The 55,518-nt window shown below is 68.5% G+C and carries 52 protein-coding genes, 1 pseudogene and 1 riboswitch (1 of these 54 only partly in view); of the genes and pseudogenes, 24 read left to right on the forward strand and 29 right to left on the reverse strand.

Annotated features, from left to right (window positions below; genetic code table 11):
* The 3 genes and pseudogenes from EZJ19_RS16430 to EZJ19_RS10200 all read left to right on the forward strand — a co-directional run.
* A pseudogene (locus tag EZJ19_RS16430) lies at positions 1–301 on the forward strand (DUF3417 domain-containing protein); the annotation flags it as partial.
* Entirely contained in the window at positions 289–1,299 is a 1,011-nt protein-coding gene (locus EZJ19_RS10190) for a patatin-like phospholipase family protein (protein WP_165873545.1), read from the forward strand. The pseudogene EZJ19_RS16430 and the gene EZJ19_RS10190, both read left to right, overlap by 13 nt.
* Entirely contained in the window at positions 1,296–2,081 is a 786-nt protein-coding gene (locus tag EZJ19_RS10200) for a PIG-L deacetylase family protein (RefSeq protein ID WP_165873544.1), read from the forward strand. The genes EZJ19_RS10190 and EZJ19_RS10200 overlap by 4 nt, the downstream gene beginning before the upstream one ends.
* 168 nt (positions 2,082–2,249) lie before the next feature.
* Here EZJ19_RS10200 and EZJ19_RS10205 read toward each other — a convergent pair whose 3' ends face one another.
* From EZJ19_RS10205 to EZJ19_RS10240, 8 genes are all read right to left on the reverse strand, one after another.
* Positions 2,250–3,563: an IS1380 family transposase gene (locus EZJ19_RS10205; RefSeq protein ID WP_131447239.1), complete on the reverse strand. Its 1,314-nt coding sequence runs from the start codon at positions 3,561–3,563 to the stop codon at positions 2,250–2,252.
* An 87-nt stretch (positions 3,564–3,650) separates the two neighbouring features.
* Entirely contained in the window at positions 3,651–4,454 is an 804-nt protein-coding gene (locus EZJ19_RS10210) for a hypothetical protein (protein WP_131447241.1), read from the reverse strand.
* Between the two features lie 52 nt (positions 4,455–4,506).
* Entirely contained in the window at positions 4,507–5,877 is a 1,371-nt protein-coding gene (locus EZJ19_RS10215) for a sigma-54-dependent transcriptional regulator (RefSeq protein WP_131447243.1), read from the reverse strand.
* Positions 5,878–5,891: 14 nt separating this feature from the next.
* The gene (locus EZJ19_RS16630; protein WP_131447245.1) at positions 5,892–7,328 is read right to left on the reverse strand and encodes a sensor histidine kinase; all 1,437 of its coding nucleotides are present in this window, start codon (positions 7,326–7,328) and stop codon (positions 5,892–5,894) included.
* Position 7,329: 1 nt separating this feature from the next.
* Complete coding sequence (locus EZJ19_RS10225; protein ID WP_131447247.1) at positions 7,330–7,935, reverse strand: rhomboid family intramembrane serine protease; 606 nt, start codon at positions 7,933–7,935, stop codon at positions 7,330–7,332.
* Between the two features lie 13 nt (positions 7,936–7,948).
* The gene (locus EZJ19_RS10230) at positions 7,949–8,143 is read right to left on the reverse strand and encodes a cbb3-type cytochrome oxidase subunit 3 (RefSeq protein WP_131447249.1); all 195 of its coding nucleotides are present in this window, start codon (positions 8,141–8,143) and stop codon (positions 7,949–7,951) included.
* Positions 8,144–8,227: 84 nt separating this feature from the next.
* Positions 8,228–9,505, reverse strand: a complete 1,278-nt coding sequence (locus EZJ19_RS10235) for a YfdX family protein (protein WP_131447251.1) — start codon at positions 9,503–9,505, stop codon at positions 8,228–8,230.
* 182 nt (positions 9,506–9,687) lie between these two features.
* Positions 9,688–10,305, reverse strand: a complete 618-nt coding sequence (locus tag EZJ19_RS10240; protein ID WP_131447253.1) for an arylesterase — start codon at positions 10,303–10,305, stop codon at positions 9,688–9,690.
* Between EZJ19_RS10240 and EZJ19_RS10245 the strand changes: the two genes are divergently transcribed.
* Together EZJ19_RS10245 and EZJ19_RS10250 are read left to right on the forward strand one after the other, a co-directional pair.
* Positions 10,298–10,957 (forward strand): ABC transporter ATP-binding protein, encoded by a 660-nt coding sequence (locus EZJ19_RS10245; protein ID WP_131447255.1) that lies wholly within the window; start codon positions 10,298–10,300, stop codon positions 10,955–10,957. The genes EZJ19_RS10240 and EZJ19_RS10245 overlap by 8 nt on opposite strands.
* Positions 10,954–13,455, forward strand: a complete 2,502-nt coding sequence (locus EZJ19_RS10250) for an ABC transporter permease (protein ID WP_131447257.1) — start codon at positions 10,954–10,956, stop codon at positions 13,453–13,455. The genes EZJ19_RS10245 and EZJ19_RS10250 overlap by 4 nt, the downstream gene beginning before the upstream one ends.
* Here the strand turns inward: EZJ19_RS10250 and EZJ19_RS10255 are convergent.
* On the reverse strand, positions 13,452–14,111 hold the full coding sequence (locus EZJ19_RS10255; protein ID WP_131447346.1) for a histidinol-phosphatase: 660 nt from the start codon (positions 14,109–14,111) through the stop codon (positions 13,452–13,454). The genes EZJ19_RS10250 and EZJ19_RS10255 overlap by 4 nt on opposite strands.
* 54 nt (positions 14,112–14,165) lie before the next feature.
* Between EZJ19_RS10255 and EZJ19_RS10260 the strand changes: the two genes are divergently transcribed.
* The 8 genes from EZJ19_RS10260 (at position 14,166) to EZJ19_RS10290 (ending at position 21,514) form a co-directional block, all read left to right on the forward strand.
* Positions 14,166–14,828 carry an energy-coupling factor ABC transporter permease gene (locus tag EZJ19_RS10260; protein WP_131447259.1) on the forward strand — a complete coding sequence of 221 codons (663 nt, stop codon included), beginning with the start codon at positions 14,166–14,168 and terminating at the stop codon, positions 14,826–14,828.
* A gap of 161 nt (positions 14,829–14,989) precedes the next feature.
* Positions 14,990–15,931: a chemotaxis protein gene (locus EZJ19_RS10265; RefSeq protein ID WP_131447261.1), complete on the forward strand. Its 942-nt coding sequence runs from the start codon at positions 14,990–14,992 to the stop codon at positions 15,929–15,931.
* A 10-nt stretch (positions 15,932–15,941) separates the two neighbouring features.
* Complete coding sequence (locus tag EZJ19_RS10270) at positions 15,942–16,880, forward strand: chemotaxis protein (protein ID WP_131447263.1); 939 nt, start codon at positions 15,942–15,944, stop codon at positions 16,878–16,880.
* 42 nt (positions 16,881–16,922) lie between these two features.
* The gene (cheY, locus tag EZJ19_RS10275; protein ID WP_131447265.1) at positions 16,923–17,312 is read left to right on the forward strand and encodes a chemotaxis response regulator CheY; all 390 of its coding nucleotides are present in this window, start codon (positions 16,923–16,925) and stop codon (positions 17,310–17,312) included.
* Positions 17,313–17,314: 2 nt separating this feature from the next.
* Complete coding sequence (locus EZJ19_RS16635) at positions 17,315–17,440, forward strand: hypothetical protein (RefSeq protein ID WP_276320109.1); 126 nt, start codon at positions 17,315–17,317, stop codon at positions 17,438–17,440.
* Positions 17,441–17,468: 28 nt separating this feature from the next.
* Entirely contained in the window at positions 17,469–18,248 is a 780-nt protein-coding gene (cheZ, locus tag EZJ19_RS10280) for a protein phosphatase CheZ (RefSeq protein ID WP_131447267.1), read from the forward strand.
* A 116-nt stretch (positions 18,249–18,364) separates the two neighbouring features.
* Positions 18,365–20,239 (forward strand): chemotaxis protein CheA, encoded by a 1,875-nt coding sequence (locus EZJ19_RS10285; RefSeq protein ID WP_131447269.1) that lies wholly within the window; start codon positions 18,365–18,367, stop codon positions 20,237–20,239.
* A 54-nt stretch (positions 20,240–20,293) separates the two neighbouring features.
* Positions 20,294–21,514: an EAL and HDOD domain-containing protein gene (locus EZJ19_RS10290; RefSeq protein ID WP_131447271.1), complete on the forward strand. Its 1,221-nt coding sequence runs from the start codon at positions 20,294–20,296 to the stop codon at positions 21,512–21,514.
* Positions 21,515–21,521: 7 nt separating this feature from the next.
* Here the strand turns inward: EZJ19_RS10290 and EZJ19_RS10295 are convergent, their stop codons facing one another.
* Genes EZJ19_RS10295 through EZJ19_RS10305 form a run of 3 tightly spaced genes read right to left on the reverse strand, consistent with a single transcriptional unit; the run spans position 21,522 to position 23,561 of the window.
* Positions 21,522–21,974 carry a SixA phosphatase family protein gene (locus tag EZJ19_RS10295; protein WP_131447273.1) on the reverse strand — a complete coding sequence of 151 codons (453 nt, stop codon included), beginning with the start codon at positions 21,972–21,974 and terminating at the stop codon, positions 21,522–21,524.
* 11 nt (positions 21,975–21,985) lie between these two features.
* Positions 21,986–22,783 carry a TIGR00266 family protein gene (locus EZJ19_RS10300; RefSeq protein WP_131447275.1) on the reverse strand — a complete coding sequence of 266 codons (798 nt, stop codon included), beginning with the start codon at positions 22,781–22,783 and terminating at the stop codon, positions 21,986–21,988.
* Between the two features lie 55 nt (positions 22,784–22,838).
* The gene (locus tag EZJ19_RS10305) at positions 22,839–23,561 is read right to left on the reverse strand and encodes a hypothetical protein (RefSeq protein ID WP_131447277.1); all 723 of its coding nucleotides are present in this window, start codon (positions 23,559–23,561) and stop codon (positions 22,839–22,841) included.
* 213 nt (positions 23,562–23,774) lie between these two features.
* On the opposite strand from EZJ19_RS10305, the gene sat reads away from it, so the two are divergent.
* The 4 genes from sat (at position 23,775) to EZJ19_RS10325 (ending at position 28,790) form a co-directional block, all read left to right on the forward strand.
* Entirely contained in the window at positions 23,775–24,980 is a 1,206-nt protein-coding gene (gene sat, locus EZJ19_RS10310; protein ID WP_131447279.1) for a sulfate adenylyltransferase, read from the forward strand.
* Positions 24,981–25,135: 155 nt separating this feature from the next.
* Complete coding sequence (gene aprB / locus EZJ19_RS10315) at positions 25,136–25,609, forward strand: adenylyl-sulfate reductase subunit beta (RefSeq protein ID WP_131447281.1); 474 nt, start codon at positions 25,136–25,138, stop codon at positions 25,607–25,609.
* Positions 25,610–25,635: 26 nt separating this feature from the next.
* Positions 25,636–27,648, forward strand: a complete 2,013-nt coding sequence (gene aprA / locus EZJ19_RS10320) for an adenylyl-sulfate reductase subunit alpha (RefSeq protein WP_131447283.1) — start codon at positions 25,636–25,638, stop codon at positions 27,646–27,648.
* Positions 27,649–27,836: 188 nt separating this feature from the next.
* Positions 27,837–28,790, forward strand: a complete 954-nt coding sequence (locus EZJ19_RS10325) for a YkgJ family cysteine cluster protein (RefSeq protein ID WP_131447285.1) — start codon at positions 27,837–27,839, stop codon at positions 28,788–28,790.
* Between the two features lie 196 nt (positions 28,791–28,986).
* Here EZJ19_RS10325 and EZJ19_RS10330 read toward each other — a convergent pair whose 3' ends face one another.
* Positions 28,987–29,367 carry a hypothetical protein gene (locus EZJ19_RS10330; protein WP_131447287.1) on the reverse strand — a complete coding sequence of 127 codons (381 nt, stop codon included), beginning with the start codon at positions 29,365–29,367 and terminating at the stop codon, positions 28,987–28,989.
* 703 nt (positions 29,368–30,070) lie between these two features.
* Between EZJ19_RS10330 and EZJ19_RS10335 the strand changes: the two genes are divergently transcribed.
* Complete coding sequence (locus tag EZJ19_RS10335) at positions 30,071–30,841, forward strand: hypothetical protein (protein WP_131447289.1); 771 nt, start codon at positions 30,071–30,073, stop codon at positions 30,839–30,841.
* 90 nt (positions 30,842–30,931) lie between these two features.
* On the opposite strand, the gene EZJ19_RS10340 is transcribed toward EZJ19_RS10335, so the two are convergent.
* The 3 genes from EZJ19_RS10340 to EZJ19_RS10350 are packed head-to-tail and all read right to left on the reverse strand — an operon-like array spanning position 30,932 to position 36,358.
* Positions 30,932–32,071, reverse strand: coding sequence for a PQQ-dependent sugar dehydrogenase (locus EZJ19_RS10340; RefSeq protein ID WP_131447291.1), 1,140 nt, complete (start codon positions 32,069–32,071; stop codon positions 30,932–30,934).
* 56 nt (positions 32,072–32,127) lie between these two features.
* Positions 32,128–35,262: an efflux RND transporter permease subunit gene (locus EZJ19_RS10345; RefSeq protein WP_131447293.1), complete on the reverse strand. Its 3,135-nt coding sequence runs from the start codon at positions 35,260–35,262 to the stop codon at positions 32,128–32,130.
* Between the two features lie 7 nt (positions 35,263–35,269).
* Positions 35,270–36,358, reverse strand: coding sequence for an efflux RND transporter periplasmic adaptor subunit (locus tag EZJ19_RS10350; RefSeq protein WP_206199397.1), 1,089 nt, complete (start codon positions 36,356–36,358; stop codon positions 35,270–35,272).
* Between the two features lie 171 nt (positions 36,359–36,529).
* Between EZJ19_RS10350 and EZJ19_RS10355 the strand changes: the two genes are divergently transcribed.
* The 3 genes from EZJ19_RS10355 to EZJ19_RS10365 are packed head-to-tail and all read left to right on the forward strand — an operon-like array spanning position 36,530 to position 39,715.
* On the forward strand, positions 36,530–37,342 hold the full coding sequence (locus EZJ19_RS10355) for a CbbQ/NirQ/NorQ/GpvN family protein (protein WP_131447297.1): 813 nt from the start codon (positions 36,530–36,532) through the stop codon (positions 37,340–37,342).
* A 10-nt stretch (positions 37,343–37,352) separates the two neighbouring features.
* Positions 37,353–39,461 (forward strand): nitric oxide reductase activation protein NorD, encoded by a 2,109-nt coding sequence (locus EZJ19_RS10360; RefSeq protein WP_131447299.1) that lies wholly within the window; start codon positions 37,353–37,355, stop codon positions 39,459–39,461.
* Positions 39,461–39,715, forward strand: coding sequence for a hypothetical protein (locus EZJ19_RS10365; protein WP_131447301.1), 255 nt, complete (start codon positions 39,461–39,463; stop codon positions 39,713–39,715). The genes EZJ19_RS10360 and EZJ19_RS10365 overlap by 1 nt, the downstream gene beginning before the upstream one ends.
* Positions 39,716–39,770: 55 nt before the next feature.
* On the opposite strand, the gene EZJ19_RS10370 is transcribed toward EZJ19_RS10365, so the two are convergent.
* The 7 genes from EZJ19_RS10370 to kdsB form a co-directional block, all read right to left on the reverse strand.
* A complete protein-coding gene (locus EZJ19_RS10370) occupies positions 39,771–41,021 on the reverse strand; it encodes an OmpA family protein (protein ID WP_131447303.1) in 1,251 nt (416 codons plus the stop codon).
* A 180-nt stretch (positions 41,022–41,201) separates the two neighbouring features.
* On the reverse strand, positions 41,202–43,244 hold the full coding sequence (locus EZJ19_RS10375) for a sodium-translocating pyrophosphatase (RefSeq protein WP_131447305.1): 2,043 nt from the start codon (positions 43,242–43,244) through the stop codon (positions 41,202–41,204).
* Positions 43,245–43,354: 110 nt separating this feature from the next.
* Positions 43,355–43,576: a hypothetical protein gene (locus EZJ19_RS10380; RefSeq protein WP_131447307.1), complete on the reverse strand. Its 222-nt coding sequence runs from the start codon at positions 43,574–43,576 to the stop codon at positions 43,355–43,357.
* A gap of 51 nt (positions 43,577–43,627) precedes the next feature.
* Positions 43,628–44,887 carry a 6-phosphofructokinase gene (locus tag EZJ19_RS10385; protein WP_131447309.1) on the reverse strand — a complete coding sequence of 420 codons (1,260 nt, stop codon included), beginning with the start codon at positions 44,885–44,887 and terminating at the stop codon, positions 43,628–43,630.
* A 61-nt stretch (positions 44,888–44,948) separates the two neighbouring features.
* Positions 44,949–45,311: a hypothetical protein gene (locus tag EZJ19_RS10390; RefSeq protein ID WP_131447311.1), complete on the reverse strand. Its 363-nt coding sequence runs from the start codon at positions 45,309–45,311 to the stop codon at positions 44,949–44,951.
* Positions 45,308–45,973, reverse strand: coding sequence for an adenylate kinase (gene adk, locus EZJ19_RS10395; RefSeq protein ID WP_131447312.1), 666 nt, complete (start codon positions 45,971–45,973; stop codon positions 45,308–45,310). The genes EZJ19_RS10390 and adk overlap by 4 nt, the downstream gene beginning before the upstream one ends.
* A 153-nt stretch (positions 45,974–46,126) precedes the next feature.
* A complete protein-coding gene (kdsB, locus tag EZJ19_RS10400) occupies positions 46,127–46,894 on the reverse strand; it encodes a 3-deoxy-manno-octulosonate cytidylyltransferase (RefSeq protein WP_131447314.1) in 768 nt (255 codons plus the stop codon).
* Between the two features lie 31 nt (positions 46,895–46,925).
* On the opposite strand from kdsB, the gene EZJ19_RS10405 reads away from it, so the two are divergent.
* From EZJ19_RS10405 to EZJ19_RS10415, 3 genes are all read left to right on the forward strand, one after another.
* Positions 46,926–48,182 carry a diguanylate cyclase domain-containing protein gene (locus EZJ19_RS10405; RefSeq protein WP_131447316.1) on the forward strand — a complete coding sequence of 419 codons (1,257 nt, stop codon included), beginning with the start codon at positions 46,926–46,928 and terminating at the stop codon, positions 48,180–48,182.
* A gap of 28 nt (positions 48,183–48,210) precedes the next feature.
* A riboswitch (cobalamin riboswitch) is annotated at positions 48,211–48,402 on the forward strand.
* A 98-nt stretch (positions 48,403–48,500) separates the two neighbouring features.
* Positions 48,501–50,489, forward strand: a complete 1,989-nt coding sequence (locus EZJ19_RS10410; RefSeq protein ID WP_131447318.1) for a TonB-dependent receptor — start codon at positions 48,501–48,503, stop codon at positions 50,487–50,489.
* Positions 50,490–50,551: 62 nt separating this feature from the next.
* Positions 50,552–51,103 carry a DUF6580 family putative transport protein gene (locus EZJ19_RS10415; RefSeq protein ID WP_131447320.1) on the forward strand — a complete coding sequence of 184 codons (552 nt, stop codon included), beginning with the start codon at positions 50,552–50,554 and terminating at the stop codon, positions 51,101–51,103.
* Here EZJ19_RS10415 and EZJ19_RS10420 read toward each other — a convergent pair.
* The 6 genes from EZJ19_RS10420 to dapA all read right to left on the reverse strand — a co-directional run.
* Complete coding sequence (locus tag EZJ19_RS10420; RefSeq protein ID WP_131447322.1) at positions 51,100–51,645, reverse strand: CNP1-like family protein; 546 nt, start codon at positions 51,643–51,645, stop codon at positions 51,100–51,102. The two genes, EZJ19_RS10415 and EZJ19_RS10420, sit on opposite strands and share 4 nt — an antisense overlap.
* Positions 51,632–51,964: a DUF3301 domain-containing protein gene (locus EZJ19_RS10425; protein WP_131447324.1), complete on the reverse strand. Its 333-nt coding sequence runs from the start codon at positions 51,962–51,964 to the stop codon at positions 51,632–51,634. Before EZJ19_RS10425 ends, EZJ19_RS10420 begins: the two co-directional genes overlap by 14 nt.
* Positions 51,961–53,319 carry a DEAD/DEAH box helicase gene (locus EZJ19_RS10430; RefSeq protein WP_206199398.1) on the reverse strand — a complete coding sequence of 453 codons (1,359 nt, stop codon included), beginning with the start codon at positions 53,317–53,319 and terminating at the stop codon, positions 51,961–51,963. The genes EZJ19_RS10425 and EZJ19_RS10430 overlap by 4 nt, the downstream gene beginning before the upstream one ends.
* Positions 53,320–53,335: 16 nt before the next feature.
* Entirely contained in the window at positions 53,336–54,103 is a 768-nt protein-coding gene (locus EZJ19_RS10435; protein ID WP_131447326.1) for an MBL fold metallo-hydrolase, read from the reverse strand.
* Between the two features lie 88 nt (positions 54,104–54,191).
* Positions 54,192–55,316, reverse strand: coding sequence for an outer membrane protein assembly factor BamC (bamC, locus tag EZJ19_RS10440; RefSeq protein ID WP_131447328.1), 1,125 nt, complete (start codon positions 55,314–55,316; stop codon positions 54,192–54,194).
* A gap of 8 nt (positions 55,317–55,324) precedes the next feature.
* Positions 55,325–55,518: the 3' portion of a 4-hydroxy-tetrahydrodipicolinate synthase gene (dapA, locus tag EZJ19_RS10445; RefSeq protein WP_131447330.1), read on the reverse strand. 688 nt of this gene lie beyond the right edge of the window; only the last 194 of its 882 coding nucleotides appear in the window; its start codon lies off the right edge, out of view; it ends in the stop codon at positions 55,325–55,327.

Here is a 55,518-nt window from a genome sequence, read left to right on the forward strand (position 1 = left end):
CGGCGAATGGCAGGTCGAGGAGACCGCCGACGCCTGGCTGGTGCGGGTGCCGGTCTACCTGGACGACCTGGCGGCCGAGGCGGTCGCCGTGGAGCTCTACGCCGCCGCACGCGGCGACGCGGCCGGCGAGCGCCACGCCATGGCGCGCGGCGAGGCGCTGAGCGGCGCCGTGAACGGCTATGCCTACCAGGCCCGCCTGGCCAAGGCGCGCCCGATCGCCGACTACACGCCGCGCGTCGTCCCGGCCCTGGCCGGCGCCCGCGTACCGCTCGAGATGGCCAACATACTGTGGTACCGGTGAAGGAGGTCAAGGCACGCCACCCGGCCGGGCGGATCGGCCTCGCCCTGGGCAGCGGCTCGGCGCGCGGGCTCGCCCACCTGGGCGTGATCCGGGCCCTGACGGAGGCCGGCATCGAGGTCGACTGCATCGCCGGCACCAGCATCGGCGCCCTGGTCGGCGCCATCCACGCGGCCGGCAAGCTGGACAGCCTGGCGGCGACCTTCCAGGACTTCGACTGGAAACGCACCCTCTCCTTCTTCGACGTCGTCCTGCCCAAGTCCGGCCTGATCGACGGCGCCGAGGTCGGCGCCCTGGTACGCGAACACGTCCGCGCCGATGCCATCGAGGCCCTGGCCAAGCCGTTCGCGGCGGTGGCCACCGACCTGGCCAGCGGCGCCGAGGTGGTCCTGCGCCAAGGCGACGTCATCGAGGCGGTGCGCGCCAGCATCTCGGTGCCCGGCATCTTCACGCCGGTACGCCGGGACGGCCGCATCCTGGTCGACGGCGGCCTGACCAACCCGGTCCCGGTGAGCGTCGCCCGCGCCCTGGGCGCCGACTACGTGATCGCGGTCGACCTCAACCACGGCATCGCCGCCGGCAAGAACCTGAAGCCGCTGCGCGGCCGGCGCCGGGAGCCGGCCGGCGAGCCGAACGGCCTGGCGCGCTGGGCGGAGAACCAGCGCCGCGCCCTGGCCGAGCTGAAGGCCCGGCTGCTCGCGCGCGCCCCGGCCGACGCCGCCCAGTTCGCCCGCTGGGCCTCGGCCGAGGAGCCGCTGCCCAACATATTCGAGGTCCTGCTGGCTTCCATCAACGTCATGGAGGCCAGCATCACGGCGACCCGGCTCGGCCTGGAACCGCCCGACCTGCTGATCCGGCCGCCCCTGGGCCACATCCGCTTCCTGGAATTCGGCCGCGCCGAGGAGATCATCGGGATCGGCTACGAGAGCACGCGCCGCGCGCTCGCCGCCCTGGCACCGGCCGGTCCGCGGACGCCCCGGCAGGGAGACGCCCGGCCGTGACGGACCGCCCGACCACCGTGGTCTACCTGTCGCCGCACCATGACGACGTCTGCTTCTCGCTCGGCTGGACCGCGCTGAGCGGGCCGGGCGGCCACCTGGTCACCCTGTTCAGCCGCAGCAACTATACGGCCGGCAGCCGCTGCCTGCGCCGCCGCGCCGGCGGGCTGCTCCGCCTGCTCTGCCGCTCCGGCGCCCTGGTCGGGCACGTCAGCCGGCTGCGCGCCGCCGAGGACCGCCGGTTCGCCGAACGGTGCCGGCTGGTGCGCCACGACCTGGGCCTCACCGACGCGCTCCTGGCCGGGAAACCGGTATGGAGCGCGGAGGCGATCGAACCCGAGGCGCGCCGGCTGGGCGCCCGCCTCGGCCATTTCCTGCCCTCGCTGGTGGAGCCGGCCGGCACCGGGGTCCTGTTCGTGCCGATGGCGATCGGCGGCCATCGCGACCACGTCGTCACCGTGCAAGCGGTGCTGTACGCCTATCCCGTCCTGCACCCGCACTTCCGCATCCTGTTCTACGAGGACCTCCACTACGCCAGCGACCGGCAGGCCCGGGCCGAAGGGCTGGAGCGCTTCCGGAGACTGGCGGGGTTTCCCGAGCTCAGACGCCACGTCGTCCACCTGGAGGCCGCGCAGTTCCGCGCCAAGCTCGACCTGGTCGCGCTCTACGCCTCGCAGCACCGGCGCCCGCCCACGCCCGGCGCCTACACCCCCGCGGACGACGAACGACCGCACGAAGCCTACTGGGAGTTAATCGATCCGGCCACGGCGAAGCTCGACGACTAGCCCGGATATTTCACAGTTCGCTGTTGTCCGTCACTTTGGGCGTGCGAGAGCGGTTGAGTTGATGAACAGAGCGGGGGATTGCTGAAGGATTGAGCAATGGGGTGTACGGAGGGCAAACCTCCCCCCACCCCCGAAGCGCCAACGTGTCGGGGCCGCACTCGGGTCGGGTCACGGCGAAGCCAAGGCACGGGCGGCTGTAAGGAAGAGGTCGCGCAAGGGGTGATGGGAGGCGAACAGGATACGGATGCGCCGGGTATTGCGCATCACGGCGGCGCCGATCTTGAGCAACTTCACTCGAATGGTTGCGGCGCTGGCTCGGGCCAGGTCGGTGTCGGCCAACGCAAGCTCGCGCAGGCGCTGCATCAAGGTATAGGCCAGGGCGGAGAACAGCGTGCGCAGCCAGTTGGTCAGGAACTTCCGGCTGCTGGTCCGGGTGCCGAAGAGATCGAGCTGGGTCTCCTTGATCCGGTTCTCTGCCTCCCCGCGCTGGCAATAGAGGCTGTCGTAGAGTTCGTCGGCGGGCCGATCCAGGTTGCTGACGATGAAACGGGGATTGGCGCCTTGGCCGCCAAACTCCAGGCGCGTGACGATGCGCCGTTCCCGATCCCAACTGCCGGCGGCATACTGGAATTCACGGATGCGGCGCTGCTTGGCGCCGGTCTCGGCATACTGCCGAGCCATCGCCTGTTCCCAAGCTTCGACGATCCGGTGCAGCCGGGCATTTCTGGCCACGCCGATGACATAACCGGTCCCATGCCGTTCGCACCAGCGGATCAGGCGTTGCCGACAGAAGCCGGAATCGCCCCGGACGATGATCCGCACCGCGGGCCAGGCTTGGCGCAGCCGGCTGACCAGGAGCTTGATCACGGCGGCGGCGTGCCTCGCCCCGTCGATCCGGCTGCGGCGCAGGACGCACGCCAGCATCGCCTTGCCGCAGTAGACGTAGAGCGGCAGGTAGCAGTAGTGATCGTAGTAGGCGTGGAACTCGCGTTGTTCCTGGTCGCCGTGCAGGGGAATGTCGGAGGCATCGACATCCAGCACGAGTTCCCCCGGCGGCACCGGATGGCTGGCAATGAACTGCTCAACCAGCACCCGGTTCAGGGCCACCACGTCGGTGCGGTTGGCCCGGTGTTCCATCCGGCACAACGTCGGGCTGCTGGCCAACGCGTCCCCGGTTCCGACCGCGGTCTGCATCAGTGGGTCCTGGCGCAGGGCCGCGTGATCGTTCAGGTCTTCGTAACCACAGCACAGGCCATAGAGTCGCTGGGCCACCAGGTCGCGCAGGTCGTGGACGATCAGGTCAGGATCGCGCGGATCGTGCAGGGCAGAGGCGACTGCCTTGGATAGACCGATCTTCCGGTCGACCTGACGCAACAGCATCAACCCGCCGTCCGAGCTGAGCGCGCCACCCTCGAAATTGGCTTCGATCAGACGTCGACCCAGGCGCCCAAACGCCATCCCTTCAGCCGTACAATTTGGCATCGGCGGAACTCCTCTCAATACGGCTTAGACACCTGTATTAAAGCGCCTTTCCGGCGGTTCCGCCGACCTCCCTATGAAATATCCGGGCTAGGTGGTCGATGGCTGCCGAGCAGACCATTCTGCGCCCGCGATACGGGGACCGCGCTCGCCCAGATGCCGTATGAGTTCACGCATCAGCCGGCTCGGCACGCGGTCATCGTCCTGGGCCTGGCGCCACATACTGTCAGGCTGGTTCTGGGCGATCGCCCGCAACCACCGCGCTGGACGCCTTAGGGCAATCAGGTCGATCCCCGCGCCCGCGGCCTCCGTGGCCATGTAAAGGTCATCCAGACGAGGATGGCGCCAGCCCTCCGGATTCATGCCGAGCAGAGCGGAATGGCACGCCAATGTACCGCAGCCCAGCAAATGCACCTGGCGGTCCCGCTTCAGCCGTTTGAAGAACGGAAACGTCTTGCGGTGCAGCACAAAGCGCTCATGCGGTGGTAGAAACAAGGTACCGTGGAAGCCGACCCAGGCCCGGTAGTCGTAGCGGCGCAGGCCGGCGAGGATGCGCTGGACGTAGTCCGCCGGGTACAGGATGTCGTCGTCCAGGAACAGGAACACCGCCTCGGCGCCGAACCGGGCCGGCGCCAGCAGCCGGCTGGCGTTGTGCAGGGGCGAATCGGCCGGGATCAGCTCGACCCGGCACTTGGCCAGGCCGGACAGCCAGGCCGGTATCTCGGCGAAACCGTCCAGGAACACGTACAGCAGGTCGAGCTGCGGCAGCACGCTGTCGAGCATGACGCGGAACGAATCGGCCCGGGTCGGCATGGTGGCCATGGCGCCGACGACCGGCAGGCTCCGGCGGGCACGCGTCCGACGCCAGCGCGCCAGCAAGTTTCCCAGCGGCATGTTCGTCACCTTCGATCGATCCCCTGTCCAGGCCCGGGCGGGCCCCGCGATTCTAGCGCGCCAGGCCGAACTTCTCGACCCGGTAGCGCAGCGTTTCCCGGGTGCTGCCGAGCAGGCGGGCGGCGGCCGTGACGTTGCCGTCGGCGCGCGCCAGGGCGGCCTCGACGATGGCCTTCTCCATCGCCTCCAGGTCGAGGCTGCCGTCCAGGGGCAGCCAGACGCCGTCGCCGCCCGGCCCCGGCGCCGGTTCGGCGGCCAGTTGCAGCCAGCGTTCGGGAAACTCGTCGGCGTCGGCGAACAGGACGCCGCGCTCCACCACGTTGCGCAGCTCGCGCACGTTGCCCGGCCAGTCGTGCGCCTCCAGGCGCCGCCAGACGGCGTCCGGGATCCGGCGCACGCGCTTGCCGGCCTTGGCGTTGAACTCTTCGACGAAGCGCGGCACCAGTTGCCGAAGGTCGCCCTTGCGGCCGCGCAGGGCCGGCAGGTCGAGGCGGAACACGCCGAGACGGTGGTACAGGTCGGCCCGGAAGCCGCCGGCGCGCACCTCGGCGGCCAGGTCGCGGTTGCTGGCGGCGATGACCTGGACGTCGACCGCCACCTCCTGCTCGCCGCCCAGGCGGCGGATGCGGCGGTCCTCGATGGCCTTGAGCAGCTTGACCTGGAGGTCGAGCGGCAGCTCGCCCAGCTCGTCCAGGAACAGGGTGCCGCCGCCGGCCTGCTCGATCAGGCCGCGCCGGCGGCCCTTGGCGCCGGTGTAGGCGCCCGCTTCGGCGCCGAACAGTTCGCCTTCCATCAGTTCGCGCGGCAGCGCGGCACAGTTGATCTCGACCAGGGGGCCGCCCCGGCGCGGCCCGGCATAGTGCAGGATGCGCGCCGCCAGGCCCTTGCCGGTACCGGTCTCGCCGCCGATCAGGAGCGCCGAATAGGGCACCTGGGCGAGGCGCGCCAACATCTCGCGCACCTCGCGCGCGGCCGGGCTGTCGCCCAGGAAGGACTCCGGCCCGAAGCGGCGTTCCTGCGCGGCGGTCTGGTCGGCCAGGCGGGCCTGGCTGCGCGCCAGGCGCAAGGCCCCGGCCACGGCCATGTCCAGGCGCTCCAGGGTGGCCGGCTTCTCGAGGAAATCGTGCGCGCCCAGGCGGATGGCGCGCACCGAGTCCGGCACCGAGCCGTAGCCGGTGAGCAGCACCCACTCGCCGGCCACGCCGGCGCCGCGGCAGGACTCCAGGAGATCGAGCGCGCTGCCGTCCGGCAGGTTCATGTCCGACAGCACGACCTGGGCCTCGAAGGCCCGCCCGAGCAGCAGCTCGCGCGCCGCCGCCAGGCTGCTCGCCAGGCGCGCGTCCCAGGCCTCGTGGCGGAAATGGCGCAGCAGTTCCTGGCCCAGCAGGGCCTCGTCTTCGATGATGAGCAGGCAGCGCGACATGGCGCAAGAATAGCCTAACCGGGCAGCACGAGGCTGACCCGGGCACCGCCCCCGGGCGGGTTTTCCAGCACCAGCCGGCCGCCCAGGTCGTGGGCCAGGCGGCGTACGCTGGCCAGGCCCAGGCCGGTGCCGCCGGCCCGCTCGCTGGCGAACGGCCGCACGCCCTGGCGCAGCAGGGTGTCCGGGAAGCCCGGCCCGGTGTCGCTGACGCTGATGACCAGGTGCTCGCCCTCGCGCCGCCCGGCCAGCCGCACGGTGCCGTGCCCGGCCATGGCCTGGGCGGCGTTCAGCAGCAGGTTGAGCAGGGCCTGGCGCAGGCGGTTCTCGGGCAGGTTGCAGACCAGCTCGGCGGCGACGTCCTGCTCGAACGCAATGCCGGGCTCGGCCTGGTAGCGGACCAGGGCGAGCAGCTCGGCCACCACCCGGGCCAGGGCCACGGGCGCCGCCGCCTCGGGACGCAGGCGGGCCTGGTCGAGCAGGCCGTTCATCAGGCCGTCGACCCGGCGCAGCTCGGCGCTCACCAGGTCGAGGCGTTCCCGGGCATCCGGATCGGCCAGCTCCCGGCGCAGGTTGGCCAGCGCCATCTGGATGCCGGCCAGCGGGTTGCGCAGCTCGTGGGCCAGGCCGGCCGCCATCTCGCCCACCGCGGCCAGGCGCTCCGCCTCCGCCAGGCTGCGGTTGTGGGCCAGCAGGTCGCGCGTGGCGGCGCGCACGCGCGCCTCCAGGTCGGCGGCGCGGGCCCGGTGTTCGTCCTCCAGTTGGGCCAGGCGGCCGACCATGCGGTTGTAGTTGGCGAACAGGGGCTCCAGGACCGGGTCCGCCTCGCCCATCTCGGCGGCGCTGAAGTCGCGCTCGCCGAGCCGGGTGAGCAGGGTGTTCAAATTGCGCAGCGGCAGCAGGAAGCGGCGCCGGAGCAGGAACAGGACCAGCACGGCGGCGAGCGGCACCGTGACCAGGGCCGCCCCGGCCAGGTCGCGCTCCAGGCGCGCCTGGGCCTGGATGTTGTCGAGCAACGCGGTGTGGGCATGGTGCTCGCCGGCCAGGGCCTCGTGCAGCACCGCGATGGCACGCAGGAGCACCTCGGCGGGCGGCCGCTCCGCGTCGTCCAGGAGGGCGGCGGCCCGGCGGATGTCGGCCGGGCCGTCGGCGCCGAGCAGGGCGGGGTCGCCGGCGAGCCGGTCGAGGCCCCGGCCGAGTCCGGCCAGGCCGGCGCGGTCGATGGCGGCCGTCCCGGCCAGCCCGCCCAGGGAGGCGTACTGCATGGTCTGGATCTGCTCCTGCAGGCGCTGCATGACCGCCAGGTGTTCGCGCAGGGGGGTCATCCGGGACAGGCTGCGGGTGGTGGTCGCGAGCATCACGGTGAGGGCCAGCAGGAGCAGCCCGGAGGCGACCACCACCGGCAGGGCGACGGAGCGGAACAGCGGATGGCGCGGAGCCGGGGCCATCGCCATGTCAGGCCCGGTGCCGGCCCCAGATCAACAGGGCGCCGGTGAGCATGCCGCCCAGGTGGGCGAAGTGGGCGACCCCCTCGGCCGAGCCGGTGACGCCGGCGATCAGCTCGATGGCGCCGTAGCCGATCACGAACCAGGCGACCTGGATGGCCATGGGCGGGAACAGCAGGATGATGCGGTCGTAGGGGAACAGCACGCCGTAGGCCAGGAGCAGGCCGAACACGGCGCCCGAGGCGCCGATGACCGGATAGGCCTCGCCGCCCTGCATGAGGACGAATTCCGAGACCACCAGCTGGGTCAGCGCGGCGCCGATCAGGCAGGAGAAGTAGTAGACGGTGAAACGGCGCGCGCCCCAGACGGCCTCGAGGTTGCGGCCAAACATCCAGAGCGCGTACATGTTCAGGACCAGGTGCAGGATGCTGCCGTGCAGGAAGCCGTAGCTGACCACCTGCCAGGGCCGGAACGGCGGCGCCAGGCCGCCGCCGTCGCTGAGCAGGCCGAGCGGCCAGAGGCCGAACAGGCGGATCAGGTCGTCGCCCATGGCCTGCTCGGCCAGGAAGAGGACGACGTTGGCGACGAGCAGGCGACCGACGACCGTTTGCATCATGGCGGTGGGCACCTCAACCGGCCGCGCCCGGCCCGGCGGCGTGGCCGTCCCGGCGCCGGCCGCGTTCATCCTCGAACGGGATGCGGCCGTCGGCCCGGTAGCGGCGCGCCGCACCCGGCCGGTACACCCACAGCACGATGGCCAGGAACAGCAGCGGCAGGCCGAGGAACAGGCCGTACGTGCCGACTTCGTTGATCAGGTTGCTCATGGCGGGCTCCTTATTCGATGACCATCATAATATTCGACTCGGCGGCCGCCGCCCCAATCCGGGGCGGTGCCGCCACCGGACGGGTCAGACCTTGTCCATGGCCTGGACGACCTGGTTCTTCAGGTTGGCCAGCTCGCCCGGGTCGGCCTTGGCCTGGCCGCTCAGGATGCTGTCCACCATCGCCTTGGCGTCCTTGATGTAGACCTCGGCGTCGGTCTTGCCGGCCGAAGCCGCGGCGGCCTTGTCGAGGAAGTCGCGCGCCTTGGTCAGGTCGCTGTGCGCCCGTTCCGGGGCACGGTCGACGTTGCCGTCGACGTCGGCATAGACGACGTAGCGCTTGGCCTCGATCAGGTCGGCGCGGACCTGGCCGTGGTGCCGCAGCTTGGCCCAGCCGACCGCGGTCGACTCCATGGCCCGGTCGGCCAGGGCCTCGGTATGGTGCCACAGGCCCTTGATGTCGCCGGCCAGCGAGGTCTCGCCGCGCTCGATGCGGCCGCGCAGCGACTTGGCGTCGTCGAGCAGCTTGCCGACGTCGGCCTGGCTGTCCGGATCGGCCGCCCGCTTGGCGTCCTCCAGCTGGGCGATCGCGGTGTCCACGTCCTCCTTGGCCTCGGGCACCTTGCCGGCGCTGTAGTGCTCATGGGCGCGGGCGAGGTTGTCGCGCGCGGCCAGGAGCGGCTCGGGCAGGAACAGGCCGACGAAGTCGACGCTGTCCTGGGCCGCGCGCAGGGCCTGGTCGGCCTCGTTGAGGCGGTTGCGGCCCAGTTCCGACTGCGCCGCGGCGATGAAATGGCGCGTGCTGCGCAGCGGCAGGTCGAGTTCCTCGTAGTAGACCATCACGTCGGCGGCCTCCGGTTCCAGCCGCTTGCCGGCCTCGGTCTTGGCCACCGGGGCCTTGAGGGTCCGTTCCGACTTGGCGGCCGGCTCGGCCGCCTTGCCGGGCATGGCGACGTCGTCGACCAGGGTGCGCTCGTCGAGCACCGAGTAGACCGGCACCGCGGCCGGATGCACCTCTTGGGTGTCCTCGTAGCTGAGCTTGTGGTCGTTGGTCCACATGCGGTCCTTGATCACGGTGGTGGGGGCGACGCGGTCGATGATGTCCATCAGGGTACTGGCCTGGCGCAGTTCATTGCCGGCCTGCTCGGCGTCCTTCTTGCGCAGGGCGTCGCGGGCCCGGGCAATATGGTTGAGCACCTTGCCGGCGGCCGAGGACACCATGTCCTCGTCGGCGCGGCTGATGCCGCGCCCCGGCGTGCTGGTGACTTCTTCATGCAATTGCGATTCCGCGGCATAGGCGGCCGGGCCGGCGGCCAGGGTGGCGGCGAGGGCGATGACGAGGGGACGGATGCGCAGCTTGGTCATGGTGATCTCCTTTTGCTGGGGGGTGTTGCGGCTTTGCCGTGGCCACCTCTCTGCAACCGCCGTGCCAGCCAAAGATCACCTTTTGTTTCAATGCGTTGCAAAAACCACCGGGACACCGGCGGGGGATTTCAACCAGCCGTCCGGGGCAATTACCCCGGCCCGGGAACGGCGAATCCGGTCGTTCAGCGCGCCGCCCGCCCGGCCAACATGGGGGCCAGCCCGGCCCAGACGTTTTCCAGCAGGCGCGGCTGCGCCTCGGCGGTCGGGTGCAGGCCGTCGGCCTGGAACAGTTCCGGCCGGGTGGCCAGGCCGTCGAGCAGGAACGGCACCAGGGCCAGGCGTTCGCGCTCGGCCAGGCGCGGATACAGGGCCCGGAACTCGCGCGCGTAGGCGATGCCATAATTGGGCGGCAGCTGCATGCCCACCAGGAGGACGCGGGCGCCGGCCCGACGGGCCGCCGCGGCCATGGCCTTCAGGTTGGCCGCCGCGAGGTCGAGCGGCAGGCCGCGCAGGCCGTCGTTGGCGCCCAGTTCGAGGACGACGACGTCCGGGCGGTGGCGCGCCAGCACGGCGGCCAGGCGGGCCCGCCCGCCGGCGGTGGTCTCGCCGGAGACGCTGGCGTCGACCAGGCGCCAGGCCGGCGTGCGTTCGGCCAGGCGGCGTTCGAGCAGGGCGACCCAGCCGGACTGGCGCGGGATGCCGTAGGCGGCGGACAGGCTGTCGCCGTAGACCAGGACCGTCGACGCGGCCGCGGCCGGGACGGCGAGCAACAGGAACAGACAGGCGAACAGGATGCGCATCGAAGTAGAGGACCTTGGCAAGAGCGTGTGGCTGGGCGAGGAACGCCTGGACATCCTCGCCGGCGTGTCGTTTACGGTCAACAGCGGGGAGACCGTCGCGGTGCTCGGCAGTTCCGGCTCCGGCAAGTCCACCCTGCTCGGCCTCCTGGCCGGCCTGGACACCCCGAGCACGGGCAGCGTGCGCGTCGACGGCACCGACCTGTTCGGCCTCGACGAGGACGGCCGCGCCGCCCTGCGCGGGCGCGGCATGGGCTTCGTGTTCCAGGCCTTCCAGCTGCTGCCCGACCTGTCCGCCCTGGACAACGTCATGCTGCCCCTGGAACTGGCCGGCGCCGCGGACGCCCGCGAACGCGCCCGTGCCCAGCTGGCCCGGGTCGGCCTGGCCCGGCGCGAGCGGCATCGGCCCGGCCAGCTGTCCGGCGGCGAACAGCAGCGCGTCGCCCTGGCGCGCGCCTTCGCCGTGGCGCCGCGCCTGCTCCTCGCCGACGAGCCGACCGGCAACCTGGACCCGCATACCGGCGCCCAGATCATCGACCTGATGCTGGACCTGAACCGGGAACAGGGCGCCACCCTCATCGTGGTCAGCCACGACCCGGCCCTGGCGGCGCGCTGCGGCCGCCAGCTGCGCCTGGAAGGCGGCCGCCTGGCATGACCGGCGCGCGCCTGAACGACCTCCGCCTGGCCCTGCGCCTGCTCGTCCGCGAGTGGCGCGGCGGCGAGGTGCGCATCCTGCTCGCGGTGGTCGCCCTGGCCGTCGCCAGCCTGACCGCGGTGGCCTTCGTGGCCGACCGGGTGCGCCTGTCCCTGGCCCAGGAGGCCGATGCCCTGCTCGCCGCCGACCTGGTGCTGAGCGGCGACCGGCCGCTCGACCCGGCCTTCCAGGCCGAGGCGCGCCGGCGCGGCCTGGCCGTGGCGCGCAGCGCGACCTTCCTGAGCATGGCGCAGGGTCCGTCCGGCGCGGTCCTGGCCGGCATCAAGGCGGCCAGCCCGGGCTACCCGCTGCGTGGCCGCCTGCGCGTCGCCGACGCCCCCTACGGCCCGGACCGCCCCGCGACCGGTCTGCCCGGTCCCGGCCGGGCCTGGGTCGACGCCCGCCTGGCCACGGAGCTGCGCCTGCGCGTCGGCGACACGGTCCGGCTCGGCGCGCGCGACCTCGCGGTCACCGCCATCCTCAGCCACGAGAGCGAGCGCAGCGGCAACTTCATGGCCCTGGCGCCGCGCCTGCTCGTGGCCGAGGCCGACCTGGCCGGCACCGGCCTGGTCCAGGAAGGCAGCCGGATCGCCTGGCGCCTGTTCGTGGCCGGCCCGCCCGAGGCCCTGGCCGGGTTCCGGGCCTGGGCGACGCCCCGGCTCGGGCGCGGCCAGAAGCTCGAAGGCCTGGCCGACGCCCGCCCGGAACTGCGCCAGGTGCTCGACAAGGCGGAGCGCTACCTGGGCCTGGCGGCGCTCCTGGCCGTGGTCCTGGCGGCCGCCGCGGCGCAGATGATCCTGCGCCGCTACGCCCAGCGCCACTTCGACCAGTTCGCCCTGCTGCGCTGCTTCGGCGCCAGCCGGGCGCGCCTGATCCGCCTGTACCTGGCCCAGTTCGCCGGCCTCGGCCTCGCCGCCGGGCTGCTCGGCGGCGTGGCCGGCTTCCTGGTGCAATGGGGCCTGGCGGCGCTGCTCGCCGACGTCCTCCGGCTGGACCTGGCGGCACCGTCCTGGCGGCCGTTCGGGCTCGGCCTCGGCGCCGGCCTCCTGATCGTCGTCGCCTTCGGCCTGCCGGCCATGCGCCGCCTGGCCGAGGTGCCGGCCCTGCGGGTGCTCCGGCGCGACCTCGGGCCGGCCCGCTCGCGCCAGGTCCTGGCCCAACTCCTGGCCCTAGCCGTGCTCGCCGGCCTGCTGGTCTGGCAGGCCGGCGACCTCCGCCTGGGCGCCATCGTGGTCGGCGGCCTGGTGGCGGCGGGACTGGCGGCCGGCCTGGCCATCCGCGCCCTGCTGGCGCCGCTCGCCTGGCTCGCCCACCGCCTGCCGCCGGCGCCCAGGCTGGGTCTGCTGGCCCTGCGCCGGCGCGGCTGGGAGACCACCCTGCAGGTCATGGCCCTGAGCCTGGGCCTGCTCGCCCTGCTCCTGCTCACCCTGGTGCGCGGCGACCTCCTGGCCGCCTGGCGCGACAAGATCCCGGCCGACGCCCCGAACCGGTTCGCCATCAACATCCAGCCCGACCAAGTGGCGCCGATCCGGGCCTGGCTGGCCGGGCACGGCGTCCCCGACGCCGAGCTGTACCCCATGGTGCGCGGCCGCCTGACCGCCATCGCCGGCCGCCCGGTCGCCCCGGAGGCCTTTCCGGAGGAGCGCGCCCGCCACCTGGCCGAGCGCGAATTCAACCTGTCGGCCCTGGCCGCGCTACCGGCCGACAACGTCGTCAGCGCCGGACGCTGGTGGCAGGCGGGGGCCCGCAATGTCTTCTCGGTCGAGGAAGGCATCGCCAAAACCCTGGGCATCCGGCTCGGCGACCGCCTCGATTTCGACGCCGGCGGCCTGCCCCTGAGCGGCGTGGTGACCAGCCTGCGCAAGGTCGAGTGGGACAGCTTCCGGGTCAACTTCTTCGTGGTCGGCCCGCCCGGCAGCCTGGCCGGCCTGCCGGCCAGCTACATCACCGCCTTCCGGCTGGCGCCGGCGCGCGCCACGGTGCTGGCCGAGCTGGTGGCGGCCTGGCCGAACGTGACCGTGATCGACGTCGACGCGGTGATGACCGAGATGCGCACCCTGATGGACCGCATCAGTCTGGCGGTCCAGGTGGTGTTCCTGTTCAGCCTGGCGGTCGGCCTGCTGGTCATGGTCGCCGCCCTCTACGCCCGGCGCGACGAGCGCGCCCGCGAGATCGGCGTCTGGCGCGCCCTGGGGGCGAGTGCGCACACCGTGCGCATCGCCCTGGCGACCGAATTCGCCGCCCTCGGCCTGCTCAGCGGCGCGGTCGCCGCCGGCGCCGCCAGCGCCCTGGCCTGGCTGCTCGCCGAACGGGTGTTCGAACTGCCCCACGCGGCCGATCCGGCGGTCTGGCTGGCCGGCCTGGCGGTCGGCCTGGCGCTGGTCCTGGCGGTCGGCCTGGCGGCCAGCCGCGGCCTGGTCGCGGCGCCGCCCATGGCGGCCCTGCGCGACGCCGACTAGCGGCGCAGGGAGATCACCGGCCAGGCGCGCCCCTCGGCATGCGCGCGCAGGGTCGGATCGGGGTCGACCGCGACCGGGTGGTGGACGCGCTCGAGCAGGGGCAGGTCGTTCAGGGAATCGCTGTAGAACCAGCTCTCGGCGACGTCGGACCAGGCCAGGCCGCGCGCCGCCAGCCATTCGTCGAGGCGGCGCACCTTGCCGTCGCGGAAGGACGGCAGGCCGGCGACCCGGCCGGTGAACTCGCCGCCGACCTGCTCGGGGTCGGTGGCGATGAGGTGCTCGACGCCGAGGTGGGCGGCGATCGGCGCGGTGACGAAGCTGTTGGTGGCGGTGACGATGACGCGCACGTCGTCGCGGTGGCGGTCGAGCAGTGCCGGCGTGCCCGGCGCCACCATGGGCAGGATCTTGCTGCGCATGTATTCGGCGTGCCAGGCGTCGAGCTGGGCGCGCGGATGGCGCGCCAGCGGCTTGAGCTGGAAGTCGAGGAACTCGTGGATGTCCAGCGTGCCGGCCTTGTACTGGTCGTAGAACTGCTGGTTGCGCGCCTCGTACACCTCGCGGTCGAGGACGCCCTGCTCGATCAGGAACTGCGCCCACTCGAAGTCGGAATCGCCGGCCAGCAGCGTGTTGTCGAGGTCGAACAGGGCGAGGCGCATTTCCTTATCCATCAGCAAACTCTAAAATGCCACGCAGTATATCCGAGGCCCGCCATGAACCTGGTTTCCTCCCACATTCCCGCCGGCTGGGCGGTCGCCCTCTGGCTGTTGCTGGCCGGGCTGTTCGTCGTCATGTGGCGCCAGGCGGCCTGGCGCGTGCTGAAGGCGCCCGGCAACCTGAACGTCCTGCTCGGCGCCACCGTCGCCCTGCTCGGCCTCTGGCTGATCAAGGCCGGCGTCCGGCCCGGCCTCAACATCCACCTGCTCGGCGCCACCGCCCTGACCCTGATGTTCCGGCCCTGGTTCGCCATCCTGGCCATGGCCCTGGTGATCGCCGGCCTGACCGTCCACAACGGCCAGTACGCGGCCTATCCCGCCAACGTACTGATGATGGGCGTGCTGCCGGTCTCGATCAGCTGGGCGATCTACCGCCTGGTCGACCGCAAGCTGCCCAACCACGTGTTCATCTACATCTTCCTGAACTGTTTCTTCGGTGCCGGCATCACCATCGCCCTGGTCGGCATCGCCTCGACGCTGATGGCCGGTGCGCTGGGCATCTACAGCTTCAACTACCTGCTCGAAAACTACCTGCCCTTCTACCTGCTCATGGCCTGGGCCGAGGCCTTCGCCACCGGCATGGTCATGACCCTGCTGGTGGTCTACAAACCGGAGTGGGTCGCCACCTTCGACGACCACCGCTACCTGGTTTCGAAGTAGCGGCCTGGGCGCCGGCGGGGCGCCCGCCCGGCTAAAGTTTCCCGGCCCGGTTCCGATATTGGGCGAGAATCGGGGGCATGGCCGCGACGCCCGGATGGAGGCGCGCCGCCATTCGAACCCCGGCTGACGAAACCAGAAGCTGACGGGTGAAGGAAGACAACATGTCGGATTTGCTGCGCCGTATCGACGCCCGCACCAAACTCGCCGGCGCGAACAAGTTGGAGATCCTGCTGTTCACGCTGGGCACCGACCTGAATACGCGACGCAAGGAAACCTTCGGCATCAACGTGTTCAAGGTGCGCGAGGTGATGCGCATCCCGGAGATCACCCGGGCGCCCGAGATGCCGCCGGCGGTCGAGGGCATGGTCAGCCTGCGCGGGGTCCTGGTCCCGGTGGTCGACCTGGCCAAGTACATCGGCATCTCGACCGACACCCCGCCGGCGATCATGATCGTCACCGAATACAACGGCCACACCCAGGGCTTCCTGGTCGGCGAGGTCGACACCATCCTGCGCCTGGACTGGTCCGAGATGCGCGTGCCGCCGGGCATGCTGACGGCGCGCATGGGCGGCCTGGTGACCGCGGTCACGGAATTGAAGGACAAGCGCCTGGTGATGATGCTGGACGTCGAGAAGATATTGTCCGAGACCACCAACTTCGACGACAGCCACCTGTTCACCAGCCTGGAGCCGCTGGCCAAGACCAACCGCACCATCCTCTATGCCGACGACTCCACCGTGGCGCGCAACCAGATCTCGCGCACCCTGGAGGCCCTCGGCGTGCACGGCATCGCCACCATCAACGGGCGCCAGGCCTGGGAGGAGCTGCAGAAGATCGCCGCCCAGTCCGAGGTGTCGGGCCGACCGGTCAAGGACTACATCCAGCTCGTCCTGACCGACGTCGAGATGCCCGAGATGGACGGCTACGTCCTGACCAAGCACATCAAGACCGACCCGCGCTTCGCCGGCGTGCCGGTGATCATGCATTCCTCGCTGTCCTCCGACGCCAACCGCAGCCTGGGCATCTCGGTCGGAGTGGACGAGTACGTACCCAAGTTCGAGCCGACCCGCCTGGCCGAAGTCCTGTCCCGCCTGCTGACCTGAGGCCGCCGCCATGAACCCACTGGACGCCCCGCAACTGCTCGATTCGATCGACGCCCGGACCAAGCTGGCCGGTTCCAACAAGATGGAACTGCTGCTGTTCACCATGGGTTCGCACGAGATATTCGGCATCAACGTGTTCAAGGTGCGCGAGGTTTCGCCCACCCCGCCCATCACCCTGACGCCCAACATGCCCTACGGCGTCGAGGGGGTCATCTCGCTGCGCGGCAGCATCATCCCGGTCATCTCGCTGATCAAGTTCATCAAGGGCGAACCCGCCTCCGACAAGCTGGGCGGGACCATGATCGTCACCGAGTTCTCCCGCCACACCCAGGGCTTCCTGGTCGACGACGTCGACCGCATCATCCGGGTCGACTGGGACAAGGTGAAGCCGCCCGAGAACATGCTGGCCGGCCAGGACGGTCTGATCACCGCCATCACGGAACTGGACGACGGCCGCCTGGTGTCCATCCTGGACGTCGAACGGGTGCTTGCCGAGGTACTCGGCGAGAAAGTGGTGCCGACGCTGCCCAAGGTCGACCCGCAACTCAACCTGACGGTGTTCTTCGCCGACGACTCCAGCGTCGCCCGCAAGGAGATCACCATGGTGCTGGACAAGCTCGGCATCAAGTACATCCAGGCCAACGACGGCCTGGAGGCCTGGACCAAGCTGCAGGGACTGGCCACGCGCGCGGCCGCGGAGGGCATCCCGGTGCGCAACCAGATCCAGCTCATCCTGGTCGACGCCGAGATGCCGGAGATGGACGGCTACGTATTGACCCGCAACATCAAGTCCGACAACCGCTTCTCGGGCATCCCGGTCGTCATGCACTCGTCGCTGTCCTCGGAGGCCAACCGGACCATGGGCCAGCGGGTCGGCGTCGACGCCTACGTCGCCAAGTTCGATCCGGCGGTCCTGGCCGATACCTTGCTCGCCCTGCTGAAACGCTAGTTACAATTCGGGCTATGGCAACCCACATGTTCAAGGATCCGCATGGCTGACAAGAACCTCAAATTCCTGGTGGTGGACGATTTCTCCACCATGCGCCGGATCGTGCGTAACCTGCTCAAGGAGCTGGGCTACACCAACGTCGACGAGGCCGAGGACGGCGCCGTGGCCCTACAGAAGCTCAAGGGCGGCGGCTTCCAGTTCGTCATCACCGACTGGAACATGCCCAACATGACCGGTATCGAGCTGCTCAAGGCGGTGCGTGCCGATGCCGGCTACAACCGTCTGCCGGTCCTCATGGTCACCGCCGAGGCGAAGAAGGAGAACATCATCGAAGCGGCCCAGAGCGGGGCGTCCGGCTACATCGTCAAGCCCTTCACCGCCGCCACCCTGGAGGAAAAGATGAACAAGATTTTCGAAAAGTTCGGGATGTGACGATGGCCATGCTTAGCACCCACCTTCATCTTTCGGCGCAGGCTCATATCGGCGCAGCCGATGTGAAGCCGCTTGGCGGCGGCCGCAGCCAAAAGATGAACAAGATTTTCGAAAAGTTCGGGATGTGAGACGGGGCGGACGACAGGAGACACACTCATGACCAGCGATACCCCGGAACTGGAAGCCCTGTTCGACAGCATCGCCTACGCGCCCGAGCCGGAACCCGCCGCGCCCGAGCCGAGTTCGGGTGACACGCCCGACCTGGAGGCCCTGTTCGACAGCATCGCCCAGGCCATGACGGAAGGCGGCGAGGACGGCGCCGGCGCGGCCGGCGCGGAAAAGGTGTTCGCGCGCCTGGGCCAGATGACGCGCGGCCTGCACGACCTGCTGCGCGAACTCGGCCTCGACCAGACCATCGCCAAGTTCGCCAACGAACTGCCGGACAACCGCGATCGCCTCAACTACATCGCGGCGATGACCGCCCAGGCGGCGGAAAAGACCCTGAATGCCGCCGAGGCCGCCAAGCCGATCCAGGAGGTCATCAGCCGGGAAGCCGGCGATCTGGCCGGGAAATGGGACCGCATGCTGGCCAAGCAGCTCGGCGTCGCCGAGTTCAAGGACCTGGTGCGGGACACCCACCGCTACCTGCATGCGGTGCCGGACCAGTCCGAGGCGGTCAACGCCAAGCTGATGGAGATCATCATGGCGCAGGACTTCCAGGACCTCACCGGACAGGTCATCAAGAAGGTGCTGGATGCGGCGCAAAAGCTGGAGAAGCAGTTGGTCGCCCTGTTGATCGAGACGACCCCAGAGGACAAACGCAGTGCAGTGCGACCCGACCTGCTGGAGGGCCCGGTCATCAACGCGGCCGGCCGTTCGGACGTGGTGACCAGCCAGGAACAGGTCGACGAGTTGTTGGAAAGCTTGGGCTTCTAGCCCGAGCTTCGGTGCAGACTCATGCACGGAGTACGTGATGTCGAAACCAAAGCTTGGGCTTCTAGCCCGGGCGGTGGCTCCGGCATGGCCCGGGCAACGACGCGAGGAGTGGAGAGATGAGCGATTTCGCGGGCATGGAGGAGTTGCTCCAGGACTTTCTCCTGGAGGCCGGGGAGTTGCTGTCCGGCGTCGACAACAAGCTGGTCGAGCTCGAAAAGCGGCCTGACGACAAGGACCTGCTCAACGACATCTTCCGGGGTTTCCACACCATCAAGGGCGGCGCCGGCTTCCTCAACGTCGACAACCTGGTCGCCCTGTGCCACCGCACCGAGAGCCTGTTCGACAAGCTGCGCAACGGCCAACTGAAGCTGAGTCCGGAGCTCATGGACGTGATCATGGACGCGACCGGCACGGTACGCGACATGTTCGGCCATCTCGGCCAGTCGGTGCAGCCGCCGCCGGCCGCAGGCACCTTGCTCGCCAACCTGGAGGCCGCAATCGCCGGACAGACGCTGGGCGGCCGCGCCGCCCCGGCGCCGGCTCCGGCCCCGTCGGCTCCGGCCCCGGCCCAGGCGGTTGCCGCGGCCGCCCCGGCCACTGCGGCACCGGCGCCCGGCATCGACGACATCAACTGGGATGCCTTGCACGCCGCCCTGACCGGCCTGCCGGTGCCCGCGCCGGGGCCGGCCGTCGCACCGCCCCAGGCGGTACCGGTCCAAGCGGCCGCGGCCGCCGAGCCGCACCCGAGCCGCCCGGTCGCCACCCCCGCGCCGCAGCAGAGCCTGCAGAAGGAAACCACGATCCGCATCGACACCGCCCGCCTCGACCAGGTCCTCAACCTGTCGGGCGAGATCGGCCTGACCAAGAACCGGATCAGCAACCTGAAGTCGCAGATCGTCCACGGCAACACCGACCCGGAGACCATCAAGGCGCTCGACCTGGCGGTGAGCCAGCTCGACCTGCTGGTGTCCGACCTGCAGAACGCGGTGATGAAGACCCGCATGCAGCCGATCGGCCGCCTGTTCCAGAAGTACCCCCGCCTGGCCCGCGACCTCGCCCGCCAGCTCGGCAAGGACGTCGAGCTGGTCCTGGCCGGCGAAGAGACCGAGCTGGACAAGACCATGATCGAGGACCTCAACGACCCCCTCGTCCACCTGGTCCGCAACGCGGTCGACCACGGCATCGAGTCGCCCGAGGAACGCCAGGCCGCCAACAAGCCGGGCAAGGCCATCGTCACCCTGTCGGCCAGCCAGGTCGGCGACCACATCTACATCGAGATCGCCGACGACGGCCGCGGCATGCGCCCGGACGTGATCCGCGCCAAGGCCGTGGAAAAGGGCCTGATCGACGCGGAGGCGGCCAACAGCCTGGACGACCGCCAGAGCCTGCAGCTGATCTTCCTGCCCGGCTTCTCGACCAAGGACCAGATCTCCAGCGTATCCGGCCGCGGCGTCGGCATGGACGTGGTGAAGACCAACATCAACAAGCTGAACGGCAAGATCGACATCGAGTCGATCCCGGGCCAGGGCACCACCCTGACCATCTCCCTGCCGCTCACCCTGGCCATCCTGCCGGTCTTGGTGGTGCGTCTGAACGACCAGTCCTTCGCGGTGCCGCTGTCCCTGGTGCGCGAGATCATCCCGATCAAGCCGAACGAGGTCCAGCGCGTCTCCGGCCGGGCCACCATGGTGGTGCGCGAGGAAGTCCTGCCGGTCCGCAGCCTGGCCACCCTGCTCGGCTGGCAGGCCCGGCGCAACCCGGCCTACGGCGTCCTCATGCACGCCGCCGACAACACCTTCATCCTGGCCGTGGACGGCTTCGTCGGCCGCGACGACGTGGTGATCAAGCCGCTCGCCGACATCAAGCCCAAGGGCATCGCCGGCGCGACGCTGTCGGGCGACGGCACCATCGTCCTGGTCCTGGACATGGAGGAACTGCTGACCAACACGCCGTCCGACACCCCGGGCGCGCTGTTCGCGAAGGCCGCCTGATACGCCGGTTATACATATACTGAATCTCCGACCCGCTCTCGTACTCCCGCTTCCATGAGCCAAGACACCTACCTGGCCCGGCAACCCATCGTCGACGGCAAACACAACCTGATCGGCTACGAACTCTTGTTCCGCAGTTCCTCGCAGGCCAGTTCGGCGGACATGGACGACAGCTACCGGGCCGGGCTGAGCGTCCTGGCCTCGACGCTGGTCGACATGGGCACCGAATGGCTGCTCAAGGGCAAGCTGGCCTTCATCAACATGGACCATCCGATGTTGATGAGCGAATTCGTCTCCCTGCTGCCGCCCGACAAGATCGTCATCGAGATCATCGAGACGGTCACCCCGAACGACGAACTCATCGCCCGGGTCGAGGAACTCAAGCAGGCCGGCTTCCGCTTCGCGCTCGACCGCTTCACGCCCAATACCGGCCGCGACAAGCTGCTGCCCCTGGTCAGCTACGTCAAGCTGGACACCGCCGAACTCAGCCGGGACAAGATCGCGGCCATCGTGCGGGTGCTGAACAAACTGCCGAGCGCCCGCCTGATCGCCGAAAAGGTGGAGACCCAGGACGCCTTCAACTGGTGCCAGCAGATGGGCTTCCACTACTTCCAGGGCTATTACTTCGCGCACCCGGAACACCTGATGGCGCGCGTCCTCAGCCCGGGCCACGCCACCCTGCTGCGCCTGCTCGACATGGTGCGCAAGGATGCCGACATCCGCGACATCGAAGCGGCCCTGAAGACCGACGTCGCCCTCACCTTCAAGCTGTTGCGCTACATCAACTCGGCCGGCTTCGGCCTGTCCTGCGAAGTGCAGTCGATCCGCCACGCGGTGTCGATCCTCGGCATGAAGCCGCTCTACCGCTGGCTGACCCTGCTCCTGGCCACGGCCGGCACGCACCCCGCCTCGCCCGCCCAAGCCCGCACCGCGATCACGCGCGGCCGCCTGTGCGAGTTGCTGGGCGCGCACAGCATGGCCAAGTCCGACCAGGACAACCTGTTCATCACCGGGGTGTTCTCGCTGCTCGAGGCGATGCTCGACACGCCCATGGACGAGATCCTCGATCGCCTGGTCATCTCCGAGGACATCGCCGAGGCGCTCCTGCACCGGGGCGGCCTGTACGGCCCCATCCTGGCCCTGGCCGAGGCCTGCGAGTCGCAGGACCCGGGCCGCATCGAGGACCTCGCGTTCAACCTGATGCTGACCCCGGAACAGGTCACCAAGGACCACCTCCAGGCCCTGGCCTGGATCGAGCAGATCGGCCTCGACTGAGGCCCGTTCAGACCAGCTCGGGGATCAGGGCCGCCTTCAGCACGACCTTCTGATCGCCGCGCCGGGTGCGGTTGGTCAGCCAGACCAGGCCACCCTTCTTGAGGGTGAAGCCACGCAGCTCGCCGAACAGCAGCATGGCGGCGACCAGGCCGAGGGTGGGCTGGTGGCCGACCACCACCACCGTACCGGAACTCTCCGGCCAGCCCACGGCGTGCATCAGGTCGGCCGGGTCGGCGCCGGGCTGGATCGCCTCGACGGTCTCGAAGCGGCGGCCGAGGCCGGCCGCCGTCTGTTGCGCCCGGGCGGCCGGGCTGACCATCACCCGGGCCTCCTTGGTCAGGCGGGCGTCGAGCCAGCCGCCCACGGCCACGGCCTGCTTGCGTCCCTTGGAGGTCAGCTCGCGCGCCATGTCGTCGGCGCCGTCTTCGGCTTCGGCATGCCGCCAGAGGATCAGGTCCATGGCCGCCGCGCTCAGTCGTTGTCGCCGTCGAGCAGGCCGCCGAAGCCGCCCAGGATCGACCCTTCGCCGACCTGGCGGTTGCCGGTCTGGGGTGCCGCGGCGATGATGCGGTTGGCCAGGCGGGAGAACGGCAGGGTCTGCAGCCAGACCTTGCCGGGCCCGGTCAGCTTGGCCAGGAAGAGGCCTTCGCCGCCGAACAGGGCGGTCTTGATCTTGCCGACGTACTGGATGTCGAAATCGACCGAGGGCTGCAGCGCCGCCACGCAGCCGGTATCGACGCGCAGGGTCTCGCCCGGGGCCAGGGTCTTCTCGGCCAGGGTGCCGCCGGCGTGGAAGAAGACCATGCCGTCGCCCTCCAGCTTCTGCAGGATGAAGCCCTCGCCGCCGAAGAAGCCGGCGCCCAGGCGCTGCTGGAAGGCGATGCCCAGGCTGACGCCCTTGGCCGCGCACAGGAAGGCGTCCTTCTGGCAGATCAGGGTGCCGCCGATCTGGCCGAGGTCGATCGGCACGATCTTGCCGGGATAGGGGGCCGCGAAGGCGACCCGTTTCTTGCCCTGGGCCTGGTTTTCATAGACGGTGGTGAACAGCGACTCGCCGGTGAGCAGGCGCTTGCCGGCGCCCATCAGCTTGCCCAGCAGGCCGGACTGGGAGGCCGAGCCGTCGCCGAACACGGTCTCCATCTCGACGCCGTCCTGCATGAACATCATCATGCCGGCTTCGCCGACCGCGGCCTCGCCGGGGTCGAGCTCGATTTCGACGTACTGCATGTCGTCGCCGAAGATGTCGTAGTCGATTACATCCATTGCCATGTTGGAAATCCTTTCAATTCGACTGGCACGTTACGGGATCCCGGTTGCAGGCCGGTTACACCGGCAGGAGCACGAACGACGCCACGTTCTGGATGACCCGGTTGATGGCCCGGTTGTTCTTGTCCTCCATGATCAGCCCGAGCAGGTCCTGCTCGGCGATCAGCTTGCCGAACTCGCGCTCGAAGCTGAGGTTCTGGCCCTCCTCGCCGGTGGCGTTGCTGAGCAGGAACAGGCTGCCGTCCGCCTTCCGGGCGTGGCCCAGCTTCCAGACCGCGGTCTCCAGGTTGCGGGCGCTGTTGTACAGGCTCTGGGCGCTCAGCTCGTCGGTCATATAGAACTGCGTGTGATGGTGGTAGCTGGCCATCACCATCACGGTCAGCGCCAGCATGTAGGCGTGCACCCGGTCGCCGGCGTAATTCTCGTTGAAGGCCAGGCGCAGCGATTCCGCCCAGTCGACCCGGCTGACCCCGGAGGTCTCCCAGTTCGCCATGGCGCTGAAGATGGCGGCGGCCGCCCGTTCCGGGTTGTCGTAGCCGGCCTTGCGGTGCTCGGCCGGATTGCGCCGGTACAGCTTGAGGGTGAGCCGGCGCAGGCCGGCGACCACCTCGCGCTGGGTCAGCTCGCAGACCATGTCGATGTCGGTCTTGGCCAGGTTCTCGATGGTAAACGGCCGCTCCGACGGCGATCCGCTCTTGCGCTGGATGGCGTTGTCGGCACAGCCGGCCAAGAGTACGGCGGCGGCGACGAGGAAATAGACCCGGGGAATGCGGTGCGGCATGGTGTCGCATTCTATCCATTAATGAGCCGGACCGCCCACAGCCCTATAGTGGATGATTTTATTATTAACAAACAGGCACTTATAAGCGCATAAAAATATCGAAAAACTTTATTTGCAAATAAATAAGTTGGATTAGGAGGGGGGGTTCACGTGCTATCCTGCCAGCCCACTCGGTAGTCCGAACCTCCCAAACTATTATCCTAAGGAGCCAGCATGTCCCGTCTCGTGAACCCCCACGGTGGTGGCGAACTGAAGCCTCTCCTGCTCGAGGGTGACGCCCTCGCCGCCGAGAAGGCCCGCGCCCAGTCCCTCAAACAGGTCAAGATGTCCTCGCGCGAGACCGGCGACCTGATCATGATGGGCATCGGCGGCTTCACCCCGCTGGACGGCTTCATGACCCATTCCGACTGGCTCGGCATCTGCGACGGCTACAAGATGGCCAACGGCCTGTTCTGGCCCATCCCGGTCACCCTGTCCACCGACGACGAAACCGTCAAGGCCGGCGACGAAGTCGCCTTGGTCAGCGACGAGGGCGAGATCATGGGCACCATGAAGATCACCGAGAAGTACGAGATCGACAAGGCCCATGAGTGCATGCAGGTCTACAAGACCACCGACGACGCCCACCCCGGCGTCAAGATGGTCATGGCCCAGGGCAAGTACAACCTGGCCGGCCCGGTCAAGGTGCTGTCCGACGGCGGCTTCAAGGCCAAGTACGGCGAGCAGTTCATGACCCCAGCCGAGACCCGCGCCAAGTTCGAATCCATGGGCTGGAGCCGCGTCGCCGCCTTCCAGACCCGCAACCCGATGCACCGCTCCCACGAGTACCTGGCCAAGATCGCCATCGAAACCATGGACGGCGTCCTGGTCCACTCCCTGCTGGGCGCCCTGAAGCCGGGCGACATCCCGGCTGAGGTCCGCAGCGAGGCCATCGCCACCCTGGTCGAGAACTACTTCGCCCCCAACACCGTGATCCAGGCCGGCTACCCGCTGGACATGCGCTACGCCGGTCCCCGCGAAGCCCTGCTGCACGCCCTGTTCCGCCAGAACTACGGCTGCTCGCACCTGATCGTCGGCCGCGACCACGCCGGCGTGGGCGACTACTACGGCCCCTTCGACGCCCAGAAGATCTTCGACGAGATCCCCAAGGGCTCGCTGGAGACCGTCAACATGAACATCGACTGGACCTTCTGGTGCAAGAAGTGCGGCGGCATGGCCTCCCAGCGCACCTGCCCGCATACCAAGGACGACCGCATCCTGCTGTCCGGCACCAAGGTTCGTTCCATGCTGTCCGAAGGCCAGGACCTGCCGGTCGAATTCAGCCGTCCGGAAGTTGCCAAGGTCCTGCAGAAGTACTATGCCGGTCTGAGCGCCGAAGAAAACGTCAAGGTCGAGTTGAAGGGCCATTCGGCCGCTTAATCACGATAAGGGGCCGGACCGCGTGCCGGCCCCAACGTATTTGGAATTTCGGCCCCCCGGAAGCGGAATCGCGATACGCCCCGGCCAAGGTTGGGGACCGGAGTCTGAATGGACCGCGGCAACCGCGGATTGTTAGCTAACAAGGAGAGTAAGTAATGCCTACCTACGTTCGTACCGACAAGTGCGACGGCTGCAAGGGTCAGGACAAGACCGCCTGCATGTACATCTGCCCGCACGACCTGATGAAGCTGGACAAGGATGGCTCCGAAACCGGCCACGCCATGCGCGCCTTCAACCAGGAACCCGAGCAGTGCTGGGAGTGCTATTCCTGCGTCAAGATCTGCCCGCAGCAAGCTATCGAAGCCCGTCACTACGCCGACATCGTCCCCCTGGGCGGCCAAGTTCAGCCTCTGCGCGGTTCCGACTCCATCATGTGGACCATCAAGTTCCGTAACGGCACCCTGAAGCGCTTCAAGTTCCCGATCCGCACCACTCCGGAAGGCTCCATCGATCCCTACGGCGGCAAGCCCTCTGCCGACATCGCGAAGATTGCCGAAAACGGCTTCTTCAACCACATGGAGCAGAACGGCTACCGCGTCGGCAACCCGGCCGAGCTGATTCGCAAGTAATTCCGGTTTAACGAAAGGTAATAAGAATGGCTGATTTTGCTAATCCCGAAGTTGTCCAGGAGGAAGTTGACATCCTCCTGATCGGTGGTGGTATGGCCTGCTGCGGCGCCGCCTACGAGATCGTCCGCTGGGCCGAAGCCGCCAAGGCTTCCGCCGGCGTGGACCTGAAGATCAAGCTGGTCGACAAGGCCGCCATGGACCGTTCCGGCGCCGTCGCCCAGGGTCTGTCCGCGATCAACACCTACATCGGCTCCGAACAGGATCCCGCCGACTACGCCCGCATGGTCTCCAACGACCTGATGGGCATCACCCGCGACGACCTGGCCTATGACCTCGGCCGTCACGTCGACGAGTCCGTGCACCTGTTCGAAGAATGGGGCCTGCCGATCTGGAAGACCGACCCCGCCACCGGCGAGCGTCACGACGGCGCCCAGGGCATGACCCCGCTGAAGGAAGGCGGCAAGCCCGTGCGTTCCGGCAAGTGGCAGATCATGATCAACGGCGAATCCTACAAGTGGATCGTGGCCGAGGCCGCCAAGAAGGCCCTGGGCATGGACCGCATCCAGGAACGCGTCTTCATCGTTCGCCTGATGAACGACAAGAACGACCCGAACCGCATCGCCGGTGCCGCTGGTTTCTCCACCCGCGAAAACAAGATCCACATCTACAAGGCCAAGGCCATCCTGCTGGCCGCCGGTGGCTGCGTGAACATCTTCCGTCCGCGCTCCGTCGGTGAAGGTACCGGCCGTGCCTGGTACCCGGTCTGGAACGCCGGTTCCACCTACTCCATGGCTGCCGAAGCCGGCGCCGAGCTGACCATGATGGAAAACCGCTTCGTGCCCGCCCGCTTCAAGGACGGTTACGGCCCGGTCGGTGCCTGGTTCCTGCTCTTCAAGTCCCAGGCCACCAACGCCTTCGGCGAAGTCTACATGGCCAAGAACAAGGAGATGCTGAACGACTATCCCCCGTACGGCCAAGCCGCCGTGCCGGCCTCCTGCCTGCGTAACCACCTGATGCTGAAGGAAATGCAGGAAGGTCGCGGCCCGATTTGGATGGATACCGTCACCGCCCTCGCCAAGCTGCGTGAGACCCTGTCCCCGCGCGAAGTGAAGCACCTCGAAGCCGAAGCCTGGGAAGACTTCCTGGACATGTGCGTCGGCCAGTGCGGCATCTGGGTTGGCGAAAACATCGAGCCCGAGAAGAAGAACTCCGAGCTGATGCCGACCGAACCGTACCTGCTCGGCTCCCACTCCGGCTGCTGCGGCATCTGGACCTCCGGCCCGACCGACGTCGGCGCGCCCACCAGCGAAGCCCTGCCCGGCGCCCCCGCCCACCTGCCGTCCGGCTGGAACTGGGGCTACCGTGGCATGACCACCGTCAGCGGCCTGTTCACCGCCGGTGACGGCGTTGGCGCTTCCGGCCACAAGTTCTCCTCCGGCTCCCACGCCGAAGGCCGCATGGCGGCCAAGGCCATGGTGAAGTACTGCCTGGACAACAAGGACCTGAAGGTCGAGTTCGCCGAAACCGCCGAAGAGCTGGCCGACGCGATCTGGAAGCCGGTCCGCAACTACATGGAGTTCAAGGACTACACCACCGCCATCGACGTCAACCCCAACTACATCACCCCCAAGATGCTGCAGTTCCGCCTGCAGAAGATCATGGACGAGTACGTTGCCGGTGTCGCCACCTACTACAAGACCAACACCGTCATGCTGGGTGTGGCCGAGCAGAAGCTGGAGATGCTGAAGGAAGACGCCCAGAAGATGCGTGCCAAGGACCTGCACGAACTGCTGCGTGCCTGGGAAAACTACCACCGCATCCTGACCGCCGAAGCCCACATGAAGCACATCCAGTTCCGCGAAGAGAGCCGCTACCCCGGCTTCTACTACCGGATGGACTACAACATGGTGGACGAGGAAAACTGGCACTGCTTCGTCAACTCCATCTACGACAAGAACACCAAGAAGTGGACCTGCTTCAAGCGTGCTCACGTCGACCTGGTCGACAAGTCCAAGCTGTTCAAGCCCGCCGCTCACTAAGCAGCAGGCTCTAAGCTGAAAGGCCGGGCGCTCACAAGGCGCCCGGTTTTTTTCTAAAAACCCTTTCTTTGTCAGCGCTTTAGCGCCAAGACGAGAGGGCGCGTTATCCGCTAGAATGCCCGCCTTTCCGCCTTTGCGTTTGCCACCGTCAACGACGTGACAGGTCGATGCTTCACCTGGAGTACCCCATGCAAGACTACGACGCCCAATTCAAGAACCTGGCCGAGGACGCCCCGTTCGACCAGAGCCCGGTCATGCCCAACATGCTGGACGGCGACACCCAGCTGCAATTCCGCTGCCACCGCGGCGTGAAGTGCTGGAACGCCTGCTGCAGCAACATCGACATCACCCTCACCCCGTACGACATCCTGCGCCTGAAGAACCGGCTGGGCATGTCCTCGGGCGAGTTCCTGCAGAAGTACACGGTGCCCTACGAGATCGACAAGGACGGCACCCCCGGCGTCAAGCTGCGCAGCGTCGACGGCGGTACCGCCTGCCAGTTCATGGTCGAGGAAGGCTGCTCGGTCTACGAGGACCGCCCCACCGCCTGCCGCTACTACCCGGTCGCCCTGCTCTCGGTGCGCAACTCGGACGAATACGTCGACCGCCTGTCCTTCGCCCTGGTCCAGGAAAAGACCTGCTTCGGCCACCAGGAGCCCGACACCCAGACCATCGACCAATACCGCCAGACCCAAGGCGCGGTGGAGTACGACGAGAAGGGTCGCGGCTGGCGCCAGCTGATCCTGAAGAAGAAGTCCGCCGGCCCGGCCATCGGCAAGCCGCCGGCGATCACCAACCAGTTGTTCTTCATGGTCAACTACGACCTCGACCGCTTCCGCGCCTTCGTGATCAGCGACTCCTTCAACAAGACCTACGACATCCCGGTTGACCAGATGGCCGAACTGGTCGCCGACGACGAAAAGCTGCTCCAGTTCGGCACCGACTTCCTGCGCCACGTCCTGTTCGGCGAGAAGACCCTGACCGAGCGGGAAGGCGCCTACGAGGCCCGGACCGAACGCCTGAAGGCCAAGGCCGAAGCGATCCGCGCCGAGTTCGAAGCCAACCGCGAAAAGATCGAGGACGAGAAGTATTGCGCCCCCCCCGGCCAGCCGGGCGACTGTGGCTGCGGCTCGGAGTCCTGAACGGCAAGACGTAGAAGAAAGGCCCGCGCTACGGCGCGCGCCTTTTCGTTGCTGCGCCCGCGACCGTGAATCAGACCACCTCGATTACCGGCCGCGAGGCGCACGAGGGGGAGGCCGGGTGGTTTCCGGCGCATAGCCGGGGCTTCTCCAGGAGAGGCCGGACGCCACAAACGGGAGCCTCGCCGCAGTCCCACCCTTACGGCCCACCCTCGCATGTCCAAATGATGCGTGACTCGAAATCAATGGTATTGGGGCCAGCGCTACATCCACCCACTTCCGGCGCATCACGGTCGGACTCGGCATAGCCGAGAATCCATTGTTTTGTTCTCGAATGCCACATAAGCGTTGCCTGGTCAATGAGACCGCTCGGGATCGGGCCGTATGGTTTCGGGTTTATAACGGTGATCTGGTTCCCACGAACGACAACCCGTACCGGGAAACCAGGTGAATGCGGGAATTCAGCATCGCGATGCTGAAAGATGTATTCGCCCGACTTGATCGGCAATACGGGATCCGATTGCGCCTGGCCGCTCAGCGTTGCGACTGCAAGACAGATACTTGCTGCACCTTGTTTCATGATTTTCAAACCTAAAGTGTATCGGCGTCCGGAATGCCGAACGCGGACAGGTGAGCTCTCCGGTGACAGGCCAAAACCAAGGCGATTGGCTTCGCCATCTCTGTCAACACCAGTGAGGGGGCCGACCGTGCTCTTGGTTGGGAACCACGGATTCTATGCAATCAATCCGCTAACCGGCCTTCTCTGGCGGCGTGGTCATGGCACGTCCATACTCAGCCAACGCACGCTGAAGCTGCATTGACACAGACGCAGCCCGCCGAAAAAGTGAGGAAGGCAGACATATCGCCGTGTAGCGGGCAATTTCATGACGTCAACCAAAGTTGATTCATAGCCTTCACCTCTCCCTTATCCTTCATGAAGGCCCAGCGCCGTGCTCAACCGAGCGTTAGGAGCACATCGAATAAGTTTTCCGAGTGTCGCACTCTGTCATTAGGAGAAATAACGCTGGGACGCATATTATAAAAGCACCGACCCAACCCGGAAGCGGAAGCACTGGCCCAAGGACTTCAACTTCCGCGTTAGTTGTCTGCTACCCGTCGTTCATAATGCCTGCCGTTGGCCCGCGATCGGCAAGTCGGCTACCACCGCCCCATGGCAGGAGTACCTTCCGTTTCAAACTGGCGCATGCACGGCGAGGCAATGCGCTCTTATCAACAGGCCGCGCATCAAAGTGTCCATGGTCAGATCAGTCTTGTTGATGTGCTTGTTCGGCACCCATGCCGGTCTCGCGACCGCGCATGCGGCGGCGGCGGAGACCTTGAATATGACGAAAGACGACGTGGCATCGGCGCCTGAAGGCCCACGGATGATGGCGAGCCGCATCGCTCCGGCGCGGGTGACGCCCATCGACGTCAATGGAATCCGCTATGAAGCGGTGTGGGGGGCCCTCGGCCTTTTCCGGGCCACCGAGGTCAAGACCGGCAAGGTCTTGTGGGAACTGACCCTGTATCACTACCGGTACGACGACCGGCTTGAACGCGACGTCCAGGACGTGTTCGTCTCCGCCATGGCGAAGGAGAGCCCTTCGACCATCCTGGTCACGGACGAGCGGGCGACGGTGTACCGGGTCGATCTGGAGAAGATGACGTCGCGGATAGCCAGATGGCCGGTCGGCGTGAAACTGGTCGCCCGGGAGCCGCTGACCGTCGAGTTGGTGATCGCCAACGATACGGACCGGACCGTGAAGTTCGACAAGCCCAGCATCGGGTTTGGCGGGCGATTGAGCAACGACCTGTTTCGCGTCCAGGCCGACGGCGTCGAACTGCCGTACGGCGGGATGATGCTGAAGCGGGCGCCGCCGGGTGATTTCCTGACCCTGAAGCCGTTGTCGGAATTCCGCGTCAGGCTGGACCTGTCCGCGGATTACGCGGTGCCCGCAACGGCGAAGAAGATCGAAGTCCGCTTCGCGCATGCCAATCATTTCTCGCCGGACGATTTCCAGCTCTATTCGCCGATCCCCTTGGTCATCCGGTGACGCGCCGGCCGGCGCCCTCGTTGCCCGGCGGCACCACAGCCTGGCGGCTCCCGGGCCGGCTGCCCCGACTGCCGACGGGCGTGCACGCGGTCAGTCGCGTACCTGGATCAGCTTGCCGCTGTCGGTGAGCAGATAGATCCAGCCGTCCGGCCCCTGGCTGACGTCGCGGATGCGTTCGCCCAGGTTGGCGAGCAGGCGCTCCCGGCCGACTTCCCGGCCGCCGGCCAGCTGGACGCGCCAGAGCGCCTTGCCGGCCAGGGCGCCGACGAAGATCTGGCCGCGCCATTGCGGGAAGCCGCCGCCGGTGTAGAAGATCATCCCGCACGGGGCGATCGACACCGGCACCCAATAGCTGACCGGCTCGACGTAGTCGGGGGCATGGCGGCCGCCGCCCAGGCGGCAGGCGGCGCCGACCGGGTCGCCGTAGTTGCAGCCGTAGCTGACCCGTGGCCAGCCGTAGTTGCCGCCCGGCACGATGCGGTTGATCTCGTCGCCGCCCTGGGGACCATGCTCGCTGATCCACAACTCATCGGTCCCCGGCCGCAGGGCGGCGCCCTGCGGGTTGCGATGGCCATAGCTCCAAATCTCCGGACGCGCCCCCGGGATGGCCGGGTTGCCGGTCGGCACGGAGCCATCGCGGTTGATCCGGATCACCTTGCCCAGGCTCGTGGCCAGGTCCTGGGCCGGGGTGAATTTCTGGCGCTCGCCCAGGGTCACGAACAGGGTCTTGTCCGGACGGAACACCAGGCGGGACCCGAAATGCCCGGCCCCGGCGACCTTGGGCTGCTGACGATAGATCACCCGGATGTCGCGCAGGGCGCCGTTCTCCAGTAGGCCGCGCGCCACGGCGGTGCCGGCCAGGCCCGTCTCGGCACCCCGGCCGGGCTCCGAGTAGGTCCAGTAGACCCAGGGCGTGGTGGCGAAGTCCGGGTCCAGGGCGACGTCGAGCAGGCCGCCCTGGCCGGCGCTGGCCACCGCCGGCAGGCCGGTCAGCGTCGTCTCGACCGTCTTGCCGTCGCGGCTCAGGATGACCATGGTGCCGGCCTTCTGGGTCACCAGCAGGCGGCCGTCGGGCAGGAAGACCATGCCCCAGGGCCGTTGCAGCCCGCTGTTCAGGGTGACCGTGCGCAACGCGCCCGCCGGGCTGCCGCTGCCTGCGCCGCAGGCGGCCAACAGCAGCAGCGCCGCCGCCATCAGCAGGCCGAGCCCGCCGCGTATCCGTACCGCCATGTCCGCCTCCGTGCGCGCGCCGCGACGGGCTCATTATAGGCGCGCCGGCGCCGGCCTTATTCCCGCCGCACCCGGTACCAGGCCGCGTACAGGGCGGGCAGGAACAGCATGGTCAGCAGGGTGGCGATGATCAGGCCGCCCATGATGCTCACCGCCATGGGCCCGAAGAAGACGTTGCGCGAGAGCGGGATCATGGCCAGCACGGCGGCCGAGGCGGTCAGGACGATGGGCCGGAAGCGGCGCACGGCGGAGCCGACGATGGCCTCCCAGCAGGACTTGCCGGCGACCAGGTCCTGGTCGATCTGGTCGATCAGGATGACCGAGTTGCGCATGATCATGCCCAGCATGGCGATCACCCCGAGCAGGGCCATGAAGCCGAACGGCTTGCCGAACAGGAGCAGGAAGGCGGCGACGCCGATGATGCCGAGCGGCGCCGTGAGCACCACCATGATGACGCGCGGGAAGTTCTGCAGCTGGATCATCAGCACCGTCAGCACCACGGCGACGAAGAACGGGATGCCGGCGAACACCGCGCGCTGGGCCTTGCCCGACTCCTCCACCGAGCCGCCGGTCTCGAGCAGGAAGCCGGCCGGCAGGGCGGCCCGCAGCGGCTCCAGGCGCGGCAGTATCTCGGCGGTCACGGTGGCCGGCTCGATGGCCGGGTCGTAGACGTTGGCGCGCACCGTGATGGTCGGCAGGCGGTTGCGGCGCCAGATCATGCCGGGCTCGAAGGCGTATTCCAGGCTGGCGACCTGGGCCAGCGGCACGCTCTTGCCGACCCGCGTCGGCACCGCCAGGTCGGCCAGGCGGCTCAGCTGATCGCGGTCCGCCTCGGCGCCGCGCAGTTCGACGTTGACGATGCGGTCGGCCTCCCGGTAGGCGGTCGCGGCGGTGCCGGTCAGGGTGGCGTTCAGGAAGGCGGCCAGGTCCTGGCTGCTGACGCCGAGCAAGCGCGCCTTGTCCTGGTCGATGACGACGCGGACGATCTTGGATTGCTCGTCCCAGTCGAACTGGACGTTGGAGACGTAGGGATTCTTGCGCATCACGTCGGCGACCTGGTGGGCCAGGCGGCGCAGGGTCGGGATGTCGGCGCCGGAGACCCGGAACTGCACCGGGAAGCCGACCGGCGGGCCGTTCTCGACCCGGAACACGGCGCCGCGCAGGCCGTGGAAGTCCTCGTCGAACCGCTTGATCAGGCGCTGGCGCACCGCCTCGCGGTCGGCGATGGACTTGGTCATGACCATGAACTGGCCGAAGTTGGCGGCCGGCAACTGCTGGTCCAGGCTCAGGTAGAAGCGCGGCGAGCCCCAGCCGACGTAGGCGGTGTAGTGCTCGACGCCGGGATCGGCGGCGAGGATGCGCTCCAGCTTGCGCACCTCGGTGTCGACGGCCTTGAGGGAGGCGCCCTGGGGCAGGCGCAGGTCGAGCACCAGTTCCAGGCGCACCGAGGACGGGAAGAACTGCTTCTGGACGATCTTCATGCCGTTCACGGCGACGACGAAGAGCAGCACCGTGGCGGCGATGACGATCCAGCGGTGCGCCACGCACCAGTCGATGAGCCGGCGCAGGCGGTGGTAGAAGGGCGTGTCGTAGACGTCGTGGCCGCCCTCCTCCACCGGCCCGGCCGGGCGCTCGCCGGCGAAGCCGAGCCGGCGCATGAGGGCGTACCGGCGGGTCGCCAGCCAGCCGTGGCTCTTCGGGGCATGCGGGTCGGGCAACAGCTTGTAGCCCAGGAACGGCACCACCAGCACGGCGGACAGCCAGGACAGCAGGAGGGCGGTGGCGTTGACCGAGAAAAAGGCGAAGGCGTACTCGCCGACCACCGACTTGGCGATCGCGATGGGCAGGAAGCCGGCCACGGTGACCAGGGTACCGGCCAGCATCGGCCCGGCCGTGCTGACGTAGGCGAACGAGGCGGCCCGGGTGCGTTCCCAGCCCTGCTCCATCTTCACCCACATCATCTCGACGGCGATGATGGCGTCGTCGACCAGGAGACCGAGGGCCAGGATGAGCGCGCCCAGGGACACCTTGTGCAGGCCGGTATCGGTCTGCCACATGACGAAGAAGGTCACCGCCAGGACCAGCGGGATGGTCAGGGCGACGACCATGCCGGTGCGGAAACCCAGGCTGATGAAGCTGACCAGGAGGACCACGCTGACCGCCTCGGCGAGCGACTGCACGAAGGAGCGGATCGAGAACCTGACCACCTCCGGCTGGTCGGCGACCCGGTTGATCTCGACCCCGAGCGGCAGCCGGCTGCGCAACTCGGCGATCTTGGCGTCCAGGTGTTCGCCGAGCAGGATGATGTCGCCGCCCTTGGCCATGGTGACGCCGACCCCGACGGCCGGCTGGCCCTGGTGGCGCATGGCCGGTTGCGGCGGCTCCGCATAGCCGCGGCTGACCCGGGCGATGTCGCCGATGCGGAAACTGCGCCCGCCGACCCGGATCACCGTGTCGCGCACCGCCTGCACGGTGTCGAAGGGCCCGCTGGCGCGCACGTAGATGCGCTCCGTGCCGGTCTCGAAGAAGCCGCTCTCGGCCAGCGCGTTCTGCTGCGCCAGGGCCTGGGCCAGGCTGTTTAGGTCGACGCCGAGGGTGGCCAGGCGGGCATTGTCGATGTCGATGTGGATGCGCTCGTCCTGGACGCCGTAGAGATCGACCTTGGCGACGTCGGGCACCCTGAGCAGGGCGTCGCGCACGTCGTCGGCGTAGTCCTTGAGCTGGGCATAGGACAGGCCCGGCCCGGTGATGGCGTAGATGTTGCCGAACACGTCCCCGAATTCGTCGTTGAAGAACGGCCCCTGGATGCCGGCCGGCAGGTTTTGGCGGATGTCGCCGATCTTCTTGCGCACCTGGTAGAAGATGTCCGGCACCGCCTTGGGCGGGGTCGACTCGTGGGCCAGGAACATCACCGTCGACTCGCCTGGGCGCGAGAAGCTGGTGATGCGGTCGACGTAGGGCACCTCCTGGAGCTTCTTCTCGATGCGGTCGGTGACCTGTTCCTCGACCTCTTGGGCCGAGGCGCCCGGCCACTTGGTCTGGACCACCATGAGCTTGAAGGTGAAGGCCGGGTCCTCGGCCTGGCCGAGGTGGCGGTAGCCGTACACGCCCATGAGCGCCAGCACGACCATGAAGTAGCCCATCAGGGCACGGTGGCGCAGGGCCCAGTCGGACAGGTTGAAACCGGTCATGGTCGCCTCAGCGGGCTTCGGTCTTGAAGGGCAGCGGCCGCACCGCCTGGCCGGCCACCAGCTTGTGGGCGCCGACCGCGACCACCGCCTCGCCGACCGCCACCCCGGCGGCGAGGACGACGCCGTCCTCGCGGTAGGCCGCCACCTTGACCGGCCGGCGCAGGGCCTTGCCCTGGGCGACGACCCAGACCTCCGGGCCCTGGCCGCGCTCGATCACCGCCGAGAGCGGCACCAGGATGCCGGGCACCCCGGCGTCCTCGGCGAGGGCGACCTGGGCGGTCATGCCCAACTGCACGTCCGCGCCGGCGTCGGGCAGGCTCACGCGCGCCGCGTAGGTGCGGGTCGCCGGATCGGCGGCCGGGGCGAGTTCGCGCAGGCGTCCGCGCAGGCGCAGGTCGGGCCGCGCCCACAGGGTCACGGCCAGCGAGTTGGCCGCCTTGAACGCGGCCAGCTGGCCTTCCGGCACGTAGACCAGGACTTCCTTCTCGTCCGGACGGGCGACCCGCACCACCGCCTGGCCGGCCGCGACCACCTGGCCCGGTTCGGCCAGCACCGCAGTGACGACGCCGGCCCGGTCGCTGGCCAGGGTGCCGTAGGCGGCCTGGTTGCCGGACACCGCCAGCTGCGCCCTGGCCTGGTCCAGGCGCGCCGCGGCCGCCTGCCAGGCGGTGGTCTTGGCGTCGAGCATGGCCGGGCTGACGAACTTGTCGCGGGCCAGGGCCGTGTAGCGGTCGAGGTCGGCCTTGGCCAGGGCGAGGTCGCTCTCGGCGGCGCTCACCTGGGCACGCACGGCGGCGACGTTGAGTTGCAGGTCGGCCGGGTCCAGGCGGGCCAGCACCGTGCCCGGGCGGACCTGGGCACCGACGTCGACCAGGCGCGCCACCAGCTTGCCGCCCACCCGGAAGGCCAGGTCCGCCTCATGGCGCGCGCGCACCTCGCCGGAATAGCTCGGCCCCTCGCTGCCGGCGGCGCCGGCGGCCGCCAGGACGAGGACCGAGGGCACCGGCGGCGCCGGCGGCTTGTCCTCCTTGCAGGCGGACAGCAGGCTGGCGGACAGGGCCAGGGCGAGGACGACGGCGGTGCGGCGGGCGGTCACGAAAGGGTCCTTCTCTGCGGGGCGACGACGGCCCGGCAATGAAGCCACGCCGGCGCCGTCCTGGCAAGGCCGTGAGCTGACAAAAGGCATGCGGACCCGACTGTCCGCTAGTCCGGAAGCGGGCGTTTTTTCGGGGATAATCGGGACACTGGAAACGAACCTCAGCGTGCCGTGGAAACCCATACCCTCAGCCAGGAAGAACATTACATCCGCCGCGAGCCCTACTACGAGGCGATCGGCGACGAGATCGCCATCTTCGAAGCGGCCTACAGGAACAAGCTGCCGGTGCTGCTCAAGGGCCCGACCGGCTGCGGCAAGACCCGCTTCATGGAGTACATGGCCTGGCGCCTGAAGCGCCCCCTCATCACGGTCTCCTGCCACGACGACCTGACCGCCTCCGACCTGGTCGGCCGCTACCTGGTCAAGGGCGGCGAGACGGTCTGGGTGGACGGCCCGCTCACCCGCGCCGTGCGGGTCGGCGGCATCTGCTACCTGGACGAGATCGTCGAGGCGCGCAAGGACACCATGGTGGTCATCCACCCGCTCGCCGACGACCGCCGCGCCCTGCCCATGGAGAAACTCGGCCAGCTCATCGAGGCGGGCGACGAGTTCTGCCTGGCCATCTCCTACAACCCCGGCTACCAGAGCGTGCTCAAGGACCTCAAGCAGTCGACCCGGCAACGTTTCGTGGCCATGGAGTTCGACTACCCGACCCCGGAACTGGAGCGCCGCATCGTCGCCAACGAGGCCGGGGTCGACGCCGGCCTGGCCGAGAAGCTGGTGCGCTTCGCCCACATGACCCGCAACCTGAAGGGCAGCGGCCTCGACGAAGGCGCCTCGACCCGCCTGCTGGTGCACGCCGGCAAGCTGATCGCCGGCGGCGTGGCGCCGGTGGTCGCCTGCCAGAGCGCCGTGGCCCAGGCGGTCACCGACGATCCCGACATGCTGGCGGCGATCCAGGAATTGTCGGCGTCGCTGTTCTAGGAGCCGGACGGTGGCGGAGCCGCTGACCCGGACCGAGATCGAGGCCAAGCTGGACGTCTGGCTGGAGACCGAGTTCACCTTCCACCAGGTCGGCCCGACCGCGCGCGCCCTGTGCCGGCTGGGCCGGACCGAGCAGGACTTCGTCCTCGACTGGATCAAGCGCATCGCCACCACCCACATCACCCTGGCGTTCGACTTCGCCAAGCGTGCCCCCGACCTGATCCGGCGCTTCGACCGGCGGGTCATCGAGGCCTGGGCGGTCCACCTGTGCGACACCTACGACCGCGCCGGCATGTACGCCGCCCTCGAGGTGGCCGGCCAGGTCGGCCAGTTCATGCGCCAGCGCGACAGCCAGGCGGCCGGCGCCCTGTTCGAGGACGTCGCCCCGGTGCTGGCCAACTTCGTGCACGGCCTGACCGGGCGCAAGCTCAAGCTGGAACAGGGCGAGGCGGTCTGGAGCGACGGCGAGAAGATCGTCCTGCCGGCCATCATCGCCGAACTGGAAGGCCGGGCCGACAACTTCAAGCTGGCCAAGGCCATGGTGGCCTTCCAATGGGCGCACACCCGCTATGGCACCCTGCGCGCCGACTGGCAGGCACTGACCGCCGGGCGCGCCGACCCGGCCCGCGCGCTGCGCCAGTTCCACGGCCTGGAGACCCTGCGCCTGGCGGCCTGCCTGGCGCGCGAGCTGCCCGGCCTGTATCGCGACATGAGCCACCTGTCCGCCCTCTTGGAGGCGCCCATCGACGCCGACTGGCAGGCCCTGGCGGCCCCCCTGGCCGAACCCGGCGCGACGCTCGCCGACAGCCTGGCCCGGCTCGACGCCGCCTGCGCCCTGGCCGATTTCCCGGCCCGCTGCTACCAGGGCGAGCTGCGCCCCGACGCGGTGGCGGCGGCGCGTGCCGCCCGCCTGGACAAGGAAAAGGCCCGCCTGCGCGTCAAGCTCGCCGACCTGGCGGAGGAGGCGCGCAAGCACAAGGCCGAGTCCGGCGCCGAGCCGGACAGCCGCTTCGAGGTCGCCACGGACGAGACCGACGGCCGCCTGGATTTCGAGATCACCCTGGACGGTGCCCCGGTGGCGCCGCCCGACGACGTGAAGCAACTGCTCACTTCCGTACACCTCGACTTCGGCGCGATCCCGCCCGAGTACCTGGTGCCGGCCGGCGACGGCGAGTACGACGCGAGCCAGTACGAGGACCAGCCGGTCGACCCGGACGCGGTCTGGCAGGGCACCTACCACGAGGAGGGGGCGCTGTTCTATCCGGAGTGGGACCTCGGCCGCCAGCACTACCGCAAGAACTGGTGCGTGATGCGCGAGAAGGAGGTGAAGCCGGTGTACGACGACTTCCCCGTCCGCACCCTCGCCAAGTACAGCGCCCTGGTCAAGCAGCTGCGCACCGGCTTCGAGGCCATGCGGGACGAGAACCGGCTCCTGAAACGGCAGACCCAGGGCGACGAGGTCGACCTCGACGCCCTGGTCGAGGCCCTGGCCGACGCCCACGACGGCCGCGAGATGAGCGACCGCCTGTTCATGCACATGCATCGCGCCGAGCGCAACATCGCGGTCGCCTTCATGGTCGACATGTCCGGCTCGACGCGCGGCTGGATCAACGAGGCCGAGCGCGAGGCCCTGATCCTGCTCTGCGAGGCGCTGGAACGCCTGGGCGACCGCTACGCGATCTACGGCTTCTCCGGGATCACGCGCAAACGCTGCGAGCTGTTCCGGATCAAGACCTTCGACGAGCCCTACACGGACGAGGTCCGCGCCCGCATCGCCGGCATCGCGGCGCAGGAATACACCCGCATGGGCTTCGCCATCCGCCACCTGAGCAAGCTGCTCGGCGAGGTCGAGGCGCGCACCCGGGTCCTGGTCACCCTCTCGGACGGCCGCCCGGACGACTACTTCGACCCCTATCGCGGGCCCTACGGCATCGAGGACACCCGCATGGCCCTGCTCGAGGCGCGCCGGGCCGGCATCCACCCGTTCTGCATCACCATCGACAAGGACGCGCGCGACTACCTGCCGCACATGTACGGCCCGGCCCGCTACGTCATCCTGGACGACGTCGGCGAACTGCCCGGCAAGGTGGCCGACATCTACCGGAGGCTGACCCACTGATGCAGCGCCCCGACATCCACCTCCACCGCTACTACAGCAACGGCGCCTACGGGCGCTCCTGGGGGGTGCGCATGATCACCGGCATCGCGACCGACCCGGAGACCGGCCTGGAGACGGTCAGCTTCAAGGGCGTCGCCGGCCGCTGCCGGCGCCAGGCCGGCACCTGCACGAGCAAGGAGTTCGTTCTCTGGGCCAAGTACGAGGTGGCCCTGAACGAGAACTCCTGGCTGCGGGTCGGCAACGACGAGGCCTGAAGCGGGGCGAAAAAAAGGCCGCCCGCAGGCGGCCTCCCGAGACGCGGCGGGGCGCTTACTTGGCCTTGCCGACGATCTCGATCTCGACCCGGCGGTTGGGTTCCAGGCAGGCGACCAGTTCCTTCTTGGCCAGCTTGGGATCGCACTGGACGACCGGCTGGGTATCGCCGACGCCGCTGGTGATGATGACGTTCGGCTTGACCCCCTTGGCGACCAAGTAGGACTTCACGGCCTTGGCGCGGCGCTCGGACAGCTTCTGGTTGGCGGCCGGCTTGCCGGTGATGTCGGCGTGGCCGACGATGCGGATCTGCTCGATCACACCCAGGCTCTTCAGCTTCGCGGCGACCTCGTCGAGGCGCTTCTTGCCTTCCTTGGACAGGTCCTTGATGCCGGACTTGCCGCTCCGGAACAGGGTGTCGCCGGACAGGACGATCTTGGTCTCCGGGGCGGCCGGCTTGACCACCACGGGGGCGGCCGGAGCGGCCTGGGCGACGACCGGGGCCGGGCTGCCGACCTTGGGCAGGAAGCCGGTCAGGTTGCTGAACAGTTCGGGGCTGAACATGTTGAAGCTGGCCACCGGATCGGCGCCCCAGGGGCTGGAGGCGCCGGCGACGGTGGCGGGACGCCAGCCGAACCAGGAGTTCGGGGTGGCGCCGGTGCCGGCCGGGTTCATCATGGCGCCGGCCATGCCGGTGTAGAGGGCCGGATTCATGACCGTACCCATGAAGTTCCAGGTACGCGGGTCCATGGCGGCCATGCCCCAGCGCATGTAGGTGTTGGGGTTCATGGTGGAGAACATCATGTCCCAGACGCGCGGGTCCATCGGCATCATCGCCCAGCGCATCATTTTGCCCGGGTCGGAGAACTGGGTCAGCATGGCCGTGTAGAAGGCCGGATCCATGCCGGCCTGCATCCAGCGCATGTACATGTTGGGATCGGCGAAGGCCATGTAGTTCTGCACCGCGGCCGGGGTGGCCATGGAGTTCATCATGTTGAGCCAGCCGCCGGGTTCCATGGCGCCCTTGGCGCCGGCGATGTAGAAGCCGGGCTCGGTCACGGCCTGGCTCCAGGGCACGAAGACGCGCGGATCCTTGAAGGCGCTGCCGTTCTGGGTGAAATCGGTCATCCGGGTCAGCCATTCCTCGGGGGTCCTGGGCGCAACCGGGGTGGTTTGCGAGACCGGGGCCACCGGCCAGGGCCAGAACACGGCCGGCGCGACGGGCGCGGGGGCGACGGGGACGGGTTGGGCAGCCTGGACGGCCGCCGCGGCGAATGCCAGAGCGAACAGGGGGACACGAAGATTCATGGGATTCCTTTCAGATTATCCGGGACCGCTAACGAAAATTAGATTTCTTATATATTCTAAACAAACCAAGTTGGTGTTGGCATGACAGCCGGCCTCCCGCGCGCCAACCAATCCGGTCTATGTTGCAGCCAAGCAAACGGGCCGGCAAGCCGGCCCGTTTACGTCAGTGTCCGCTCACTATCAGGCGAGCAGCGGCACGATCAGGAGGGCGACGATGTTGATGATCTTGATCAGCGGGTTGACGGCCGGGCCGGCGGTGTCCTTGTAGGGGTCGCCGACGGTGTCGCCGGTCACCGCCGCCTTGTGGGCCTCGGAACCCTTGCCGCCGAAGTTGCCTTCCTCGATGTACTTCTTGGCGTTGTCCCAGGCGCCGCCGCCGGTGGTCATGGAGATGGCCACGAAGATGCCGGTGATGATGGTGCCGAGCAGGACGCCGCCGAGCGCCTTGGGGCCGAGGATCAGGCCGACCAGGACCGGGACCAGGACGGGCAGCAGCGACGGGATCATCATTTCCTTGATGGCGGCCTTGGTCAGCATGTCGACGCAGGTGCCGTACTCGGGCTTGGCGGTGCCGTCCATGATGCCCTTGATCTCGCGGAACTGGCGCCGCACTTCCACGACGATGGCGCCGGCGGCGCGGCCGACCGCTTCCATGCCCATGGCACCGAACAGGTAGGGCACCATGCCGCCGATGAACAGGCCGATGATGACCATGTGGTCGGACAGGTCGAACACGGCGGAGATGCCGTTGGCCTGCAGGGCGTGGGTGTAGTCGGCGAACAGGACCAGGGCGGCCAGGCCCGCGGAGCCGATGGCATAGCCCTTGGTGACGGCCTTGGTGGTGTTGCCGACGGCGTCGAGCGGGTCGGTGATGTTGCGGATTTCCTCGGGCAGCTCGGCCATCTCGGCGATGCCGCCGGCGTTGTCGGTGACCGGACCGTAGGCGTCCAAGGCGACGATGATGCCGGTCATGGACAGCATGGAGGTGGCGGCGATGGCGATGCCGTACAGGCCGCCCAGGGCGTAGGCAGCGTAGATCGCGGCGCACACGGCGACCACCGGGGCGGCGGTGGCCTTCATCGAGACGCCGAGGCCGGCGATGATGTTGGTGCCGTGGCCGGTGGTGGAGGCCTGGGCGATGTGCCGGACCGGGCTGTACTCGGTGGCGGTGTAGTACTCGGTGATCACCACCATGGCGGCGGTCAGGAGCAGGCCGATGATGGAGGCCAGGTACAGGTTCATCGAGGACACGGTGGTGCCGTCGGTCATGGTGACGCCGTCGCCCAGCATCATGGTGGTGACCGGGTAGAAGGCGATCAGGGCAATCGCACCGGCCACGGCGAGGCCGCGGTAGAGGGCGTTCATGATCTTGCCGCCTTCGCGCGCCTTGACGAAGTAGGTGCCGATGATGGAGGCGATGATGGAGACGCCGCCCAGGACCAGCGGATAGGCCACCGCGTTGGCGACACCCGCCGGGGCGACCATCAGGGCGCCCAGGAGCATGGTGGCGACCGTGGTCACGGCGTAGGTCTCGAACAGGTCGGCGGCCATGCCGGCGCAGTCGCCAACGTTGTCGCCGACGTTGTCGGCGATCACGGCCGGGTTGCGCGGATCGTCCTCGGGGATGCCGGCCTCGACCTTGCCCACCAGGTCGGCGCCGACGTCGGCGCCCTTGGTGAAGATGCCGCCGCCAAGACGGGCGAAGATGGAGATCAGGGAACCGCCGAAGCCGAGACCGACCAGGGCGTGCACGGCATCGGTGATGCCGACGCCGGTCCCGGTGAGGATGACGTAGTAGCCGGCGACACCGAGGAGGCCGAGGCCGACCACCAGCAGGCCGGTGATGGCGCCACCCTTGAAGGCGACGTTGAGGGCGGCGTTGAGGCCGTCGTGGGCGGCCTGGGCGGTGCGCACGTTGGCGCGCACCGAGACGTTCATGCCGATGAAGCCGGCGGCACCGGACAGCACGGCGCCAATGGCGAAGCCGATCGCGGTGGACAGATGCAGGAAGGCGGCGATGAGCACGAACAGCACGACGCCGACCAGGCCGATGGTGGTGTACTGGCGTTTGAGGTAGGCCTGCGCGCCTTCCTGAACCGCGGCGGAGATCGCCCGCATACGGTCGTTGCCGGTGGGCAACGCCAAAATCCATTTGATGGACATGACCCCGTACAACAAGGCCAACACCGCCGCCACAAGGGCGAACATCAAGCCTTCACTCATCACGCATCTCCTAAAGAATTGGTAAAAACGTATCTTGACCCGGCGTCATTCTGACGCCGGACCGGCGGTATATTAGGACTCCGCAATCCTGATTAACAACAAAAAAAAGTTCACGGATAGGGTTTTCCGATGGCGAGCCCGCCCTCGAACCGGGTGCCCGGCTCGAAACCGAAAATCTCGTCCAGGGCGAATTCCCGGATCAGCCCGTCGACGGCCGCCTGGCCGTGTTCCTTCATCACCTCGGACAGGATCAGCTTGGCCGAATTGGCGTTGTAGAAGCCGCCGAAGTCGGCCTGGACTTTGATCAGCTGGCGGGCGCGGTCGAGGGTCATGGATTCCTTGTCCGAAAATGAGGGAGGGCGCCGAAGCGCCCTCCCGACCGGTCAGAGCTTGAATTCGGGCAGCTTCTTGGCCACCGTGACGTTCTTCATGGTCACGTACACCGGCAGGCCGTCGGCGCCGTACTTCGGATAGTCCTCACCTTCGACCAGGCCGGTCAGATAGTTGATGCACTTCTTGGTGACGCCGTAGCCGTCCTTGCTGATGAAGTCGCGCGGCATGAACTTCTCGACGTTGGCGACATCCTTCAGCTCGGCGTAGCCCAGCTTGTACTTGTAGGGGATGTCGGACACGCGGTCGATGGTCGGCATGACCGAGTTGTGGCCCTTGACCGCCAGCTCGACGGCCTTCTTGCCCAGCGCGTAGGCCTGCTTGACGTCGGTCTTGGAGGCGATGTGGCGGGCGGCACGCTGCAGGTAGTCGGCCACGGCCCAGTGGAACTTGTGGCCCAGCGCGTCCTTGATCATGTTGGCGACCACCGGGGCGGCGCCGCCCAGCTGGGCATGGCCGAAGGCGTCGCGGGTGCCCTGCTCGGCCAGGAACTTGCCGTCCGGGTAGTGGCAGCCTTCGGAAACGACGATGGTGCAGTAGCCGTATTCCTTGACCTTGGCATCGACCGCGGCGATGAACTTGGCCTGGTCGAACTCGATCTCGGGGAACAGGATCACGACCGGGATGCCTTGCTCGGCGACCAGGCCGCCGGCGGCGGCGATCCAGCCGGCGTGCCGGCCCATCACCTCGACCACGAAGATCTTGGTCGAGGTCTTGGCCATGGAGCGCACGTCGTAGGAGGCTTCCAGGGTGGACACGGCGATGTACTTGGCGACGGAGCCGAAGCCCGGGCAGCAGTCGGTGATGGGCAGGTCGTTGTCCACGGTCTTGGGCACGTGGATGGCCTGGATGGGATAGCCCATGGCCTCGGACAGCTGGGACACCTTGTAGCAGGTGTCGGCCGAGTCGCCGCCGCCGTTGTAGAAGAAGTAGCCGATGTTGTGGGCCTTGAAGACCTCGATCAGGCGCTCGTATTCGCGCTTGTTGGCGTCCAGGGACTTGAGCTTGAAGCGGCAGGAACCGAAGGCGCCCGACGGGGTGGAACGCAGGGCGGCGATGGCGGCATCCGACTCCTTGCTGGTGTCGATCAGTTCCTCGGTCAGGGCGCCGATGATGCCGTTCTTGCCGGCATACACCTTGCCGATGACGTCGGAGTGCTTGCGGCAGGTCTCGATGACACCGCAGGCGGACGCGTTGATGACGGCCGTGACGCCGCCGGACTGGGCATAGAAGGCGTTCTTTTTCTTCGCCATGTTTCGATTCCCTTAACGTGTTTACAAACAAAAACGGGAGCCCGCTGGCTCCCGTATCAACTCATTGCTGGCCGACTTCCTCGGCGCGCCGGTGTGCTGCCTCTTCCTGCATCTTGAGGGTCGTCACCAGGCAGTCGCCCAGGTTGTCGTACTCCTCCTTGCCGGTCGCGAAGCGATCCTTGACCGACCAGAAGAACATGCTGCGGAACTTGTCGACACCGGTCTTGGCGACGACGAACCGGCAGCTGTCGGCGTCCTCCCAGTACACCGCCGGACAGGCCGTCAGCTCGCGGTCGGCCGGCGTCAGGCGCACCTCGGTCTCGACCTCCTGGAAATCGACGGCCTGGCCGTAGCGCTCCTTGAGGGCGGCGTCGACCAGGCGCAGTTCCGCCTCGGTGTAGTCGGGGATGGCCGGGACGCTCACTTCTTGACCGAATCCAGGCCGGCGAAGACGGCGGCGGTGATGCTGTCCACGGAGCCGACGCCGGACACCTTGATGTACTTGGGCGCATCGGCGGCACCGGTGTTGCCCCAGTCGCCGTAGAACTTGACCAGCGGCTCGGTCTGGGCGTGGTAGACGTCGAGGCGCTTCTTGACGGTCTCTTCCTTGTCGTCGTCGCGCTGGATCAGGTCCTCGCCGGTGACGTCGTCCTTGCCGGCGACCTTGGGCGGGTTGAAGACGACGTGATAGGTGCGGCCGGAGGCCACGTGGACGCGGCGGCCGGACATGCGCTTGATGATCTCTTCGTCGGGGACGTCGATCTCGACCACGGCATCCAGGGGCACGCCGGCGGCCTTCAAGGCATCGGCCTGGGGAATGGTGCGCGGGAAGCCGTCGAACAGGTAGCCGGCCTTGCAGTCGTCCTGGGTCAGGCGCTCCTTGACCATACCGATGATGATGTCGTCGGACACCAGCCCGCCGGCGTCCATGATCTTCTTGGCGGCGACGCCCAGCTCGGTGCCCGCCTTGACGTGGGCACGCAGCATGTCGCCGGTGGAGATCTGGGGAATGCCGTACTTTTCCTTGATGAAGTTGGCCTGGGTGCCCTTGCCCGCGCCGGGGCCGCCGAGAAGAATCAGTCGCATGAAAAACCTCTTAAAAACGGCCCGCCTTGGACGGGCGCAATGGTTATCGGGACGAAAAATTACAGCGGGCAAGGGTAGTCAACCACCCCCTCCTTTGACAGTCAATTTTTTGTATCAAGTTATAAGCCGAGGTTATTACAACCTTTGACGTCTTCAATACTCGGCGAACAAGCGGCGCACCATCTCGAGGTCGGCGGGAGTGTCGACGCCGGGTGGCATCGGCCGGTCGATGGTCAGCACGGCGATGCGGTAGCCGTGGTAGAGGGCGCGCAGCTGCTCCAGGGATTCGAAGGCCTCGATGGCCGGCCTGGGCAGGCCCAGGTAGGCCTTGAGGAAGCCGACCCGGTAGGCGTAGAGGCCGACGTGGCGGTAGACCGGCAGCTCCGCCGGCAGGCTGCGCTCCTTGCCGTCCCAGGCGTCGCGCGCCCAGGGAATGGGCGCGCGCGAGAAGTACAGGGCGTGGCCGTCGCGGTCCAGGACCACCTTGACCAGGTTCGGGTTCATCACCTCGTCGAGGTCGAGCAGGGGGTGGCAGACCGTGGCCATGGCGGCACCGGTGCGTTCGTGCAGCAGGGTGGCGGTGGCCCGGATCAGCTCCGGGTCGATGAGCGGCTCGTCGCCCTGGACGTTGACCACCACGGTGTCGTCCGGCCAGCCCATGCGGGTGGCCACCTCGGCCAGGCGGTCGGTACCGGATGGGCAATCGGGCGAGGTCAGGCAGACCTCGACGCCGTGCCGGCGCGCCGCCTGCGCCACCTCGCCGTGGTCGGTCGCGACCAGGACGTGGCTCGCCCCGCTCGCCGCGGCGCGTTCCGCCACGCGTACCACCATGGGCTTGCCGGCGATGTCGGCGAGCGGCTTGCCGGGCAGACGGGTCGAGGCATGACGGGCGGGAACCACGGCAACGAATGGATAGGTCATATGCTTCTGTCTAAGTGCGGACGATTTGTTTATGCTCGCGGAACCCGCGCGAAAATTCCAGTCCCTGGCCATGGCCGAACCCCGATCCCAGCAACGCCTGCCGAAACGGCTGTCCCGCCTGCTCGTGGTCGGCTTCGCCGTGCTGATCGGCCTGATGTCGGTGCTGGTGCTGAACTCGGTCCTCAACCTGCGCGCCCAGGAGGCCCGGGTGGCGGGCACCGTCGAGCTGCGCAACCGCAAGATCGAGCTCGCCACCGACCTCCTCATGGCCACCTACAGCCGGCACAACAGCCTGGTCTACCAGACCATCGTCGGCGACCCGTTCGAACAGGACGACCATTTCCAGCAGTTCATCAAATGGGGCTACGAGGTCGGCAAGGCGCGCAACGCGCTGCGGGCGATGCGCCTGGACGGCTTCGAGACCGCCCGGCTGGCCGACCAGGATGCCCTGCTCGCCCGCATCGTCGAGTTGCACGACCGCATCAGCGACCTGGCCCGCCAGGGCCGCGCCGAACAGGCCCGGCAGCTGATCGCCGTCGACCTGCGCCCCGACAACCTGAAGTTCATCGACAGCGTCGACCAGCTCGAGCACTACGAACGCGACCGCATCCAGGCCGAACTGGACGCGGCCCGGTCGGCCAGCCGGCGCGCCATCTTCGTCGCGGTCGGGCTCGGCAGCGCCATCGTCCTGCTCGCCTGCGCCATCGCCTACCTGACCTACCGCCAGATGGGCCGCTACGCCGACACCATCGACGAACAGATGCGGGCCCTGGAGCAGCACAGCGCCCAGCTGAAGCACGAGGCCACCCACGACCCGCTCACCGGCCTGGCCAACCGCAGCCTGTTCTACCACCGCCTGACCGAGGCGCTGACCCGGGCCGGCCAGGACCAGCTCAAGGCCACCGTGCTCTACGTCGACCTGGACGACTTCAAGCCGGTCAACGACCGCTACGGCCACGCCGTCGGCGACAGCCTGCTCCAGGTCGTGGCCGGACGCCTGCTCGGCTCCGTGCGCACCACCGACACCGTCGCCCGCCTGGGCGGCGACGAATTCGCGGTGATCCTGCTCGGGGTCGGCGAGGCGAGCCGGATCAGCCGCTTCGAGGAGGCCATACGGGCCAACCTGGTACGCCCCTTCGAGATCGACGGCGCCGAACTGGTGCCGTCATGCAGCTGCGGCCACGCCGTCTACCCGGACGACGGCGTGGGCATGGACACCTTGCTGCACGCGGCCGACGAGCGCATGTACGCGGCCAAGCGCGCACGCAAAGGCGGCGCGGCCGGCTAAATCGCCGGCGCCCGCCGGCGCGAACTGCTAGAATCCGCTCCGGCAAGGTGCCCGGAGGCGAAGGCCGACGGGATAATCGGGAAACAGGTGCAATGCCTGTGCTGCCCCCGCAACGGTAAGCGTGCGTGGACGCGTCACTCCGGCCACTGGGAGACCTCCCGGGAAGGCGACGCGTCGAACCCCCGCGAGCCCGGAGACCGGCCTGCCACGATCCCTGAGCAAACCGCGGGAGGCGGTCGCCGGAACAGGAACTTCGAGCCTTTCCGCCATCGCCCGCCCGCCCACACGCGAACGGCGGGTTCGCGAGAAAGGCAACGCATGAATACGCGTCTTCTGGCCATCGCCTGTGCCATGGCCTGTCACCTCCCGGCGCGCGCCGAGACCCCCTATGCCCTCGACGAGATCGTCGTCACGGCGAGCCGCTTCGAGCAGGAACGAGTGATCCAACCCGCACAGGTGCGGGTCATCGGCCCCGACGAGATCGCCGCCAGCAACGCCCTGACCGTCCCCGACCTGCTCGAGCGGGCGGCGGGCCTGAGCGTGCGCAGCCTGTACGGCGACACCCCTAGCGCCGTGGAACTCGACGCCCGCGGCTACGGCGAGACCGGCAGCAGCCACGTCCTGGTCCTGCTCGACGGACGCCGCCTGAACGCCCCCGATTCGAATGCCGTCGACATGTGGTCGACCATTCCGCTGTCGCGCGTCGAGCGCATCGAGGTGCAGTACGGCGGCGGCACCGTCCTGTACGGCGACAACGCGGTCGGCGCGGTGGTCAACATCGTCACCCGCGACGACCGCTCGGCAACGACGTCGAGCGGCCGGGCCGGGCTCACCGCCGGCAGCTTCGGCACCCTTCAGGGCAACGGCGCCCTGACTCTGGCCGGACCGGCGCTGACCGGCCGCCTGGACGTCGCCGCGACCCGCAGCGACGGCTATCGCGACCACGAGCGGTCACACGGCGCCAGCGCCGGCGGCCGCATCGCCACCCGGCCGGGCGATCTGTCCGCCTTCGTCGACTTCGGCCTCGGCCGCCTGGACGCCGATCTGCCCGGCTACCTGACCCTCGACCAGGCACGCGCCGACCCGCGCGCCTCCGTGGCCGGCAACGGCCAGGGCGACTCGCAGCGGGATACCTGGCATCTGCGCCCGGGCCTGGTCTACAAACCGGCCGAAGGGGTGACCGTGCAGGCCGAACTGGGCTACGACGCCAACCACCTGGACAGCGCCCTCAGCTACGACATCGGCGGCGGCTATCTGGCCACCAGCCGGGTCGCCAACGACTACGACACCCTGTCCTTCACCCCGCGCCTGAACCTGCTGCACCGCCTGTTCGGCCTGGATGCCGAGAGCGTGCTCGGGGTCGATCTCTACCGCACCGACTTCGACTCCAAACGCGACTACTTCGGCGTCACCCGCCTGAACATGCGCCAGGACAGCCAGGCCCTCTATGCCCAGACCAGCCTGCACGTCGGCGCCGGCACCGTGGTCACGGCCGGCGCCCGCCGCCAGCGGGTCGACCAGTCCCTGGACCGCACCGCCAGCAGCGACCTCGACAACGACCAGGCGCGCACCGCCTGGGACCTCGGCATCAGCCAGCAGCTGACCCCCTCGGCCCGTCTGTTCGCCCGCCACGGCCGCGTGTTCCGGTTCGCCAGGAGCGACGAGTTGACCACCTATACCGGGCTGGGCATCCCGCTGCGTCCCGAGCACGGCCGCAGCAGCGACGTCGGCATCGACTGGCACGGCGGCCGGGGCCGGCTGCAGGCGACCCTGTACCGCCAGGACCTGGCCGACGAGATCGCCTACAACGCCAATCCCGACGGCGACTGGTCGACCTACGACGGCCGCAACGAGAACCTCCAGCGCACCCGCCACCAGGGTCTGACCGTCGACGCCAGCCTGAAACTGGCCGCCGACCTGCTGGCCCGGGCCGGCTACAGCTATACGAAGGCCTATTTCACCGCCGGCGCCGACAGCGGCAAGACCATCCCGCTGGTTCCCCGCCAGGAGGCGAGGCTCGGCCTGAACTGGCGCATCAGCCCGGAGTGGCAGGCCGACGGCCGCCTGAACTGGTCCAGTTCGCGCTATTACGGCAGCGACACCGACAACAGTGCCGCCCGCCTGGCCGGCTTCCTGACGGTCGACCTCGCCGCCACCTGGCAGCGCGGCGCCTGGCAGGTGCGCCTGGATGGCCGCAACCTGACCGACAAGCACTACGCCACCACCGGCTTCGAGTACCTGGCCAGCCAGTACCCGGCCGACGGGCGTGCCTTCTACCTGTCCCTCGCCTACGAGGGCGACCTCTGAGACGTGGCCCCGGCGCCGGCAAAATGGATAGAATGTCGGCGCCGCAACGAAAGGATACCGACATGCCAGCACGTTCCCGACTCACCCTGTTCAGCGCCCTGCTCGTCCTGCTCGCCGTCACCCGGATCGGCCATTTCGGTACCGTCGTGAGCCTGCCGGATGCCTCCCTGGCGGTGTTCCTGCTGGGCGGCCTGTGGCTGGGCGGCCTGCGCTGCTTCGCGGCCTACGCCGCGACCGCCTTCGCGATCGACGTCTTCCTGGCCAAGAACGCGGTCGAGGCCGGCTGGTGCCTGACCCCCGGCTATGCCGGCCTGGTGGCCGCCTACGCCTCGGTGTGGCTGTTCGGGCGCCTGCTGGCGCGTACCCCGGAGTTGCCGGTCATGCGCTACGCCGGCATCGGCATCGCCGCCGTGCTGGTCCATTTCCTGATCGCCAACCTGAGCTTCTGGGCGCTGTCCGGCTATTTCGACGCCATGTCCCTGAGCGACTACGCCGCCTCGGTGGCGAAGTATCTGCCGCCCTACCTGGCCAGCACCGCGCTCTACCTGGCCCTGGCCTGGGTCGGCCAGCGCGTCCTGGCGACCCGCCTGGCCGGCCGCCACTCGCTCGGCTAGTCGCCGCCCCGGCGGATGCCGCCGCGCTCCAGGGCGCGCCGGATGGTCTTCATGTCGGCGTCGCCGTCCACGGTGCAGAAGTAGTGGAAGAACAGCTCCTTCTGGTAGCTGCCGTCGCGGCGCGCCTCGACCGGTTGCCAGGCCGCGTAGCGGTTGCGTGACCAACTGCCGTCCGGGTGCCCGAAGGCGTAGATCTTGTGCTCGCCGGTGGCGCAGCGCATGCCCTCGAAATTGACGTTCTCGGCACCGCCGGCAGTCCGGATCACCACCGTGTAGCGCACCACGCCGTCGCTCGCGGCGGTCACCGACGGGACGTCGACGAAGTAGTGGTGGCCGCCGCCGGCCGGCCCCATGTCCAGCTCGCGCAGGCCGGCCGGCTTGGGCAGCGGCGGCAACTGGGCCTCGATTTCCTTCCAGGGCTTCTGGTTGGCGTCGAAGTCGTAATCGAAGGTGCCCCATTGGCCGAACTTGTCCTCCGCCCAGCTGCCGGCCAGGGCGGGCCCGGCGAGCAGGAACAACACGAGTGCGCTAAGTGTTTTCATCGGACACCTCCTTGTCGGCGGGCATGATCAGGTTGGCACCCAGGACGCGACTGCCCAGCAGGTAAACGTAACCCGGCAGACGGTTGTCGCCGGTATCGGAATATTCGAAGAAGAACTCGCGCCGGACCCGCGTCCGCAGATCGTCGTCGCGGCCGAGACCGAACCCCTTGAGGGCCACGGTCTCGTCCAGGAGTTGCACGCCGGCGCGCTGGCACACCGCGCGCGCCGCCCGGATGGCGGCCTCGCGCTTGTTGAGTCCGTCCAGCCAGAACCAGGCCAGGGCGATCAGGCACAGCGCCAGGACCAGCTCCCAGCTCATTCAGGGGCGCCGCCGCCGTCCTGGCTGGGGCGCACCGGCGGCAGGAACAGGGCGCAGACCTGGTGCTCCCGGCCGCGCCGGCCGCGCACATAGGTACCCGCCACCTCCGCGGTCGCTTCGGCGGCCGGTGCGGCGGCCGGTGCGGCGACCGGTTCCGCGGCGGCCCGGACCGGCGGGGCCGGGGGCGCCGGCGGCTCCGGCAACGGCGAGATCGCCAGCTTGCGGTTGATGAAGCGCTCGACGCCGGCGAGCAGCTTGTCCTCGTCGCCGGACACCAGCGAGACGGCCAGGCCCGAGGCCCCGGCCCGGCCGGTGCGGCCGATGCGATGGACGTAGTCCTCGGGGTGGTAGGGCAGCTCGAAGTTGAACACGCAGGGCAACTCGGCGATATCGAGGCCGCGGGCGGCGATGTCGGTGGCCACCAGCAGCTTGATCTTGCCCTGCTTGAAACCGTCCAGGGCCTGCAGGCGGTCGACCTGGGTCTTGTCGCCGTGGATCGCGGCCGCCTCCACGCCGCGCCGCTGCAGGCGGCGGTAGAGCTTGTCGGCGGCGATCTTGGTCCGGGTGAAGACCAGGGCCTGGCTGATGTCGCGCAGGCGCACGACGCGCAGCAGGGCGTCCATCTTGTCGTCCTCGGGGACCTTGTGGACGACCTGCTCCACCGTCTCGGCGGCGGTGTTCTTGCGCGCCACCTCGACCTTGAGCGGGCTGTTCTGGAAGCTGCCCGCCAGGCGGGTGATCTCGTCGTTGAAGGTGGCCGAGAACAACAGGGTCTGGCGCTTGGCCGGGAGCAGGTTGAGGATGCGCTTGAGGTCGGGCAGAAAGCCCATGTCGAGCATCCGGTCGGCCTCGTCGAGGACCAGGAACTGGACGTGGTTCAGCAGCGCCAGCTTGTTGCCGGCGTGGTCGAGCAGACGCCCCGGGGTGGCGACCAGGATCTCGACCCCGGCGCGCAGGGCGGCCTCCTGCTCCTGCATGCCGACGCCGCCGAACACGACGGTGCTGCGCAGGGGCAGGTTCTTGGCATACATGGCGACGTTGTCGTAGACCTGGATGGCCAGCTCGCGGGTCGGCGCCAGGACCAGGGCGCGCACCGGGTGGCGCGCCGGCGAGGCGCTGGTGTTGGCGAACGGCTTCATCTTGTGCAGGAGCGGCAAGGTGAAGGCCGCCGTCTTGCCGGTGCCGGTCTGGGCCTGGGCGAGCAGGTCGCGCCCGGCCAGGACCAGCGGGATGGCCTCGCGCTGGATGGGGGTCGGCGTGACGTAGCCCATCGCCGCCACTGCGGCCAGGAGTTCGGGGGCGAGGCGGAGTTCCTCGAAGGTGTGGGCCGCCTCCAGGGCGGATGATTCGGTCATGGCTACTTCAACTTTTTCAAACGATCGATCGCCAGGCGATACCCTCGGACTGGTCCGCCACGGCGACCCAGTCCTCGGTACAGTCGAGCACGGCGGCCAGGGCGGCGCGGGCCAGTTCTGGCGTGTTGTTCTCCTCGGACAGGTGGGCGGCAACGACATGCTGCAGGCGCCGGCCATTCAGACTGCCGAGCAGGGATGCGGCGGCGGCGTTGTCCAGATGGCCGTAACGGCCCAGGATGCGCGCCTTCAACGTCGCAGGGTAACGGCCCCGGCGCAACCTGTCCACGTCATGGTTGCATTCCAGGGCCAGGGCGTCGCAGCCGTCCAGCATGGCGACCATGTGGGCGGTGACGTGGCCGGCATCGGTGAGCAGGCCCCAGCGCCGGGCGCCGTCGCCGACCACGTACTGGACCGGCTCGCGCGCGTCGTGCGGCACCGGGAAAGGCCTGAACTCCAGGTCACCCACCGCGAAGACGCCCTGGCTGTCGACCTCATGCACCCGGCCGATGGCCTCGCCGGCGCCTTCCAGCATGCTCCGGCAGCCCGGCGTGAGCCAGACTGGGCAGGCGTGCCTGGCGGCGAAGCGGGCAACCCCGCGGCCGTGGTCGCTATGTTCGTGGGTGACCAGGATCGCCGACACGTCGTCCGCCGCCAAGCCCAGCCGGGCCAGGCGGCCGGCCATCTCGCGCAGGCCGAAGCCGCAGTCGATCAGGACCCGGGTGGTTCCCTGTTCCACCAGCCAGGCATTGCCCTTGCTGCCGCTCCCCAGGCTGGCGAAACGCATGGCCTCAGCGGCCCCGCCGCGGCAGCGACGCCGGCCGGGCGCCGGACGCCGCTTGCCTGGCCAGGACCGGGGAGTCTGCCATGTCGGCTTACTTCAGTTGCTCGAGCAGCAGGCGGACGATGCGGTTGCCGGTCTCGTCGGTGGCCGGTTGGCCGTTTTCGCGATAGATGGCGACTTGGCTGTTGTCATCCTTGCCCGACACGGTGACCCGGTATTTCTCGCCCGACGCCTTCTTGTCGTCGCGCCAGAACGCCAGCTTGGAGAAGAAGCCCTCCTTCTCCTTCGCCGTCTGGGCGTCGAGGTCGGTGTAGCGGACGAAGTAGACGCCGGCATTGCGGTCGCGGTCCTCGACGGTGAAGCCGATCCGATCCAGGGCCAGGCCGACGCGCCGCCAGGCGCGATCGAAGGGTTCCGGCAGGGCCAGGCCCGGGGCGCCGTCGGCGGCCTTGGCCACGGTGGCCTGAGCGGCCGTCTTGGCGGCCAGCATGCTCTGGGCACGCGACTCCTCGACGCCGAAACGGACCATCAGGCGACGCAGCATCTCGGCTTCCAGTTCCGGATCGGCCGGACGCGGTTGCCAGACGGTACGGCCCTTGCCTTCGTCGCCACCGGTCTGGGTGCCCTCGTAGACCTCGTACATGCCCTTGTGGCTGATGTAGATCTCGGTACCCTTGCCGTCCGCGCTGGCCTCCAGGCGAGTCCGGAACTTGTCGCGCTCGGCAGTCGAATAGACCGAATCCAGCACCTTGCCGAGCATGTTGCGCAGGGCGTCCTGAGGGATCTTGGCGCGGTTTTCCGCCCAGTCGGTCTCCATCACCCCGGCCTCGGGCATCTCGACGTTGACGATGAAGCCCAGGCCCTGCCAGAAGTCCTTGACCACCGGCCAAACCTCCTTGGGCGGGACATCGACGACCAGCCAGCGTTCGCTGCCGGCACGCTCCATGTGCACCTTGTCGACCTGCGGCAGGATGGTGCTGCCGGCGGCAGCGGCCTGGGCACCGCGGGCCTGGTTGTAGTCCGAGTAGGTCGCCGAGCCGGACGACGTCGTGTTGGGCAGGCTGTAGCGGTTGTCCGCCGAGGGCACCACCAGATCGGGCGGTGCCTCCAGGGGCGGCAGCGTGCCGGCCGACTTGTAGTCGATCTTCTTGCTTTCCATGAGGGAACAGCCGCTCAGGGCCAGGGCAAGCACGGTGAGGGTGGCGATGCTGCGCATAGGGTGGATCACTCCTGGAGGGCGCCGGCTTCCCGCATGGCGGAGCGCAGCGTGTCGTGGTATTGCGGAGAAAGCGGGGTCAACGGCAGGCGGATGCCGGAATCGATGCGGCCCATCTCGGCCACGCACCACTTGACCGGGATCGGGTTGGCCTCGACGAACAGCTTGCGGTGCAGGCCGAGCAGGCGGAAGTTGATCTCGC

It is taken from the genome of Parasulfuritortus cantonensis (genome assembly GCF_004337445.1).
Classification (GTDB): Bacteria; Pseudomonadota; Gammaproteobacteria; order Burkholderiales; family Thiobacillaceae; genus Parasulfuritortus; species Parasulfuritortus cantonensis.

Excerpts from the sequence above, each read along its gene's own strand:
- EZJ19_RS10405 (WP_131447316.1), top strand. The coding sequence starts at position 46,926 with ATGCTCGCGGAACCCGCGCGAAAATTCCAGTCCCTGGCCATGGCCGAA.
- EZJ19_RS10380 (WP_131447307.1), bottom strand. The coding sequence starts at position 43,576 with ATGACCCTCGACCGCGCCCGCCAGCTGATCAAAGTCCAGGCCGACTTC.
- EZJ19_RS10305 (WP_131447277.1), bottom strand. The coding sequence starts at position 23,561 with ATGCCGCACCGCATTCCCCGGGTCTATTTCCTCGTCGCCGCCGCCGTA.
- EZJ19_RS10230 (WP_131447249.1), bottom strand. The coding sequence starts at position 8,143 with ATGAGCAACCTGATCAACGAAGTCGGCACGTACGGCCTGTTCCTCGGC.
- aprB (WP_131447281.1), top strand. The coding sequence starts at position 25,136 with ATGCCTACCTACGTTCGTACCGACAAGTGCGACGGCTGCAAGGGTCAG.
- EZJ19_RS10210 (WP_131447241.1), bottom strand. The coding sequence starts at position 4,454 with ATGCCGCTGGGAAACTTGCTGGCGCGCTGGCGTCGGACGCGTGCCCGC.
- EZJ19_RS10325 (WP_131447285.1), top strand. The coding sequence starts at position 27,837 with ATGCAAGACTACGACGCCCAATTCAAGAACCTGGCCGAGGACGCCCCG.
- EZJ19_RS10420 (WP_131447322.1), bottom strand. The coding sequence starts at position 51,645 with ATGAAAACACTTAGCGCACTCGTGTTGTTCCTGCTCGCCGGGCCCGCC.
- EZJ19_RS16635 (WP_276320109.1), top strand. The coding sequence starts at position 17,315 with ATGGCCATGCTTAGCACCCACCTTCATCTTTCGGCGCAGGCTCATATC.
- EZJ19_RS10330 (WP_131447287.1), bottom strand. The coding sequence starts at position 29,367 with ATGAAACAAGGTGCAGCAAGTATCTGTCTTGCAGTCGCAACGCTGAGC.
- EZJ19_RS10290 (WP_131447271.1), top strand. The coding sequence starts at position 20,294 with ATGAGCCAAGACACCTACCTGGCCCGGCAACCCATCGTCGACGGCAAA.
- aprA (WP_131447283.1), top strand. The coding sequence starts at position 25,636 with ATGGCTGATTTTGCTAATCCCGAAGTTGTCCAGGAGGAAGTTGACATC.
- EZJ19_RS10245 (WP_131447255.1), top strand. The coding sequence starts at position 10,298 with ATGCGCATCGAAGTAGAGGACCTTGGCAAGAGCGTGTGGCTGGGCGAG.
- EZJ19_RS10375 (WP_131447305.1), bottom strand. The coding sequence starts at position 43,244 with ATGAGTGAAGGCTTGATGTTCGCCCTTGTGGCGGCGGTGTTGGCCTTG.
- cheZ (WP_131447267.1), top strand. The coding sequence starts at position 17,469 with ATGACCAGCGATACCCCGGAACTGGAAGCCCTGTTCGACAGCATCGCC.
- EZJ19_RS10240 (WP_131447253.1), bottom strand. The coding sequence starts at position 10,305 with ATGCGCATCCTGTTCGCCTGTCTGTTCCTGTTGCTCGCCGTCCCGGCC.
- EZJ19_RS10385 (WP_131447309.1), bottom strand. The coding sequence starts at position 44,887 with ATGGCGAAGAAAAAGAACGCCTTCTATGCCCAGTCCGGCGGCGTCACG.
- kdsB (WP_131447314.1), bottom strand. The coding sequence starts at position 46,894 with ATGACCTATCCATTCGTTGCCGTGGTTCCCGCCCGTCATGCCTCGACC.
- EZJ19_RS10205 (WP_131447239.1), bottom strand. The coding sequence starts at position 3,563 with ATGCCAAATTGTACGGCTGAAGGGATGGCGTTTGGGCGCCTGGGTCGA.
- EZJ19_RS10270 (WP_131447263.1), top strand. The coding sequence starts at position 15,942 with ATGAACCCACTGGACGCCCCGCAACTGCTCGATTCGATCGACGCCCGG.
- EZJ19_RS10370 (WP_131447303.1), bottom strand. The coding sequence starts at position 41,021 with ATGAATCTTCGTGTCCCCCTGTTCGCTCTGGCATTCGCCGCGGCGGCC.
- adk (WP_131447312.1), bottom strand. The coding sequence starts at position 45,973 with ATGCGACTGATTCTTCTCGGCGGCCCCGGCGCGGGCAAGGGCACCCAG.
- EZJ19_RS10435 (WP_131447326.1), bottom strand. The coding sequence starts at position 54,103 with ATGCGTTTCGCCAGCCTGGGGAGCGGCAGCAAGGGCAATGCCTGGCTG.
- EZJ19_RS10285 (WP_131447269.1), top strand. The coding sequence starts at position 18,365 with ATGAGCGATTTCGCGGGCATGGAGGAGTTGCTCCAGGACTTTCTCCTG.
- cheY (WP_131447265.1), top strand. The coding sequence starts at position 16,923 with ATGGCTGACAAGAACCTCAAATTCCTGGTGGTGGACGATTTCTCCACC.
- bamC (WP_131447328.1), bottom strand. The coding sequence starts at position 55,316 with ATGCGCAGCATCGCCACCCTCACCGTGCTTGCCCTGGCCCTGAGCGGC.
- EZJ19_RS10345 (WP_131447293.1), bottom strand. The coding sequence starts at position 35,262 with ATGACCGGTTTCAACCTGTCCGACTGGGCCCTGCGCCACCGTGCCCTG.
- EZJ19_RS10295 (WP_131447273.1), bottom strand. The coding sequence starts at position 21,974 with ATGGACCTGATCCTCTGGCGGCATGCCGAAGCCGAAGACGGCGCCGAC.
- EZJ19_RS10235 (WP_131447251.1), bottom strand. The coding sequence starts at position 9,505 with ATGACCAAGCTGCGCATCCGTCCCCTCGTCATCGCCCTCGCCGCCACC.
- EZJ19_RS10410 (WP_131447318.1), top strand. The coding sequence starts at position 48,501 with ATGAATACGCGTCTTCTGGCCATCGCCTGTGCCATGGCCTGTCACCTC.
- EZJ19_RS10225 (WP_131447247.1), bottom strand. The coding sequence starts at position 7,935 with ATGATGCAAACGGTCGTCGGTCGCCTGCTCGTCGCCAACGTCGTCCTC.
- sat (WP_131447279.1), top strand. The coding sequence starts at position 23,775 with ATGTCCCGTCTCGTGAACCCCCACGGTGGTGGCGAACTGAAGCCTCTC.
- EZJ19_RS10255 (WP_131447346.1), bottom strand. The coding sequence starts at position 14,111 with ATGCGCCTCGCCCTGTTCGACCTCGACAACACGCTGCTGGCCGGCGAT.
- EZJ19_RS10425 (WP_131447324.1), bottom strand. The coding sequence starts at position 51,964 with ATGAGCTGGGAGCTGGTCCTGGCGCTGTGCCTGATCGCCCTGGCCTGG.
- EZJ19_RS10260 (WP_131447259.1), top strand. The coding sequence starts at position 14,166 with ATGAACCTGGTTTCCTCCCACATTCCCGCCGGCTGGGCGGTCGCCCTC.
- EZJ19_RS16630 (WP_131447245.1), bottom strand. The coding sequence starts at position 7,328 with ATGGCGATGGCCCCGGCTCCGCGCCATCCGCTGTTCCGCTCCGTCGCC.
- EZJ19_RS10365 (WP_131447301.1), top strand. The coding sequence starts at position 39,461 with ATGCAGCGCCCCGACATCCACCTCCACCGCTACTACAGCAACGGCGCC.
- EZJ19_RS10265 (WP_131447261.1), top strand. The coding sequence starts at position 14,990 with ATGTCGGATTTGCTGCGCCGTATCGACGCCCGCACCAAACTCGCCGGC.
- EZJ19_RS10215 (WP_131447243.1), bottom strand. The coding sequence starts at position 5,877 with ATGTCGCGCTGCCTGCTCATCATCGAAGACGAGGCCCTGCTGGGCCAG.
- EZJ19_RS10300 (WP_131447275.1), bottom strand. The coding sequence starts at position 22,783 with ATGGCAATGGATGTAATCGACTACGACATCTTCGGCGACGACATGCAG.
- EZJ19_RS10340 (WP_131447291.1), bottom strand. The coding sequence starts at position 32,071 with ATGGCGGTACGGATACGCGGCGGGCTCGGCCTGCTGATGGCGGCGGCG.
- EZJ19_RS10430 (WP_206199398.1), bottom strand. The coding sequence starts at position 53,319 with ATGACCGAATCATCCGCCCTGGAGGCGGCCCACACCTTCGAGGAACTC.
- EZJ19_RS10415 (WP_131447320.1), top strand. The coding sequence starts at position 50,552 with ATGCCAGCACGTTCCCGACTCACCCTGTTCAGCGCCCTGCTCGTCCTG.
- EZJ19_RS10250 (WP_131447257.1), top strand. The coding sequence starts at position 10,954 with ATGACCGGCGCGCGCCTGAACGACCTCCGCCTGGCCCTGCGCCTGCTC.